Annotated in this window: 59 protein-coding genes, 1 other RNA gene and 4 pseudogenes (2 of these 64 running past the window's edge); 20 read left to right on the top strand and 44 right to left on the bottom strand. The window is 40.0% G+C overall.

What is annotated here, in order from left to right:
• The 4 genes in view from PR683_RS07795 to fhuB are tightly spaced (at most 48 nt apart) and all read left to right on the top strand, a layout consistent with a single transcriptional unit that may run on beyond the window.
• Nucleotides 1-1203: the 3' portion of a TonB-dependent siderophore receptor gene (locus tag PR683_RS07795; RefSeq protein WP_123381778.1), read on the top strand. Its footprint begins 873 nt before the window's first position; 1203 of the gene's 2076 nt are visible here — the last part of the coding sequence; its start codon lies beyond the left edge, outside the window; the stop codon is at nucleotides 1201-1203.
• Nucleotides 1204-1251: 48 nt separating this feature from the next.
• Complete coding sequence (locus PR683_RS07790; protein WP_109913142.1) at nucleotides 1252-2034, top strand: ABC transporter ATP-binding protein; 783 nt, start codon at nucleotides 1252-1254, stop codon at nucleotides 2032-2034.
• Nucleotides 2025-2951: an ABC transporter substrate-binding protein gene (locus tag PR683_RS07785; RefSeq protein WP_117162494.1), complete on the top strand. Its 927-nt coding sequence runs from the start codon at nucleotides 2025-2027 to the stop codon at nucleotides 2949-2951. The genes PR683_RS07790 and PR683_RS07785 overlap by 10 nt, the downstream gene beginning before the upstream one ends.
• On the top strand, nucleotides 2941-4911 hold the full coding sequence (gene fhuB, locus PR683_RS07780; RefSeq protein WP_110732087.1) for a Fe(3+)-hydroxamate ABC transporter permease FhuB: 1971 nt from the start codon (nucleotides 2941-2943) through the stop codon (nucleotides 4909-4911). The genes PR683_RS07785 and fhuB overlap by 11 nt, the downstream gene beginning before the upstream one ends.
• 177 nt (nucleotides 4912-5088) lie before the next feature.
• Here the strand turns inward: fhuB and PR683_RS07775 are convergent, their stop codons facing one another.
• A complete protein-coding gene (locus PR683_RS07775; RefSeq protein WP_004912912.1) occupies nucleotides 5089-6069 on the bottom strand; it encodes a LacI family DNA-binding transcriptional regulator in 981 nt (326 codons plus the stop codon).
• Nucleotides 6070-6338: 269 nt separating this feature from the next.
• Between PR683_RS07775 and PR683_RS07770 the strand changes: the two genes are divergently transcribed.
• From PR683_RS07770 to PR683_RS07750, 5 genes are read left to right on the top strand one after another with little or no spacing between them, the layout of a single operon-like run.
• Nucleotides 6339-7256, top strand: a complete 918-nt coding sequence (locus PR683_RS07770; RefSeq protein WP_123381775.1) for a GNAT family N-acetyltransferase — start codon at nucleotides 6339-6341, stop codon at nucleotides 7254-7256.
• A gap of 27 nt (nucleotides 7257-7283) precedes the next feature.
• Complete coding sequence (locus PR683_RS07765; protein WP_004912906.1) at nucleotides 7284-8534, top strand: MFS transporter; 1251 nt, start codon at nucleotides 7284-7286, stop codon at nucleotides 8532-8534.
• Between the two features lies 1 nt (nucleotide 8535).
• Nucleotides 8536-9612: a Gfo/Idh/MocA family protein gene (locus PR683_RS07760; RefSeq protein ID WP_004912903.1), complete on the top strand. Its 1077-nt coding sequence runs from the start codon at nucleotides 8536-8538 to the stop codon at nucleotides 9610-9612.
• Nucleotides 9609-10673, top strand: a complete 1065-nt coding sequence (locus PR683_RS07755) for a sugar phosphate isomerase/epimerase family protein (RefSeq protein WP_109913146.1) — start codon at nucleotides 9609-9611, stop codon at nucleotides 10671-10673. Before PR683_RS07760 ends, PR683_RS07755 begins: the two co-directional genes overlap by 4 nt.
• An 11-nt stretch (nucleotides 10674-10684) precedes the next feature.
• Complete coding sequence (locus PR683_RS07750) at nucleotides 10685-11824, top strand: Gfo/Idh/MocA family protein (RefSeq protein WP_117162492.1); 1140 nt, start codon at nucleotides 10685-10687, stop codon at nucleotides 11822-11824.
• 307 nt (nucleotides 11825-12131) lie between these two features.
• Here PR683_RS07750 and PR683_RS07745 read toward each other — a convergent pair whose 3' ends face one another.
• The 4 genes from PR683_RS07745 to PR683_RS07730 form a co-directional block, all read right to left on the bottom strand.
• A complete protein-coding gene (locus tag PR683_RS07745; protein WP_371021498.1) occupies nucleotides 12132-12464 on the bottom strand; it encodes a DMT family transporter in 333 nt (110 codons plus the stop codon).
• Between the two features lie 90 nt (nucleotides 12465-12554).
• Entirely contained in the window at nucleotides 12555-13856 is a 1302-nt protein-coding gene (locus tag PR683_RS07740; protein ID WP_004912893.1) for an HdeD family acid-resistance protein, read from the bottom strand.
• Between the two features lie 27 nt (nucleotides 13857-13883).
• Nucleotides 13884-15158, bottom strand: a complete 1275-nt coding sequence (locus PR683_RS07735) for an MASE1 domain-containing protein (RefSeq protein ID WP_109913149.1) — start codon at nucleotides 15156-15158, stop codon at nucleotides 13884-13886.
• A gap of 416 nt (nucleotides 15159-15574) precedes the next feature.
• The gene (locus PR683_RS07730) at nucleotides 15575-16261 is read right to left on the bottom strand and encodes an outer membrane protein (protein WP_004912887.1); all 687 of its coding nucleotides are present in this window, start codon (nucleotides 16259-16261) and stop codon (nucleotides 15575-15577) included.
• Between the two features lie 203 nt (nucleotides 16262-16464).
• Between PR683_RS07730 and PR683_RS07725 the strand changes: the two genes are divergently transcribed.
• Both PR683_RS07725 and PR683_RS07720 read left to right on the top strand, forming a co-directional pair.
• Complete coding sequence (locus tag PR683_RS07725) at nucleotides 16465-16695, top strand: hypothetical protein (protein ID WP_109913150.1); 231 nt, start codon at nucleotides 16465-16467, stop codon at nucleotides 16693-16695.
• A 113-nt stretch (nucleotides 16696-16808) separates the two neighbouring features.
• Nucleotides 16809-16973: a hypothetical protein gene (locus PR683_RS07720; protein ID WP_164528577.1), complete on the top strand. Its 165-nt coding sequence runs from the start codon at nucleotides 16809-16811 to the stop codon at nucleotides 16971-16973.
• Nucleotides 16974-17472: 499 nt separating this feature from the next.
• Here the strand turns inward: PR683_RS07720 and PR683_RS07715 are convergent, their stop codons facing one another.
• From PR683_RS07715 to PR683_RS07695, 5 genes are read right to left on the bottom strand one after another with little or no spacing between them, the layout of a single operon-like run.
• Nucleotides 17473-18600, bottom strand: a complete 1128-nt coding sequence (locus PR683_RS07715) for a hypothetical protein (RefSeq protein WP_272581743.1) — start codon at nucleotides 18598-18600, stop codon at nucleotides 17473-17475.
• Nucleotides 18597-18860, bottom strand: coding sequence for a PAAR domain-containing protein (locus PR683_RS07710; protein WP_164528579.1), 264 nt, complete (start codon nucleotides 18858-18860; stop codon nucleotides 18597-18599). The genes PR683_RS07715 and PR683_RS07710 overlap by 4 nt, the downstream gene beginning before the upstream one ends.
• Before the next feature lie 12 nt (nucleotides 18861-18872).
• Nucleotides 18873-19835, bottom strand: coding sequence for an SEL1-like repeat protein (locus PR683_RS07705; RefSeq protein ID WP_164528580.1), 963 nt, complete (start codon nucleotides 19833-19835; stop codon nucleotides 18873-18875).
• A gap of 3 nt (nucleotides 19836-19838) precedes the next feature.
• Nucleotides 19839-21785 carry a phospholipase D-like domain-containing protein gene (locus PR683_RS07700; RefSeq protein ID WP_123381771.1) on the bottom strand — a complete coding sequence of 649 codons (1947 nt, stop codon included), beginning with the start codon at nucleotides 21783-21785 and terminating at the stop codon, nucleotides 19839-19841.
• Nucleotide 21786: 1 nt separating this feature from the next.
• The gene (locus PR683_RS07695; RefSeq protein WP_196719352.1) at nucleotides 21787-24495 is read right to left on the bottom strand and encodes a DUF2345 domain-containing protein; all 2709 of its coding nucleotides are present in this window, start codon (nucleotides 24493-24495) and stop codon (nucleotides 21787-21789) included.
• 316 nt (nucleotides 24496-24811) lie between these two features.
• On the opposite strand from PR683_RS07695, the gene PR683_RS07690 reads away from it, so the two are divergent.
• Nucleotides 24812-25195, top strand: coding sequence for a hypothetical protein (locus PR683_RS07690; RefSeq protein ID WP_272581742.1), 384 nt, complete (start codon nucleotides 24812-24814; stop codon nucleotides 25193-25195).
• Between the two features lie 214 nt (nucleotides 25196-25409).
• Here PR683_RS07690 and PR683_RS07685 read toward each other — a convergent pair whose 3' ends face one another.
• The 20 genes and pseudogenes from PR683_RS07685 to PR683_RS07590 all read right to left on the bottom strand — a co-directional run bounded on the left by PR683_RS07685 (nucleotide 25410) and on the right by PR683_RS07590 (nucleotide 37105).
• On the bottom strand, nucleotides 25410-25718 hold the full coding sequence (locus PR683_RS07685) for a hypothetical protein (RefSeq protein ID WP_109913297.1): 309 nt from the start codon (nucleotides 25716-25718) through the stop codon (nucleotides 25410-25412).
• 59 nt (nucleotides 25719-25777) lie between these two features.
• Nucleotides 25778-25918, bottom strand: a complete 141-nt coding sequence (locus PR683_RS07680) for a hypothetical protein (RefSeq protein ID WP_162598881.1) — start codon at nucleotides 25916-25918, stop codon at nucleotides 25778-25780.
• Nucleotides 25919-26152: 234 nt separating this feature from the next.
• Complete coding sequence (locus tag PR683_RS07675; RefSeq protein ID WP_272571308.1) at nucleotides 26153-26830, bottom strand: Imm52 family immunity protein; 678 nt, start codon at nucleotides 26828-26830, stop codon at nucleotides 26153-26155.
• Between the two features lie 17 nt (nucleotides 26831-26847).
• Nucleotides 26848-27525, bottom strand: a complete 678-nt coding sequence (locus tag PR683_RS07670; RefSeq protein ID WP_272571309.1) for an Imm52 family immunity protein — start codon at nucleotides 27523-27525, stop codon at nucleotides 26848-26850.
• A 13-nt stretch (nucleotides 27526-27538) separates the two neighbouring features.
• A complete protein-coding gene (locus PR683_RS07665) occupies nucleotides 27539-28300 on the bottom strand; it encodes a Tox-REase-5 domain-containing protein (protein WP_272571310.1) in 762 nt (253 codons plus the stop codon).
• Between the two features lies 1 nt (nucleotide 28301).
• Nucleotides 28302-28640, bottom strand: coding sequence for a hypothetical protein (locus PR683_RS07660; RefSeq protein ID WP_272571311.1), 339 nt, complete (start codon nucleotides 28638-28640; stop codon nucleotides 28302-28304).
• On the bottom strand, nucleotides 28630-29130 hold the full coding sequence (locus PR683_RS07655) for a DUF4123 domain-containing protein (protein ID WP_272581741.1): 501 nt from the start codon (nucleotides 29128-29130) through the stop codon (nucleotides 28630-28632). The genes PR683_RS07660 and PR683_RS07655 overlap by 11 nt, the downstream gene beginning before the upstream one ends.
• A gap of 5 nt (nucleotides 29131-29135) precedes the next feature.
• Nucleotides 29136-29534, bottom strand: a complete 399-nt coding sequence (locus PR683_RS20325) for a PAAR domain-containing protein (protein WP_336297729.1) — start codon at nucleotides 29532-29534, stop codon at nucleotides 29136-29138.
• A 210-nt stretch (nucleotides 29535-29744) separates the two neighbouring features.
• Complete coding sequence (locus PR683_RS07645; protein WP_272581740.1) at nucleotides 29745-30197, bottom strand: IrmA family protein; 453 nt, start codon at nucleotides 30195-30197, stop codon at nucleotides 29745-29747.
• 65 nt (nucleotides 30198-30262) lie between these two features.
• Entirely contained in the window at nucleotides 30263-30751 is a 489-nt protein-coding gene (locus PR683_RS07640; RefSeq protein WP_272581739.1) for a hypothetical protein, read from the bottom strand.
• Between the two features lie 150 nt (nucleotides 30752-30901).
• On the bottom strand, nucleotides 30902-31375 hold the full coding sequence (locus tag PR683_RS07635; protein ID WP_272581738.1) for a hypothetical protein: 474 nt from the start codon (nucleotides 31373-31375) through the stop codon (nucleotides 30902-30904).
• A 4-nt stretch (nucleotides 31376-31379) separates the two neighbouring features.
• Nucleotides 31380-31556 (bottom strand): hypothetical protein, encoded by a 177-nt coding sequence (locus PR683_RS07630; protein WP_272581737.1) that lies wholly within the window; start codon nucleotides 31554-31556, stop codon nucleotides 31380-31382.
• Entirely contained in the window at nucleotides 31553-32260 is a 708-nt protein-coding gene (locus tag PR683_RS07625; protein ID WP_272581736.1) for a helix-turn-helix transcriptional regulator, read from the bottom strand. The genes PR683_RS07630 and PR683_RS07625 overlap by 4 nt, the downstream gene beginning before the upstream one ends.
• Nucleotides 32261-32472: 212 nt before the next feature.
• Nucleotides 32473-33310 (bottom strand): annotated as a pseudogene (locus PR683_RS07620) (DUF932 domain-containing protein).
• 13 nt (nucleotides 33311-33323) lie between these two features.
• The gene (locus tag PR683_RS07615; protein ID WP_272581735.1) at nucleotides 33324-33749 is read right to left on the bottom strand and encodes an antirestriction protein; all 426 of its coding nucleotides are present in this window, start codon (nucleotides 33747-33749) and stop codon (nucleotides 33324-33326) included.
• A gap of 91 nt (nucleotides 33750-33840) precedes the next feature.
• Nucleotides 33841-34713: pseudogene (locus PR683_RS07610) on the bottom strand (GTPase family protein).
• Nucleotides 34714-34955: 242 nt separating this feature from the next.
• Nucleotides 34956-35336, bottom strand: coding sequence for a hypothetical protein (locus PR683_RS07605; RefSeq protein WP_211888285.1), 381 nt, complete (start codon nucleotides 35334-35336; stop codon nucleotides 34956-34958).
• 272 nt (nucleotides 35337-35608) lie between these two features.
• Nucleotides 35609-36229, bottom strand: coding sequence for a hypothetical protein (locus tag PR683_RS07600; RefSeq protein ID WP_272581734.1), 621 nt, complete (start codon nucleotides 36227-36229; stop codon nucleotides 35609-35611).
• A complete protein-coding gene (locus tag PR683_RS07595) occupies nucleotides 36219-36452 on the bottom strand; it encodes a hypothetical protein (protein ID WP_240105430.1) in 234 nt (77 codons plus the stop codon). The genes PR683_RS07600 and PR683_RS07595 overlap by 11 nt, the downstream gene beginning before the upstream one ends.
• Before the next feature lie 167 nt (nucleotides 36453-36619).
• Nucleotides 36620-37105: a hypothetical protein gene (locus PR683_RS07590; protein ID WP_164561162.1), complete on the bottom strand. Its 486-nt coding sequence runs from the start codon at nucleotides 37103-37105 to the stop codon at nucleotides 36620-36622.
• Nucleotides 37106-37185: 80 nt separating this feature from the next.
• Here PR683_RS07590 and PR683_RS07585 point away from each other — a divergent pair.
• Nucleotides 37186-37314 (top strand): annotated as a pseudogene (locus PR683_RS07585) (SymE family type I addiction module toxin); the annotation flags it as partial.
• Between the two features lie 46 nt (nucleotides 37315-37360).
• Here PR683_RS07585 and PR683_RS07580 read toward each other — a convergent pair.
• Both PR683_RS07580 and PR683_RS07575 read right to left on the bottom strand, forming a co-directional pair.
• Nucleotides 37361-37627, bottom strand: a complete 267-nt coding sequence (locus tag PR683_RS07580) for a contact-dependent growth inhibition system immunity protein (RefSeq protein ID WP_238564569.1) — start codon at nucleotides 37625-37627, stop codon at nucleotides 37361-37363.
• A gap of 18 nt (nucleotides 37628-37645) precedes the next feature.
• On the bottom strand, nucleotides 37646-39610 hold the full coding sequence (locus tag PR683_RS07575) for an RNase A-like domain-containing protein (protein ID WP_272581733.1): 1965 nt from the start codon (nucleotides 39608-39610) through the stop codon (nucleotides 37646-37648).
• A 50-nt stretch (nucleotides 39611-39660) separates the two neighbouring features.
• Here PR683_RS07575 and PR683_RS20405 point away from each other — a divergent pair.
• Nucleotides 39661-40011, top strand: a pseudogene (locus tag PR683_RS20405) (phage baseplate protein); the annotation flags it as partial.
• Nucleotides 40012-40557: 546 nt separating this feature from the next.
• Nucleotides 40558-41160 (top strand): phage baseplate protein, encoded by a 603-nt coding sequence (locus tag PR683_RS20400; RefSeq protein ID WP_272571344.1) that lies wholly within the window; start codon nucleotides 40558-40560, stop codon nucleotides 41158-41160.
• Between the two features lie 68 nt (nucleotides 41161-41228).
• On the opposite strand, the gene PR683_RS07565 is transcribed toward PR683_RS20400, so the two are convergent.
• The 6 genes from PR683_RS07565 to smpB all read right to left on the bottom strand — a co-directional run bounded on the left by PR683_RS07565 (nucleotide 41229) and on the right by smpB (nucleotide 47030).
• Entirely contained in the window at nucleotides 41229-42251 is a 1023-nt protein-coding gene (locus PR683_RS07565; RefSeq protein ID WP_196723772.1) for a glycosyltransferase, read from the bottom strand.
• A 603-nt stretch (nucleotides 42252-42854) separates the two neighbouring features.
• Nucleotides 42855-44456: a DUF6056 family protein gene (locus PR683_RS07560; RefSeq protein WP_196723771.1), complete on the bottom strand. Its 1602-nt coding sequence runs from the start codon at nucleotides 44454-44456 to the stop codon at nucleotides 42855-42857.
• Nucleotides 44449-45387, bottom strand: coding sequence for a glycosyltransferase family 2 protein (locus PR683_RS07555; RefSeq protein ID WP_004912865.1), 939 nt, complete (start codon nucleotides 45385-45387; stop codon nucleotides 44449-44451). The genes PR683_RS07560 and PR683_RS07555 overlap by 8 nt, the downstream gene beginning before the upstream one ends.
• Nucleotides 45384-45749, bottom strand: a complete 366-nt coding sequence (locus tag PR683_RS07550; protein ID WP_004912862.1) for a GtrA family protein — start codon at nucleotides 45747-45749, stop codon at nucleotides 45384-45386. The genes PR683_RS07555 and PR683_RS07550 overlap by 4 nt, the downstream gene beginning before the upstream one ends.
• Nucleotides 45750-46135: 386 nt before the next feature.
• Nucleotides 46136-46499: a transfer-messenger RNA gene (gene ssrA, locus PR683_RS07545) on the bottom strand.
• A 48-nt stretch (nucleotides 46500-46547) separates the two neighbouring features.
• Entirely contained in the window at nucleotides 46548-47030 is a 483-nt protein-coding gene (smpB, locus tag PR683_RS07540; protein WP_004265004.1) for an SsrA-binding protein SmpB, read from the bottom strand.
• A 153-nt stretch (nucleotides 47031-47183) separates the two neighbouring features.
• Here smpB and PR683_RS07535 point away from each other — a divergent pair, with 153 nt between their 5' ends.
• Both PR683_RS07535 and PR683_RS07530 read left to right on the top strand, forming a co-directional pair.
• Nucleotides 47184-47618 carry a type II toxin-antitoxin system RatA family toxin gene (locus PR683_RS07535; RefSeq protein ID WP_004912851.1) on the top strand — a complete coding sequence of 145 codons (435 nt, stop codon included), beginning with the start codon at nucleotides 47184-47186 and terminating at the stop codon, nucleotides 47616-47618.
• Complete coding sequence (locus tag PR683_RS07530; RefSeq protein ID WP_181937050.1) at nucleotides 47602-47907, top strand: RnfH family protein; 306 nt, start codon at nucleotides 47602-47604, stop codon at nucleotides 47905-47907. The genes PR683_RS07535 and PR683_RS07530 overlap by 17 nt, the downstream gene beginning before the upstream one ends.
• A gap of 173 nt (nucleotides 47908-48080) precedes the next feature.
• Here PR683_RS07530 and bamE read toward each other — a convergent pair whose 3' ends face one another.
• From bamE to nadK, 3 genes are all read right to left on the bottom strand, one after another.
• Nucleotides 48081-48473 (bottom strand): outer membrane protein assembly factor BamE, encoded by a 393-nt coding sequence (bamE, locus tag PR683_RS07525; RefSeq protein ID WP_004265001.1) that lies wholly within the window; start codon nucleotides 48471-48473, stop codon nucleotides 48081-48083.
• Nucleotides 48474-48585: 112 nt separating this feature from the next.
• The gene (gene recN, locus PR683_RS07520; RefSeq protein ID WP_004912847.1) at nucleotides 48586-50247 is read right to left on the bottom strand and encodes a DNA repair protein RecN; all 1662 of its coding nucleotides are present in this window, start codon (nucleotides 50245-50247) and stop codon (nucleotides 48586-48588) included.
• Between the two features lie 86 nt (nucleotides 50248-50333).
• On the bottom strand, nucleotides 50334-51233 hold the full coding sequence (nadK, locus tag PR683_RS07515; RefSeq protein WP_004912845.1) for an NAD(+) kinase: 900 nt from the start codon (nucleotides 51231-51233) through the stop codon (nucleotides 50334-50336).
• A gap of 101 nt (nucleotides 51234-51334) precedes the next feature.
• Between nadK and grpE the strand changes: the two genes are divergently transcribed.
• Nucleotides 51335-51928: a nucleotide exchange factor GrpE gene (grpE, locus tag PR683_RS07510; RefSeq protein WP_004912841.1), complete on the top strand. Its 594-nt coding sequence runs from the start codon at nucleotides 51335-51337 to the stop codon at nucleotides 51926-51928.
• A 105-nt stretch (nucleotides 51929-52033) separates the two neighbouring features.
• Here grpE and ung read toward each other — a convergent pair whose 3' ends face one another.
• Nucleotides 52034-52729 (bottom strand): uracil-DNA glycosylase, encoded by a 696-nt coding sequence (gene ung, locus PR683_RS07505; protein WP_004912838.1) that lies wholly within the window; start codon nucleotides 52727-52729, stop codon nucleotides 52034-52036.
• A 379-nt stretch (nucleotides 52730-53108) separates the two neighbouring features.
• Between ung and grcA the strand changes: the two genes are divergently transcribed.
• Both grcA and PR683_RS07495 read left to right on the top strand, forming a co-directional pair.
• Nucleotides 53109-53492 carry an autonomous glycyl radical cofactor GrcA gene (gene grcA / locus PR683_RS07500; RefSeq protein WP_004912835.1) on the top strand — a complete coding sequence of 128 codons (384 nt, stop codon included), beginning with the start codon at nucleotides 53109-53111 and terminating at the stop codon, nucleotides 53490-53492.
• Between the two features lie 158 nt (nucleotides 53493-53650).
• Nucleotides 53651-55096, top strand: a complete 1446-nt coding sequence (locus PR683_RS07495) for an ankyrin repeat domain-containing protein (RefSeq protein ID WP_109911443.1) — start codon at nucleotides 53651-53653, stop codon at nucleotides 55094-55096.
• A gap of 32 nt (nucleotides 55097-55128) precedes the next feature.
• Here PR683_RS07495 and srmB read toward each other — a convergent pair whose 3' ends face one another.
• Nucleotides 55129-56466 carry an ATP-dependent RNA helicase SrmB gene (srmB, locus tag PR683_RS07490; RefSeq protein ID WP_196723768.1) on the bottom strand — a complete coding sequence of 446 codons (1338 nt, stop codon included), beginning with the start codon at nucleotides 56464-56466 and terminating at the stop codon, nucleotides 55129-55131.
• A gap of 182 nt (nucleotides 56467-56648) precedes the next feature.
• Nucleotides 56649-57671: the 3' portion of a sodium/glutamate symporter gene (gene gltS / locus PR683_RS07485; protein ID WP_042851630.1), read on the bottom strand. Its footprint extends 183 nt past the window's final position; the window shows 1023 of its 1206 coding nt (coding positions 184-1206); its start codon lies beyond the right edge, outside the window; it ends in the stop codon at nucleotides 56649-56651.

The raw sequence follows: 57671 nt of genomic DNA, 5'->3' as shown, positions 1-57671 counted from the left end.
CAATTTAATGATGAGTGGCGTTTTGCGCAGCGTGTAAATTATGGTTACAACGACCTAACACTCAGAAGTGTTTATGCTTTCTTTAATGCAGACCCTACCGTGCAGGAATTGGGGCAAGGTATTGTTTTTCGCGATGGTAAAAACCAAAGTTTTAGTTTTGATAACAATATCGTCGGTGAATGGGATAGTGAGCGGTTTGAAAATACTTTACTTGCGGGTATTGAATTCCAATATCATCAAACCAAAGGCGATGAACAGGATAATTATGCTTTTGGTAAAATTAACCCGTGGAAGCCAGTTTATGGGCACTATACCCCACTTGACCCATCAAATAACATTCATCGCACTATTGATAAAACACAAGCTAGTATTTATTCACAATACCAAACAAAGCTTGATAGCAAATGGATTGGGGTCGTTGGTGCACGTTATGATTGGGTAAAAACTGAAAATAAAGCACATAAAAAAGCAGAAGATGAGTCTAGAAATGATGGGCAGATGAGTTTAAATGCGGGTTTAATGTATATTGCTGACAATGGCATTTCACCTTATTTAAATTACTCTCAATCTTTTGAAGTTCAATCGACAATCGACCCAACAACCCAAAAACTGTATAAACCACTTAAAGGTGAGCAATTTGAAGCAGGTATCAAATATACACCTTATTTTATGGATGGTTATTGGAATATTGCTTGGTTCGATATCGAACAAAAAAATGCGTTAGTCACAACTCCTGAACACCCTGTTGCAACACAAACAGGTAAAGTCACTTCACAAGGTATAGAAACAGAACTATTTGCAAGTGTTACTGATAATTGGGATATTAAAGCGACATACACTTATACCAATGCGAAAACAGATCAAACAGGTGGTAAGGGACGTAAACAGGCTGGTATGATCCCAAAACATATGGCGACTGTCTGGACTGACTACGAAATTCCAATCGTGAGTAACCAGTCGTTAAAACTCGGAACTGGTATTCGCTATTATGGTCAATCAAAGGATAACCCAGCAAGCAGCAACCTTTCTGTTCCTAGTGCGACGCTCTGGGATATGGCCGCGATATATCAATTATCGAACAATTGGCAGTTCCAGTTCAATATGAATAACATCCTCAATAAAGAGTATGTTTCATCCTGTGATACCTGGTGCTATTACGGCCAATCGCGCTCATTTGTGTTACAAACAAAGTACACTTGGTAATTTTAAAAAAGGCATGCTAATAATGTTGGCATGCCTTGAGTCCTTTCTATGTTTCGATTAGCAAATATTAATATCGTTCGCGATCATCGTTCTATTTTATCTATAGATTCGTTAAATATACCCACAACAGAACTCACAGTGGTTCTTGGTCATAATGGTTCAGGAAAATCTACACTGGTTAATCTCCTTTCTGGGCAGATGGCACCGGATAGCGGGCAAATTGATTTAAATGGCACGAGTCTTTCTCAATATAAAACGAAAGAATTAGCGCAAAAAATCGCATATTTACCACAAAAACTGCCAGCCTCAGCGGGGCTGTCTGTGAAAGAACTTGTGCGGTTAGGGCGTTTTCCGTGGCGAGGTGCACTTGGTCGCTGGCAAGCTGACGATGAAATTATTATCCAACAAGCGATGGAGAAAGCTGGGGTTGAGGGGTTTTCCGCGAACTTAGCAGACAACTTGTCTGGTGGAGAGCGCCAGCGCGCATGGGTTGCCATGTTACTTGCTCAACAATCACCAGTTTTAATACTGGATGAACCGACTTCTGCATTAGATATTCACCATCAATACCAGTTAATGAATTTATTGAGTGAGCTTAATAAAGTTCATGGGATTGGTGTGATTGTGATCCTTCATGACCTCAACCTTTCTTTACGGTATGCAACACACATCGTGGCATTAAAAAAAGGGAAAATAGAATTTGAGGGAAAAAGTGTTCTTCTTCATGATGAAGCAAGGCTATCGTCACTTTACGATACCCCGATTAAGTTAATACCACACCCTAATTTTCCAGAGTCAGAACATCATAGGGTTGCTATCGTATGCGCTTAAAAGTCAATTTGCTTGGCCTTATTTTATTAACAAGTACATTATTATGCTCATTTTATACACGGGCTTATTCTGTTACGGACAGTCGTGGCATTATCGAGTTCAATTCGCCGCCTCAGCGTGTTGTGGTTTTAGATTGGGATTTACTGGAGCAGCTATTAACCCTTGAAGTCACACCTGTTGGCGCCACGGAATTAGAGAGTTACCAGCAATGGGTTGTTGACCCTGTTGTTCCTTCTTCAGTCAAAGAGGTAGGAACCCGGGCTGAACCTAATTTAGAGCAAATTGCCGCATTGAAACCTGATGTTATTATTGCAAGTAGCGCGCAAGAAGATTTACTGCCTTTATTGGAAAAAATAGCGCCAGTCGTTTATTTATCAAATTTTGCACGCCAAGATGACTCAGGGCTTGTAGCCATTGCGCATTTTAAAACGTTGGCTCGCTTATTTGACAAGACCTCTTTTGCTGATGAATATCTAATGAAAATGGATAAACGTTTTGCTGAATTAAGATCACAGCTTGAACGAGCTTTTTCCACGAAACCAGATATTGCTGTTATCCGGTTTTCAAGTTTAAGCACTATTTTTCTTTATACTGAGAACTCAACGCTAAATTATGTTCTTGAACAGCTTGCATTAAAGCCCGCAATTTTAGTTCCCGCACGTGCTTGGGGAATAGAACAGAGACGAATAAATTCATTACAATTTATTAATGACGGGTACGTGTTATATATCAAACCATTTGTAGAAGAAAAAAAACTAAATGATTCTATTTTATGGCAGTCGATGCCCTTTGTTAAGCAAGGGCGGGTAAATAGTGTTCGTCCCGTTTGGAATTATGGTGGTGTATTCTCCTTGCAATTAATGGCGGAAGCATTAACAGAAAGCTTATTACAGGTTGCTCCTCATAATGACAACTAAACAGTACTCAATACTATTTTTTGTATTAATGGTATTTGCGCTGATTAATCTTCAGCTCGAACCTGGGGTTATACTCAGTCAACAATTATTTTTAATTATTCATCCTGCTTCAGCCGATACGTTTGCTGATTATTTTTATTTATATGGCCAATTACCACGCCTTGCTATGGCATTATTAGTGGGCGCGACTTTTGGTTTATTGGGCAGTTTGATGCAGCAATTAACACAAAATAATCTTACTTCACCACTGACCTTAGGTTCATCATCCGGTGCTTGGTTAGCATTAGTGGTAGTTAATATTTGGTTTAGTAATGAGATTGGGTTATATCAAACGCTAGCTGCGATGGTGGGAGCATTACTTGCATTTGGGTTGGTAATATTAATTGCAGGTATTCGCAATATGACAGGCATTCCGTTGGTTGTTTCGGGAATGGTCATCAATATTTTGTTTGGTGCTATAGCGACTGCATTAATTACATTAAATTCTCAATTTGCACAAAACATTTTTATGTGGGGAGCAGGAAATCTAGCGCAAGATGGCTGGCAAAAAGTGGTTGGTTTATTACCTTTATTGTTCCCTATCATTATTATTATCTGTTTTGCACCTCGTATTTTGACATTATTGAAATTAGGTCATGAGGGGGCTAAAGCTCGTGGCTTATCCGTTTTACCTACTTTCTTACTTTTTATTGTTTTAGCATCTTGGTTAGTGGCGGCGACTATTTCAACTGTAGGGGTTATTAGTTTTATTGGTTTATTAGCCCCAAATATAGTACGGCGAATGGCGAATATGAGTGCAAGGCAAGAGCTATTAAACAGTGCAGTTGTAGGCGCGATTTTATTGCTTCTTGCAGACAGCGGGGCTATCGCACTAACAAACTACCTTAATATTGTGGTTCCTACGGGGGTAATGACTGCTGCTATTGGCGCTCCTTTATTGATCTGGTTTAGCCGCCGAGCAATGACAGCCCAAGATCAATTATCGATAGGGTTATTACCAACAAAAATAATACTTTCCAAAACCACGGTATGTATTCTTATTTTATTGTTAGCAAGTGGAGTTGTATTTTCACTTTGCTTACAAACGAATGGTGAACAATATTATTGGCAACTGCCATCAAGTTTTCAATGGGATATTAAATGGCCTCGTTTATTAGCGGCTATATTCTCTGGCTTAGCATTGAGTATTGCAGGCGTTTTATTACAAAGAATTATTTATAACCCGTTGGCCAGCCCAGATATTTTAGGGGTTTCTTCAGGTGCTACAGCGGCACTTGTTCTATTTAGTTTACTATTAGGCACTGCTATTCAAACCTCATTTTGGGGTATTGCTTTAATCGGGAGCCTGATTGTATTAGGGCTATTGTTGTACCTAGGTAAACGACATCAATACGCACCAGCAAGCTTAATTTTGACAGGGATCTGCCTAACGGCAACGTTAGAAGCTTTTGTTCAGTTCTTTTTAGCTCAAGGTACATTGAGTAGCTATCGGATATTATTATGGCTTTCAGGGTCAACTTATCGTGTGGAAGGGCAACAGGCCATTATTTTTTCAATCAGTATTGTTGTGTTAGCTATATTAGCGATCACGTTAAATCGTTGGCTAGTTTTATTATCAATTAGTCGGTCATTTGCACAGGGAAGAGGACTAAATTCACAATTAGCGACTATATTGCTATTAATCTTAGTTGCATTATTGTGTGCTTTTGTCACTTCTACTGTTGGCCCTATTGCATTTCTTGGTTTAGTTGCACCCCATATGGCTTTTTTAGTTGGCGCTAAAAAGGCGAAACAACAACTTATTATTAGTGGGTTGATCGGCAGTATATTAATGGTTTGGGCAGATTGGCTAGGACAAATTATTATTTATCCAACACAGATAGCTGCTGGAATATTTGTCGCTATTTTAGGTGGTGGGTATTTTTTATTGCTGATGGCGATGAATAAAATCAAGTCATAATTTATGGTATAAATATGGCTAGCCAAATCGCTATTCAAGGAGACCTAACTAATATTGATAAGTCAGGTCATATCGCTATGGCCATAAAAAAATATAAATACGAAAAGAAAATAGTAGTATTTATCTTATCCGTATTATTTCAATATCACAGCTCCAGAATGGAAATAAAAAGGTGAGTTAAGTTGAGCCACGCTCAATTAATTGCCATTCGAGGATTTCATGGCTGTCATCGAGTTTCGGGTGCTTAATTTTATTGAGAAGCAGTTGAACGCTACGGATGCCAAATTGATGCATCGGCTGTACAATAGTACTTAATGGCGGCGTAGTTACTTGACCGAAGGGCACACCATCAAACCCTAACACGGCAATATCATTCGGAATATGCCAACCTTGCTGATGCAAAACACTCATTGCACCGCCTGCAATGACATCAGAAATCGCGAATACGGCATCGGGTTTGGGCGCATTTTGCAGTAACTTTTCCATGGCCTTCGCCCCCGCGGTGTAATCTAATTCTTCTACATATTCGATTTTACAATACTCAAAGCCAAGTTCAGCGAGGGCCTTTCGATACCCTTGTTCCCGTTGCTGCGAATAGAGGTAACGCATATCACTGTTAATTAATGCAATGCGTTGGCGATTTTTCGCTGCTAAATGATAAACGCCAGCGCTAGCGGCTTGTAAATTATCAATAGTAACCGAAGACGCACGAAATTCAGGATCCCCCTCACCACACTGCACCCACGGAAAATCCCCAATCATATCAGTAAGTCCCGGCAAACAACTCACTGCATCCATAGTGATGACGCCATCAACAACCTTACCTCTGAGTAAACTCAGATAAGCGGATTCACGCGTTGGATTGGATTCAGAATTACATAACAAAATATGATAGCCGTGGCGTTCCGCTTCTTCTTCAATACCTCGTACAACCAGTGAACAAAAGGGGTTAGTTATATTAGACACTAACACTAATAGCATGCGACTACGCGAGGTGCGTAGTTGGCGCGCTAATAAATTAGGCTGATAATTACACTGAGCGATGGCGGCGAGAACTTTATCGCGAGTTGCCGGTTTGACAATATGTTGATCATTCAATACCCGTGAAACCGTTGCGGCAGAGACTCCTGCGATTTTCGCCACTTTTTCTATCGACATTGTTCACTTTTCCTTTTGTCTATTGCCATGCACAGTATGCAACATCGTGATGAAAAGTACGATTGATACAAGCAACTTGTGATGCAGATTGCAAATTTATCTTTTAGGTCATTATTGAACCATTCAGCTAGTTGCTGAAAGAAACAATTTGGCTATATTTTATAAATGAAATCGATTTCAGTAAAAATGAAATCGATTTCATTTTGGAGTTTAGCTGCCATTTAGTGAAAAGCCTCATTTTATAAACAATAAAACATGAGAGGTAATGAATGGATATACAACTACAACTTGCGAAATACACTGATCGGAGTGAAGTCGCGCATTTGATTTATCACTCAACGAATGTCTGGTATCAGCAACATGGTTTAGGCGAAATATTTCAGTCTGCGCCTGAAGAGTGCCATTTATTTGTTGATGTATACCAACAACTTGATCCCGACTACCACTGGGTAGCCCGTGATTCACAACTTAATATTCTTGGCTCGTGTTTTTTTCACCCACGAGAAACCCATTTGGGTCTTGGGATTATGAATGTCCATCCCAATGCATTTGGACAGGGTATTGCAAAGAAATTATTGTCCAAAGCAGATGAATTAGCAGGAAATTTACCCATTCGCTTAATTTCAAGTGCCCTGAATTTAGACTCTTATTCTCTTTATCGCCGCGGCGGTTTTACACCTTATGCAATTTACCAAGATATGGCGATTTCAGTACCAGAGCAAGGCGTAAATCTCCCTCGTTTGACCGAAGGAATTGTGCGAGATGCTCGAACCGAAGACTTACCGGCTATTTTACAATTGGAAGCGGATTTATTGGGTATTAGTCGTCAGCGGGATATTGAATATTTTTTGAATGACACCAGCGGGTTATGGCGAATTGCAGTCTGGGAGCATAACCAGCGCATCGAAGGTTATCTTGCCTCTATCGCACACCCCGCATCGAGGATGCTAGGACCCGGCTGCAGCTATCGTGATGAGGTAGCGCTGGATTTACTCGGTTGGATGTTAGACAAACATCATCGTGGTGCGACGCCAGTAGTTTTAGTTCCCACAGAGCGAAGCGCACTATGCCAAGCGCTATTGCGATGGGGCGGTCGAATTTGTGAACTGCATCTTGCGCAAGCCAAAGGTTATGCGCAGAAACCAAGCGGCGTGGTTATGCCGTCCTTTTTACCTGAAAGTGGCTAATAAAAAATAGAAATTATTGGGGGTCTTATGGGTACAAATAGTCTTGCTCAAGGCGGTAAAAATACTGCCCATGTATGGGTAGTACCGCGATTGGCGTTAATGATGTTCCTTCAATTTTTTGTGTGGGGGGCATGGTATGTCACGCTAGGGGTTGTCATGGGGAAATATGGCTTATCAGCAATTATTGGTGATGCTTATTCGACAGGACCCATCGCCTCTATTTTATCTCCTTTTGTACTAGGGATGGTGGTTGACCGTTTCTTTGCATCACAAAAAGTGCTTGGCGTGCTGCATCTCATCGGTGCTGCTTTATTATGGATGATCCCAAGTTACTTTACGGGGGGTCATAGCGGTCTATTATGGATAATCTTTGGTTATATGCTTTGCTATATGCCAACTATTGCTCTTAGTAACAACGTTGCCTTTTATAGTTTACCGAACAGTGAGAAAGCGTTCCCAGTTGTGCGTGCATTCGGTACATTTGGTTGGATTGTCGCGGGGTTGATTGTCGGTTCAACAGGGTTATCAGATAGTACAGAAATTTTTACCTTGGCGGCAGCGGCTTCGTTGGTATTAGCGATTTACAGCTTTACATTACCACACACGCCAGCACCAGAACGGGGTAAGCCTGTAGCAATGCGCGACTTGTTATGTGCGGATGCGTTTGCCATGCTTAAGCAACGTCATTTCTTAGTTTTCATCATTTGTGCAATGCTGATCTCCATCCCATTGGCGGCTTACTATGCCTATGCGGCGCCATTTGTTGCAGCGACAGGGTTTACTAACGTTGGTGGCGTGATGTCTTTAGGGCAGATGTCAGAACTGTTCTTTATGTTATTGATACCCTTCTTCTTTGCGCGTCTTGGCATTAAAGTGATGTTACTCATTGGGATGCTGTCTTGGTGCTTACGTTATGTCATGTTTGCCTTAGGGATCGCTGAAGAACTGCGCTGGATGATTTATATCGGCATTTTCTTACATGGTATGTGCTATGACTTCTTCTTTGTTATTGGTTTTATCTATACAGACAAAGTTGCTGGCGAGAAAGTAAAAGGGCAGGCGCAGAGCTTGTTGGTTTTGTTTACCTATGGCGTGGGGATGTTAATTGGTTCACAAATCAGTGGCATGCTGTTCAATAGCATTGTTACAACGGAAGGCGCAGCGGCTCTGCCACAATGGCAAAGTTTCTGGTGGTACCCAGCGATAGGTGCGTTACTGATTGCCGCATTGTTCTTCTTCGCGTTCAACTATAAAGAAAAGCCAGTGGAGGGGAAATAAGATGGCTAATTTACGCGTCTTAGTCGTTGGTTGCGGCAATATGGGAGCCTCTCATGCAGAGGCTTACCACCGAATGGAAGGGGTTGATATCTGCGGGCTGGTGGCTCGTGGTCATTCAAAAGACATTCTCAATGAACATTTAGGTGGTGAATATGCCACGTTTGATAATTACGAACAGGCATTAAAAGCAACGCAACCAGATGCGGTTTGCTTAACGACATACCCTGATACTCATGAAGCTTATGCATTGCTAGCACTCAAGGCAGGCTGTCATGTGTTTATTGAAAAGCCATTAGCCACTACGGTTGAAGGGGCTAAGCGTGTCATTGCTGCGGCTAAACAAGCCCATCGACAAGTGGTGGTCGGTTATATTTTGCGTCATCACCCATCGTGGCAACAATTCATTCATCTAGCTCATGAGCTGGGTAAGCCATTAGTGATGAGAATGAATTTGAATCAACAAAGCCATGGTCAGATGTGGAATGTACACCGTAACTTGATGCAATCACTATCACCGATAGTTGACTGCGGCGTTCATTATTTAGATGTGATGTGCCAAATGACACAAGCTCAACCAGTGAGTGTCAGCGCTATTGGCGCAAGATTGACCGATGAATTACCAGACAACATGTATAACTATGGTCAATTACAGGTTCGTTTTGATGATGGCTCAGTGGGTTGGTATGAGGCGGCTTGGGGGCCAATGATCAGCGAAACGGCGTATTTTATCAAAGATGTCATAGGCCCTCGAGGTGCGGTTTCGATAATGGCTCGCCATGGAGAGGGAAATAGTGATAATGTCGATGGGCACACGCGCACTGACTCTTTACGTATTCACTATGCAGAGCTTGATAAAAACAATGCCTTTAAGCATCCCGACCGTTGGGTTGACTGCCAAGACGAGCCAGGCCATTTGGCGCTATGCCTAAGTGAACAACGTTATTTTGTTCAAGCGATTACGGAACAATTTTCATTAGAACAGCATTTACAAGACGCACTCAATAGCTTGCGAATTGTTCTTGCTGCGGATGAAGCTGTGCGTACACAGCGCACCGTGATTTTAGGGAGTGAGTCATGAAAACAATCCAAGGCCCCGGTATCTTTTTGGCACAATTTATTGGCGAAAAAGCCCCTTTTAACTCATTAGAAGGCCTCGCTGAATGGGCATCAAGCCTAGGTTTTACCCATATCCAAGTGCCAACGATCGACCCACATATCTTTGATTTAGATTTGGCCGCCACAAGCCAAACTTATTGCGATGAGCTGGTTGCCATGTTACAGCAATATGGTATTCAGATCAGTGAGTTATCGACCCATATACAAGGCCAATTAATTGCGGTACATCCAGCGTATGACACGGTTTTTGATGGTTTTGCCCCAGCGAGTGTTAGAGGTAATCCTCAAAAGCGCCAGCAGTGGGCGGTAGAGCAACTCATCAAAGCGGCAAAAGCCTCGCAGCACCTAAAGCTAACTACGCACGTGACTTTCTCAGGCGCGCTGGCGTGGCCTTATTTTTACCCTTGGCCCCCTCACAATGCACAACTGTTTGATGAAGCATTTGCTGAACTTGCGCTGCGTTGGTTGCCTATTCTGAATGTGTTTGACGAGTGTGGCGTTGATGTGTGTTACGAGTTGCATCCAGGGGAAGACTTACACGATGGCGTGACATTTGAGCGTTTTCTCGGCCTTGTCGATAACCACCCGCGTTGCCATATTCTCTACGACCCAAGCCATTTATTGCTCCAGCAAATGGATTATCTCGCGTTTATTGATTGCTATCACCAACGCATTCGCGCATTTCATGTCAAAGATGCGGAATATTCACCAAATGGCCGTAGCGGTGTCTATGGTGGCTATCAATCATGGGTTGAGCGCGCAGGGCGTTTTCGTTCGTTAGGGGATGGCCAGATTGATTTTGTCTCTATTTTCAGCAAATTAACCCAGTACGGTTTTTCCGGTATCGCCACAATGGAATGGGAGTGTTGCCTTAAATCTCCAGATGTCGGGGCGAAAGAGGGAGCTGATTTTATCGCCAATCATATTATTCCAGCGGTTGATCATGCCTTTGATGATTTTGCAGCGGTAGATACTAATCTTCAACAAATCAGAGCGTTACTTGGGATCGTGAGTGATAAATAAAGGATAAGGCGATGAGACTAAAGCTGGGAATGGTTGGAGGTGGGGAAGGTGCATTTATTGGTGCAGTGCATCGATTAGCGGCTCGTATGGATGATGAGTTTGAGTTAGTCGCAGGCGCATTTTCTTCGAACGAGCAAAATTGTCAACGTACAGGGCAACGGCTGCACCTTGCGCCTGAACGATGCTACGCTAGCTATCAGCAAATGGCGCAAAGCGAGGCGGCACGTGGTAATGGCATTGATGTGGTTGCGATTGTCACGCCTAATCACTTGCATGCCCCTATTGCCGTTGAATTTTTGCGCTCAGGTATCGACGTGATCTGTGATAAGCCATTGTGTACATCATACTCAGAAGCTTTGCAGCTTGCCGATGTTGTGAGAGAAACGGGTAGGCAACTGATTCTCACGCATAATTACAGTGCTTATCCGCTAATTCGCGAAGCGCGCAGCCGGATATTAGCAGGGGAACTAGGCGAAATTCGTTATATTGAAGTGGAGTATTTGCAGCAATGGCTAGCAACACGATTAGAGGAAACTGAAAACAAGCAAGCGAGTTGGCGTACCGATCCACAAAAAGCGGGAGCGGGCTGTATCGGCGATATCGGTACTCATGCGTGGCAGTTAGCTTCATTTGTCACAGGGATGTTGCCAGAGGCCATTTGTGCGGAACTCACATCAATGATCCCTGAAAGAGTGCTAGATGATGATGTGCGTGTGCAAATGCGTTATCACAACGGAGCAAAAGGGCGTCTATGGGCGAGCCAAGTGGCCTGTGGTGAAGAAAACGGGCTGCGACTACGCATATATGGCAGCCAAGGGAGTCTTTCATTTTCCCAAGAAAATCCTAACCAGTTATGGTTAAAACCGTTTGATTCGCCAATGTATTGTGTGACACGGGGATCAATGTCTCAATGGGAGGAAAACCGTGCGATGTCAAGGGTTCCAGCCGGGCATCCCGAAGGATATTTAGAGGGTTTTGCTCAGGTTTATCGTGAGGCGGCAACTCGTTTACGCGAGGGAAGCGGTGCATCACCGTTATTACCAGGTATTGAAACTGGCCTACAGGGGATGGCATTTATTGATGCCGCAAAACGTAGCCATGATAGCTGCGGTCAATGGATTGATTTTACGCAATATCGTTGCTCATCATAATCTCTGCGATGGATGGTCTGAGATTAATGAGTTGGTATAATCCATAACCTTTATGAAATATATTTCGGCACAGAGGCTGTAATAATGATTTTTTCTTTGTAATACGGATAAGCAAAAGCGACGAGGGGGAGTGAACCGGAAAGCTATACTGCTTGATAGAATCAGTTAAAAGGAGAGGATACCTCTCCTAGTGATGTTACACCACCAGCGTGGTGTAACAAAAAATGTTTCAATGTCGGTATGTATCTTGTTACGTGTGCAACTTAATGTCGTTATTTAATCCATTCTTGTTGAATAATTTCGACACTCAATGAGTAATTGATTTAGAGAACAGCTGGATAATAACAATTCCCAGCGCAATGCATGCTAGACCAATTAATGCTGGAAAATCAAGTTTCTGTTTATAAACAAAAAATGATAATGCTGAAACAAGAAATATTCCCGCTCCAGCCCATATCGCATAGGCGATACCAATATTCATACTTTTTACAACTTGGGATAATCCATAAAAAGAAATGGCATAACCAATAACGACAATAATACTGGGTACCAACTTAGTAAACCCATCAGACGCCTTCATCATGGTTGTCGCGGTTGTTTCAGCTATGATAGACACCATTAAGATTGCGTACACTTTCAGCATAAAAACCTCTTTAACTTATTTAGCAAACATTCCAAAATGACAATTTTAAACTATGTTTGAGATAAAAATGTCTAATGGCTATGAAACTCAACGCCTAAGTAAGCGTTTATACCAAGGGACTGGAACTGGGTGTACAATAGCCCGCAAAGCACGTGCATAATCCATAATTAATCCAGGGGTCCATGCCATCATCAGTGCACGCCGACGAATTTGAGCCGCAATCCATAACTCTGGCATGCAAAGTACATTTAAAATCCCGATAAAATCACTTCTCTTTTGCATAGACAAAACACCATCTAATGCAGCCTCCAAACCATATGCAACACTGCTGGAGCAGTTTTGGTATGTTAGGTTATAAATAGGGTATTGGCGATATTTTTCCCAAAAACTCAATAAAGAAGCATAGTTATAAACATTGAAAACAATCTGTCTGTCAGATTCACACCATTCGGATGCTTCAGTTTGATAATTAGGCAAGAAACGCCCCGGAACATTATTATCAGCGGTTGCTTTTAGTAGCCTGAAAAACTCTGATGGAGAACGATCAATATCTTCTTCAGGGTATAAGCTGATATAGAGGTGCGGGTAGAGTTCTAGAGATGCATGCCCCGTCGAGATTACTCCTTCAGAATCAACAGCCGCAATATAACGATTAATAATTGGCCGTGGTACAGGGCGTTGGTTTGCGGAGCCTTCGGGGGTCCAGATATGAACAGTCAAAATAGTATCTTGTTCAGTTTCTCTACTTATAGTGGAAGATTGTGGGGTCTCTGTTATGGGTCGCATTGCCCCTTTTTTCTTAAACGACACAGGTAAAGGACGCATCAGTTCAAATATGGATGTTCCTCGTTGGATATGACGGGCTCGAAATGCTAACTTCAGGCATCCAAATCCACTTCCTATCATCAAAAAACCGATAAAAAAAGAAATTGTTGCTTGGTGATGGGTAAACAGAAAAAAGGCAAACAGCATTTCAATTACGCCCCATAATAGGATTAATTGCCATCCAGGAAAACGTACGATCCAAGCTGATGCAACAACAAATAATCCGGTAATAAAAAAAACAAAACCGAACATTGCTGACAATAATACATTGCTATATGTTTGATTAATCAAGATAACCAATGCACAGAACAAAAATAGACCACCTTTAAAGAAAAGTATCGTTTTTTGTGTTCCAATTCCGCTTGAAGCGACACTTAATGTGATCAGACTTTCAAGTAACAATAGAATACCAAACAAATGTATTGGAAAAAAAAGAATACCATCAACACCATCAATGAAAATAAATATACCAATAAAACACCAAAGGAGCCCAATCCCCCAGAGGTAATGTGCTTTTCCTCTGATAAATTCGGCACCGAAAAGTAATAATGCAATTTGTAGCATCACTTATCCTTTGTTATTACATCAATTTTAGGATACTTCACCCAAAATAAACCAATTCCCAACAATCATTACTGGCTTGTTATGACTAAAAATAACACTTCCACGATCTTCTATATTCCACCAACGACCTTCTTTATCTTTCAGACAAAAGGTTATTATTGGAAGAGTGGTATGAGCTTGCTCTTGCTCCCAATGTCGAGCGAGTTTTTCTCGGTCGTCAGGATGAATAGATTCCATAATTTGCCTTAGATCGGAAAGGGTTGTTAAATCAGCCTTCGGATATGAACAATCTGTATTTCCCCATTCTATAGCACCATTATCTAGATTAAGTTGATATACTAGGTGCTGCGGTTTATAAGCTCCTTGTGTGTCATCAATTCTATGAGTACTTCGAGCGACAACTCGTAAAAAAACCATTAATAATGATATGACGGTCAAATATCCCTGTATTAACCACAGTGACTCATGGCGAAATAGGCCATGAAGATAAAAAGGCCCATGCTGATTACGAGTGTAATAGATTGTAATAGTGGCAAGTATTAATAGTGCTATTGATCCCCCTCTGTTTCCCCACAGCATAGACAGGGTAACAGCAAGCAAAATAGGGATACAGAGTAGCGATAATTTAGCAGTATTACGATGATGATGAAAATAGGAATGGTATATCTGTATCGCAGTATCATTGAATATTAATATAGTGCTAATAATAAGAAGAATAAAAACAATACTTCCCCAAACTATATTAATTTTGAAAGAAGGCACCACCCTTTTGAAATGGGTATTAATTAGCCCCATAATCACTGTTGTGGCAAAGATGTTGCCAGTAATATCAGCAATAAAACCATCCCAAAAAATATCATTAAGTGATGTATTATCAAGCCAATACAAACTGATAGAAAATAGAACTGCATCTGCAAAACTGACAATTATTGTTGCCGATAGCCATAACAATATTAGTTGCAGATCATCTCCTCGTTGAGCATACCTACGGACAATCCAAGCAATAGCAATACAAGAAAGTACTGCCAGAGCGGCGTATATAAGTGAAAGGGTGATTTGCTCACTATCAAAGCCATTCAGAATTAAGTTTAATACAATGAAGCCAATCAGTAATGGTAGCCATTGGCGTTTGTGCATACATAAAAAAGCGGTTGTTGCGACCCCCGCAGGAAACCAAACAACAGAAATATCTGAGTTCTCTGGTGTCAGTATTTCGGAGATTTCACCTGTTACGTAATAAAGTAATAGCCATCCTATTATTACGATTAACGTGGTCTTATTTGATAGTAAAGATGTTTTCATAGTTTATTTCAGGTTATGCATCATAAAGTTATGTTTGGCCTTATCTTAATGCGAAAAGGTCTACATCATTTCTCTTTTCAAAAAATATCAAAATGATATCTTGAGGTATAGCTATTATTATATTTTTTCCTATATTTTTAGACACTTTTTATTTTATTCTGAGTTCGGCGCTGTAGGTACTTCAATGAACATTACGCGTCTAGAAAAAGCCAATAGCGCACCTAATCTGAATTTCTTAAAAAGAAAAACACGGCTTGTTGTTTTCATAGACAGCTATTCGTGAAAGATACCTACGTTATATAAAGCAGTAGCCGAGCAATAATGGCAAAAATTGAGCGTGTCCACCACAATTAAAAATAGCTAACAAGAGTTAGCTATTTTTGAGACAATACCAATGAGATAACACTATAAAAATACTAAAATAAGTATCTGACACCAAATACAACTTCTTGAGATTTAAGGTGTGCTTTCATTTGCTCGTCTTGTAAGCCTCGAGCATTAGCAAATCGGTTCATGCCACTTTCGATTTTACCTAGATCCACATAACGGTAGCCTAAGTCAAAATTGAGTTTATTAATAGGTTCATAGCTGACGCCGCCACCGAGAGAATATACCAAGTTTGTATCAGTGTTACTTGCGTATTGACGTGAAACATTTCCTTGCCATCCAGACGATTTTACTTTTGCGATACCAACACCAACGGTTCCATAAATAGAAACTCCCTGATAAATTTCATAATCACGGTAAGCATTTAGCATTAATCGTTGGGACTCTGTTTTATGGTGATTCAAGCTGGTCGGAAAAGTGGTTGATCCACTTGTATATTCTGCCTTTTTATTGAAAGTATATTCTGCTTCTGTACGCCAACCATTACCAAATTGATAGCCAGCAGCTAAAGAGCCATTATAAAAATCATCTTTATCATCACCCGAGACAAATTGACCAATACCAGGTCTACTACTGGTATCCATATTATCTGCTTTTTGCCATACCTTCGAGAGCCTTGCAGCACCATAATAGCCCTCATCATTCGTAGAGGCTAAGGCATTTCCAGCTGCACTTCCAAATACAGCAATTACTAATAATAAGTGTAATTTAGTCATGTTATAGTTTCCTTTGTGTATTATATCGAGATGGGATTATTGCAGGTAGTGGTTATTAGTAAAGGGGAGTTATTTGATTGATATGTTCAATTTATTTCAACAAAATGATATAGATGTTACTTGGATTACCGCATTCTTCATGAAATGAGTATTTCATCTTCTAATAACAGAGGTTGTATCCCTCGCTACTTTAAAACAAGTTTATGTCAGGTAAATATTTACCTAATGGACTTCCCCAGAATTCTGCTTTATGGCCAGAAGAATATCGCGAACTGGAGCAGCTTGATTTATTCGCTAACAGTCTAATTAGGCAACTGAAAAATCGAAAAATCTACAGAGAGCGAGTACAGGTTGAAATTGAAAAAGTACCTGAAGCACATCGGGAATTTTTTAGAGATAAATTAAATCATTGGTGTGAGGTGATGAAAGTATGAAACGTACACACTTGGAAAAAATAAAATCGTTCCCATCATATAACTACATATTTTATAGCGGAGATAAGGCCGTTTATTCATAAGGTTATTAGATGTAGTTAGTTGGGGTGAAAATGAAAAAATCGGTTTATAAAGCAAGTGGTTTATGGAACCAAACATCTTTCATAACTCTTTTTGTCGCAACAAGCGAAAAAGATGTACTTTCAACAATAGCATTTTGGGCAAATCTAGGTGGCGCTAGAGTAGATGAGTTATCTATTGAGCGTTATTGCTCATGAAGCCGGTAGAGTCGATTGAAGGGTTTTAAAGTGAGAGATCTGATGCATGTTACTCCTTGAAATAAAAGAAAATGATAGCTATTCAAGGGGATAATATATATCTGAGATTTTTTTTACTGTGGTGATAATGATTTATGTTAGCAGGTTCTAGTAGAATGCTAGAACCAATATGGTGACGAGGTGGAACAGCATAGTTAATTATGTCGAAAATAGAATTATACCTTTAAAGCTTATTGTAGATCTTGACAGCAAATTCATGGACTGCTTGTGATAAATCTGAGGGGGTGCCTAATAGAGTCGGTGCATCATCGACATAAAAATGAATCGCTTCTTTTATTTCTAGTAAAGTCGGAGGCGGTGATATTTTTTTTTAGGTTCCTGATAGCTTGTCTAAGCTCTTTGACATCCATGGGATGGGAACTAAACCATGTTGGGCGGCTAGCCCAGCACTCAATAGCATGACGAATTGTATCATTCATAGCAATCACCTCTTATTGGTTTATGACAGTATTATTTGTTGTAACAATAAGTTATCGTGTTCTTGGCTGACTATTAGTTGGTTTTCGGGATTATCGCTGACCAAGGACAAGATGGTACTATGCCGAGCAACCCCACCCTTACCGAAAAAGTTATCGACATCATAAAACTGGTTTAAGAGACAATGAATATCTTGCTGTACATAGCTTTCAATACATTGGCTTTTGTTTTTATCTGCGATCCCGCTATGCCACACTGAATTTAATTGGTGACCCGGTAATTGAAATTCACATTGTGTTTTCAATGCATCAGGGAAAGATCCTTTATCCGTAGATATTGGACGCAGGAGCTTCGCTTTGATTGGCACTCTTAAACGCTCGTAGAACCCTTGAGGGGCAAGTAATAGACTCGCGGCTTCTTCACTTGCCATTGAGTCTAACTGAAAAGCTAAAATAGCGTATAACTTAGGTTCAAAGGGATTTTCATACAGTGCTAACAGCCATTCGCTGAGTGATTTGTATGGCAATGTTTCAACAGATTCAAGCTCTAATGATAAGCGCGTGGCTTCCTGCTGAATGAGAGCCTGCCAATTAGCCTCATTATCTTCAGCTTGCCAATATAGGGTAATTGGCTGAGTAAGAGCATGTTGATGGTAATATTCAGCAATGGGGGCAAGTAACTTTTGCACCGCCATTTCCTGTTTCTCCCATAAAGAAAGTGATTTGAAGGCGCTTAATTGCAATATATTGTCTTTATTCGGCGGCAGTGAAGACAAAACAACATTTGATTGTTTTTCTTCATCAAATTGTGTCAATCGTGTATGCGCTAAAATGCCTAAATACCTTCCTGCCCAATAGCGCCATTCTTGGCGTGCATCATCGAGCATATCAGTAAACTGCCGATGGTCATATGACACTATCGAATAAGCCAATAGACGAATAAACAAAATAGCAATCACGGGAAGAACAACAAATAAAGCAATTATTTGATTATTACTGATTTCGCTAGACAATACGCCAATTGAAGATAAATACACGCCAATACCAAATCCAGCAATACCAATGAGAACAACCAAAAACAACCAAAGCATCAAGCGAGGTAATTTAGGCTTAGGTGGGTGACCTAAAGACGGAGTTTTCCAGCTTATCATGATTGTTCACCCGACGATGATAAGCTCGTAATCAATGTACAACCACATTCGGTCTGAAAACCATTGAGTGCCGCCTGACGACCGGATATTAAAATACGCGTTGAACCGGGTAAAATGGCATTAACGCCATGACCTTTTTTAGGGCAACTGACTTTATCTCCCACTAAAGCTATCGGTTTGCCGTACATCACCGAACCAGAAGCGGAGATCACTTCGCCGCCATGAGTAGTTTTGTCACCTAATCGAACAAGTGCGCGCATGTTAAGATCCTTTTATTGGTTATCCTGTTGTTTTTTATATTCAAACGTGCCATCCCATTCAGGGAGTTCAGCAGGTGGTAGCGGAACGATTTTATCAATATCGGGAAAGCGTGCCTCGGGATTATTTCTAATCTCATTAGCAATAGCTTCATAACGGAGAGAACGTTCAGAATCAGGTTTTACAGGTAAATAATAATAGGAATTTTCTTTTACATTTGGCTTGAATGCACCTTCAAATGTTGATGCTGCGGCTCTATACCCATTTTTTGTAGATAATTGATAGTATTTTAATGTTCCACCAGTATTTTCTTCAACATTCCATAAGTAATTTGCCAGACGATATGCGGCTTTCCCATTACCTTGATTTGCAGAGCAATCCAACATTTTTTTCCCAATATCAGGGCGATAAGCAGGGTTATCTTTGTCGGATAAACGTTGAGAAACAAAAATATCGCCAATCACATATTGGGCTTCGGGACTGCCTAAATCTGCGGCTTGACGAAAATATGCTAAAGCTTTAGTACGATCAGCGACGACTCCATAGCCTGTATCGAGGTAGTGTCCCATTTGGTAATAACCATAGCTGATGTCTAATTTGGCCATTTTTTGAATAATATCCCAAACCTCTTGAGCTGCTCCTTTACCTTTAATCGGGGGGACTTTGCCGTAACTGATTAAATTGCTTAAGTTAAGCATGGCTTTGGGGTGATTACGCTCGGCCGCTTTGCGGTAAAGTTCGCCAATTTTGGCATAATCACGTTGATATTTATTAATTTTCTCAAGCTCACGGGCTTGTTTAAACCAAACATCCGCTTCAGGGTCAACGGGAGGCAATGTGTCTTTTTCATATACACAGGTGAAGGCTAAATCGGGTTCTGTTTTTTGAGTCATCGCTTTCTCTTTTTTTTCAACAGGTTTGCAGCTAACAAGCAGCACTAAAGCACACAGTAATAAATAAGATTTAATTAGTGACATAATTTAATCCGAATTTTCTAATCCAATCGTTTTATCCTCAAACGGAAGTAAAGAAGCTATAGGCATTTTTTTATCTTTTTTCAATCCTTTGTTTCTATTTGAAATATCAATCCATTCATCAAATTCTTTTGTTAAATCATTTGATATGCCCCCAGTGCCCTTATGCATCCCCCACAAATGTTCCCTCAGTGGCTTAACAATCGGGAAAATATCTGTATCTTGCAGTACGACGGCAATTTCAGTATCAAATGCCATACTGCGTAAATTGATATTGGCAGAGCCTTGGATTAAAAAGGTGTCATCCACTAAGGTTAGCTTGCTGTGGACATACACCGATTGCCAGCGGTCAGAATCGGGCGAAACCAAGGTACAAATGACGCTCTTAAACCCGTCAATCTCTTCTTCTTGAATATCATCGGGTTCTACAACCTGAATGGGTTTGAGTAAGCTCTCTTGTGTGGAAACCATGATATTTTTAAAGGTGCCATCAAATGCGGCATACTCACGCATAAGGTCACGGCGGCCTAACGTCTCTAGCATTTTATAGGTTTGATAACCGCCCACGTGGTTGGAGTCACCAATCTCTGCTTTCGTGGTGGAGTTCGTCACCACAAACAAATAGAATGGTGGCAGTTTTTCTCCTTGCAGTTTAGGGTCGGTTGCAGCAGCTTCTGCAAAGCATTTATTTCGCTCCTCGACCATATTGCGTACATCCCGCCCAATTGACGATAACCGGAAATATTGATTTTCAAAATAGAGATAATTACGCGCATGTTTAACACCATGATCGTAAGATTTTAAAATATCGTATTCGTCATATTCCGGTTGAGTGCGGCAAATTTTACCCGACGTTGGAATTAATGGGTTTCGGGCTAAAAAGGTATAGCGCTCATTGAGTGCATCAATGAACTCAATGGTGGGCGTATATTGGCTGCGCATAAGAGACTTTCTTTGCTCTAACAGCTGAGCACCTTCATTATCCGTTGTAAAAAAGCCTTCAGTTTCATTCCATGCCGTGACAAAATTATCATTTAAATCACACAATACTTCGCCATACACACAGTTCGACGTATCTTGCCATGCGGTCGGGCCATCACGCCCTAACCATGACATATCTTTATGTTGAACAATCGAGTGTTTATCATCATCCCAATACTGCGAATGCATGTTATGACCCATCACAAAGCCAATCGCTAATTCAGGATCTTCATAATCAATCAAAACCGCTTTTTGATGGTGAGTGGGCACTACAGCAAGTGCGGCTAAACGTAAACTGAATTCAACATCATCGCTACCAAATTGGTGCTTGGTTAATTCAGCCACCTTACTTAAGCGAGATGAAGGGCTGTTGATCGCCATCGAACGTGTACGAACTGATAAGTTTTTAATTTGATTGTTTTTAGCTCGAATAAGCCATTCTTTATCAAAGGTATATTGTTTATCAGACTCATAATCTAATTTAGCCCCAATGGTCTGCATCATATCTGAAGGTAGTTCAACCTTTTGCCTTGGCGTAAAATACGTTTGCTTAGGCCAGCCGGGTAAACTGGTTTCACCCAGCTTAGCTATCTCATCAAACCACACCAGAATGCGTACCTTTACACCTTCTTTGGCTTTTTGCTCAAGAAGCTCCGCAATATTAGGAAATTGTCCATCCCTAATTCCACTTGAGCGTTCAAAATACATGGAGGGCTGAAATCCCCATGTAATAATCTCAATACTCTTTTTCGCTTTACGAATGGCCTCCGCAACCGCTGCAAAGGTCTGTTTTCCATTAATAAGTGGCGCATACACAAATAAACTCATAGGGTATTTGGTGCGCTCAGGGATCCAACTTGGCGTCATTTGCAGTACCATGCAGGTCGAGACGGGTAAGCGTATTTTCTGCTCGGTTGCCGGAATGGGTAATTGCACGGAAGCGGGGAATCCCCCAGATTGATTTCCTGACATATTATTTTCTCTTATTCCATTCAGTGATAAATTGGGAAAGCCCTTCCCCCCATGCTTGACCTATTCGCGAGCTTTCTCGCTCTTGGCTCGGCGCACTGGTTCGAAAACCGACATTAACGGGCTCGACGTGTTCTTCCTCTTGCGACTCCGCAGAAGGAACATCGATATCGTAACGGTCCCCATTCAATAAACGCAGTTGGTAGCTGTCCGTAGGAATATCATGGTCAATTTGCACATTACCTTGTGCATCACTCATGCCTTTTAAAATCAGTGCCCCATTGGCATACAGCTCATACGGCTCAAACGCGCGCGCCTTCATTGGGCTTTGCGGCGACGAACTCAGTTGAAAACGCAAGGTTTGTTTTGGCATTGACTGTGGAAATTGTGGATGAGTGACATCCATCGAGGCAGGGCCTTCAACCACCCAGTTAGTCGCTTTGACCGTTTGGTTGCTGGGGCTGCCGTACTCAATCTGCCCGCCTTTTAAACGAATATAGGCACCACCGCAGGTCAATAGCAGTTCATCTTTAGCGGCGACGACAGTTTTACCGCCCGTACTGGTGACGGTCATGTCTTTGAGTGAGGTGAGATGCATTTCATCACTTTGAGCTTGAATTTCCACTTTACCTTTTGCTGCAAAGGCTTTGATTCCTAGGGTATGAGCAAATAAGCTGATGGCTTGACCTGCGGCTAAGGTGATTTTTTTACCGACTGAGATATCTGCCTGTTTATTGGCCGTCAGGGTAATGTTTTCACCGCTGTGAGCCTGTACGGTTTTGGGGGAGGTTAATGCGATACCCGCGGGCGCACTGAGTAATAACGCTGCCTGCTGCAATTCGTTGATGGACTCAGTTAATAAGCGTTGTTGAGCCTTCATGTCTGCCAGCTCTGCTTTCGCGACTTCGGCGGCTTCCCGTAGGGAGCTCACAAGGTTCAACGCATCATCCAATTGCTGCTTGGCTTCGCGCATATCCAGTTGTTCAGACGAGGCTTTTGTGCGTAAATCGGTGCTGATAAACAGCCCTTTTCCTGCTCGAATAGCGCCCCAACTGTCGGTGCGCAGTTCAAAGCCGTCACCGCGTTTTTCACGTCCTTGATTAACCAGATGCCCTAAATTGAGTTGCGATTTCCCCCCGTATTCGGTGCTGAATTTGATGTGTTCTTCCCCGCGTTTGTCTTCCATGCGTAGCTTATTATTTGCCGGAGTACGAATGACATTGCGGGTATTATTTTTGTCGGTGATGTGGTCGGGGCGATGCGAGTCATGCAAGGCATGGGCAATGTACGGTCGGTCTGGGTCACCCTCATGGAAGGCAATGGCAACTTCTGTCCCTTGGATTAACGGAAAGTGCATCCCGTAGGTATCGCCCGCGTACGGTTTCGCTAGCCGCACAGGCATACTTTCATACCCCGTCGATTTTTCATCACGATCCGCATCGAATTTAACCCAATAAAAACCATGCTCATTCTGGTGGGCGTAGATATCGTGAGGTTTAGCACTGGTGACGCGTGCCATCAATGTCCCTGCAATCACAGGGCGAGGCTTCAAGGTCGGACGCCAGCACAGAGCTTCGGTGTACGACGTTGCTTCAAATTGCACGACTAAGGCACTGCTGCGGCTACCTGAAAATCGCAATCGAGTAATCAGTATTTCAGATTGAAAGTCAGACGGTAATGTTGAAGGCAGTTGGTTATCGGTAATTTTGAGCACCAATAATGGCGTTAGCATCGGTGAATTACTTTTACCGTGCAGCTGAGTTTGACGAGCCAGAAAACGCTCATGGTCAAGGCGTGACCAAAAGTGAGCGGTTTCCGTTTCTGGTTGGTACTTCTCACCGCGCTCAAGATGACGAGGTTTATAATGATAGACATCACCGTAGTGGATGTCCTCTCCCTCACCTCGAGTCATATCCGTTTCAATGGATTGCAAGGTTTGCATCGCTTGGCGGTGATTATAATCTTTGGTGGTGACACTGCGCTCAACCACTTGATGACGTAGTGATAACCCCCAGACACTTTCTACACTCTCGTCATTCATCCCTGATGGGCTATTGAGAGGTAGCTTGAGGTCATACACATAGGCTCGTTGGCTATCCCCAAAATGAATAACTTCGGTTTTGGTATCCGGTTGCAAACTGAATGAATAGAAAATCCCCACTTCACTTAGCAGGCGTTCAATAAACTGCCAATCACTCTCATTGATTTGGTTAATTTGCTCTCGCTTGGGGTATTGGTGCTGCAAATGAAATTCAAACTCCCAGCCTTTCATGTCATGCTCACGTAAAATGAGGTCAATGACATCCGGCACCGATTTATTGAGGAAAAAGCGGTGAGAGCGCATTTGATGGCGTAACAAGGAGACAAACGGTTCTATGACAATTTGGTATTGTGCTTCATCCGCTGAGCCAGACAGCCGCTTGAAGTGGGTAATTATCCCATGAACCCGCTTTTGTGGTTCATTTAACGTGTTCAGCATAGCCAATGGCAGGGTAGGCGATGAAAAGGTAAAATCAGCACTGCGGCGTAGAAATTGTGGCGCTTGCAGGTTTTTCTCTGTGGAAGTAAAAGTAATCTGATAACGGTACGTTTCGCTAATGGCTTCACGTCCCGTGAAGTGCTCAACATCTAAGTGGGTCTGGCAACCTTGTACAGCAAGCTGGTAGCGATTATGGGATAAAAAAGGTCGTAGTGCATTATCCATTAAGCTCATCTTATTTCCTTTGTGTCCACCGTGGTAACCGAAGGTACAATAAGCCGCGAGTGAGGTTACCCACTTCAATGTTAAGTAATTTGCGTTAAGATAACGAATTATCACAAACAAAAGCAAATTGAATGTGAAATAATCTTGAAGTGTTTAGCATAAAAGAGATTTATCTGAATTCATCTACACTTACGTTGAGTTTCATTCCTTGCATTTCATTCAGATGTTGCTGACAGGATAGTTGAGTATGACAAATTAACTAAAGTTGTATGTATGATTAAATTTAGGGGTACTGGATAGTGTGGAGATTTAGCAAACAATCATTATGAAAAAAATCATTTATCTGTTTTCTTTCGCTGTTATTTTATTACTTGTTACTAAGGCTGTTACCTATATTGACTTTGCGGAAAAAGATCTGGTTAAGTCAATTATTCCTGCTTGGATTCAAGCGATTGGCAGTATTTTGGCAATCATTATCGCAGGCATGATTTCAGCTAGGCAAATTAAACATGAAAAGCAGCTTGAAAAGATAAAGTCGGCTCAGTCAGACTTATCGAAAATGCGTATTGTAAGAGCATTGCTCGTCCGTTCGGTAACGCTTATGAATGAAGTTCTTAACGCCATTGAGCGAGGTGATGATAGGGATTTTCATCAGGTGTCCCAATGGACGATGCGCAACACAAAACGTGCAATGGAAAATAATTGCTAAGGCGAGGCATTGAGCATACTTGTTTTTGGTCTTTTGGCTGTGTCCTTTTTGTTGGCTTTCTTCTTGATAGTCGCTAATCAGTTTAGATAAGGGGTAACGTGGCTTATCATCAATGATTGATTCAGCCTCAAAGGTTACGGGGGTGGTTAGCCAGTCAGGTGTTGGGTTTGATAAATACGTATTGAGTCGTTGATAGTGCTGCAAAGACGCTTGGTCAACCATAAGAGCCAGTTGCTGATAGTCTTGTTTTGGTTAAGTTAGAGGTGACATCCGATTGTTGCTCTTGGATTTCATCTAATAACGTGGTAGCTATTCTCTGGTTTTTGGCATTATCTCTATACTCTTTTTTAATAATACGTTTGTGATGAAACTCAATAAGCCCCGTTGCGACGTGCTGTAAATCATTGAGCTCATCAATTCCCTTATCAAGGTTGCCATGAAAATCATCCATTTCACGCTGCCACCATCTGTTGACTAATAATTTGAGTTGCTGCTGAAAAAAGGCAATGTGTTCCTTGGTCATTTTCGGGCTTCCTGAATATTGGACTTGCCAGTGATTATATTGACTATTGAGGATTAAGGCTAATGATCGAGCTGTATGCAGTTGCTTAGTTTGAGGCTTAAACGCATGTCATAGCGAGTGTTTGTGGTCGGGATGGTTTTACGAAACCACCACGTATTAGCACGTTGGTAAAGGTAATGGGAGAGTTTTAATGTCGTCATGCGGTACATTCCTGCGCTGGCGGAGTCTGAATTAAGCTTTTATGATATTGATTTTAAATCAATAAAATCCAATTCAACTTTTGATTTGGGCCTATTGTTGGGCCTAAAGTTTATTTTGCTGTTTTTTTGATGGCAGGCTTGAAATCTAGCTTGCCATTTTAACATATAGTAAGAGATTAAAGAGAATTTTGTTGGTTCAGTGTTTATAGAACTACCCTATTTCTCTTTGCAGCATTAGCTATAAATTTCCTTGACTAAAGGCAATAATCCTAATGCTGTTAGTTGAATCTCTATCTCATTGGCTTTTTTGATATCCTCTTTATCTGAACCATCAAACACATGGTCGGTACTGATGATCAAAGTACCGTTATTTTTTTCATTTTCAATATCAATAAGTTCAGCCGCCATAGGTAATTGTTGTTGCGTGATTTTTTTATTGAGATAAAGCATCCAACCAACGGGGAGTCTGTCAGGGAAAACATTTTTTTTATTATACCTATATCCATTAGTATCAATCCGCATACAAACGATTTTATAGGCACTAAAATAATAATTTATGGCCTCTATTACAGCATTTTTTTTGATGTAGTTAATATCATCAATAGTAAACTCAAGATTATAGATTAATCCAGAACTGGTATACTTTATATTCAATGCCTTGTTTTCATTAGCCCATATTGATTCCATACAATCAAAGTAAGGAATATCCTTTAATAAATTGGTTGGTGTGTTTTGATTAAAGGCTTTCTTTTTTAATGCATCTTCAAGAGTATCGCCTGTTAAATACCATGCGTCTTCATTTTCATGAGTGATCGACTCACAGGTTAAAATCATATGACTAAAAATATCAATTAATAAGGGGATTGACATTTCTTCATGTAGCTCGATATCTAATTTAATTGATAAATTCATCTCTTCCCTTTTTACGCTTAACTGTAAATTTCAGTAAAAAGAGGAAGTAACCCTAATCCAGTTAACTGAATTTCAATTTCATTAGCTTTTTTAATGTCATCTTTATTTGAGCCATCAAATACATGGTCGGTACTGATAATCAACGTACCGCTATTTTTTTCATTTTCAATATCAATAAGTTCAGCTGCCATAGGCAATTTTTCTGGCGTGATTTTTTTATTGAGATAAAGCATCCAACCGACAGGCAATCTGTCAGGGAATACATTTTTATCATTATACCAATAACCATTAATGTCTATTTGCACACACACTATTCTATAATTACCAATATAGTAATTTAATGCTTCAACTATTGCTATTTTATTGGATAAACTAATATCACGAATTGTAAAATCTAGGCTGTATATCAGCCCTGAACCAGTATATTTAATGCTCAACGATTTATTTTCATTTGCCCATATTGTCTCCATACAATCAAAATACGGAATTGCTTTCAATAAATTAGTGGGTGTGCTTTGATTAAAGGCTTTCTTTTTTAATGCGTCTTCAAGAGTATCGCCCGTTAAATACCATGAGTCCTCCTTCTTCTGAGTGATCGACTCACATGTTAAAATCATATGACCAAAAATATCAATTAAAGATGGAATTGATATTTCTTCATGTAGCTCTATATCTAAACTAATTGATAAATTCATAACTACCTCAAAATTATGGTGAATAATGTGTTCGTATCTGTGATAATTTCTTTAAAAATTTATTACAAAAGCCATACATTTTTTTATGCGAAAAATGCCAGTCAATAAATGATCTTTTTTGAAACTGACTAGTACATAACCAATTTTGGTCTGTAGCTTGTTTAAGTATTTTTTTATCCTCCCCCATAAATATATTTGGCTCGCCTTGGCTATTAAAGAAAAAATCATAATTATCTTTCGTTTCAATAAAGTTACATTCACTGGGTACCCAACCATCAAAAATAACATTATTTTTTGTTCTTGTTGGTACAGGAATTGTGCATTCCCATTCATCAATATATTTAATCTGACCTGCTGGGGTATCAACGGTTCTTATTTGTGTGTTACATATTCTAGCCTGATACTCATAAGCACTTGGTGAGCGTGTATTCGTTATATTACTTTCATGAGGAATAATGTACGGAATAGCAGGGCAATCCTTACACCCTTTACTCGCTTCAATTGCAGCAACACCAATCGATGAGCCAGCAACAGCTCCTGTAGCCGAACCTTGTCCACGATTTCGACGACCATTTACATCTTCGTCATCAATTCCACCAATGGCTATACTTTCATACTCACGAATTTTATCACCGTAACTTGTGTTATCTCCCCATTCATCATCTCCACTACCTGAAGAAGAGGGAAAACCGATTTTTGAGGCTTCCTGTGTCACTGCTGCTAGGCCGCCCAGAGTCATTAACCCTGCGCCTGCAACTATTAATGGAATTGGCATGCTAAGTTCTCCATTCAATCAATTTCATGGCTATCCGTAAAAAATCTTGATACTGCTGCTCTGGCACACGATTTTCCTCCTCAAGCATATTTCTGATTTCTGGCTTTAAATAAAAGCCGGGGCAGCAAGCCTCGTAAAATAAAAACGACCGAATTAACGGTTCTTGAGTAAAACCGAGGGAGAGAACATACTGAAATGCGTCTTCTAAACGTTTATTCAATGTTTCGAGGTTCTGGAGTTTATTCAAATGGTGTTTATAAAAATCAGCACTCACTTGAGTCACATAATCACTCTGTTCAATATTTTGAATTTTCTTTAATTGTTCTTCGCTAAACTGCATTTAACCCGCCTCCTTGTAATGCATAAAATCGACCTTCAAAACGGTAATACCATGCAATGAGCGGCGTGGTTATTTCATGGAATTGTTCAGTTGTTAGAACTTGAGGCATATTGTGGGTTACACGAGGATCATAAAAGCGAAATAAAGTGGTTTTACCATCAGGTAAACTCACATTAAGCCGTTCAGAAAAGTGAGTCGACAATTTCTCAATTGATGAGTTACTGGCTAGCCATGACAGCGCTGGCGATTCGGCTTCCAATTGCATTAAATCTGCAAGTAAATCATATCGTTTTGTCACATCAATCAGCCAAGGGCCAGCCCATGCTATTTCCGAGTCTGGACGTTGTTTAAAGAGTGGACTTGCGGTCCCATAATGACTCTGAAGTTCTTTATCAAAGTAACGTTCATATTGAAGACCACAGATTAAACAATAATGCTTTGCATCAGGATAGCGTTCAAAATAGTTAAAAATAGGATGAGAATTATGCATTGATATCATCCTTCTCTTACTATTAACATTTGGCCGGATTCAGCGGCTTTCATTAGGCAACTGATACAGATTTTATTGGTTATCGCTGGAGGGGTAATCGAAGCTATTTCTGGGGGGGCTGACCCTCTCTCATCACTATAGCAATCATGAATGGAATTAATAAATCGCGCATGACAGGGACATGAGCTCATACTTTCAAGCGTACCCGCCACTTTTCGCCCTTCGTCCCAAACACTGTTACAGCCACCGACGATATAAAAACGACCAGAATGCTTGCCGCAGCTAACCATATCACCTTCACGAGCACCAGCAACACCATACCATTGCATGGTATTGTCTCCCGTTAATATTTGTCCTCCGCAGGTTGTCCTATCGCCAACCCGCAAAAAATATCCTATAGCCATAATTTGTCCCTACGATAAAATTCATCTCAGTATTATTTTATACTTAAGCTAAATTTACAATATAAAAATAAAACCTAACAAAATTAATTGGTTTTTATTTCGTTATTATCATAAATAATTAGGGGTAGAATAATGGTAGATATATGGTAAATAAAAATGACAGATCATTTAATCTGCCACACATTTCTTTGGTGGATGGATAGCTAAAAACTATTTTTTCCCTGCCACCGACATTTTCGCCAACTCTGGATTATTAGCCTGAAAAATCGATAACGGTAACTCAACCTTACGACCATTCTGATCCTCCACCGCTTTAACCACTTCAAATTCAGCAACATCCTCACACGGTATTTCCAATCCTGCAAAAGTGGCACGCGTTGCGCTAGAATCGCCAAAAGGTTCCACTTCCAGTACCGTATCCCCTAAAACTTTTCCTTTTCCATCTTTCATTCGCAGCGTGAGTTCAAGTGCACCAAACTCCGCGTGGTCTAAAACCATATGGTTACCGCCATTATCGAGGGTAAATGAATAACCACAGTAGCCTTGGTTAATAAAGTTTGAGCTGGTATGTGTGATGCTCGCATAACGCTGTTGTTCTTCAGCCAAGCTAAATGTACTGACTGCCAATAAACTCATCGCAAAAATGCTATTTATCTTATTCATTACGTTACCTTTAGTTATCTTGTATCGTCCTCGCTACCGCCATTGACGGCAGCGAGAATATAGATTTATTGTTGGTAGGTTTGCAATCCACCTTTAGTACGGTCTTTTTCTTTCCAGCGCGGTCGGTTCTTGCCTGAGAACTCTTTTTGCATACTCCAATACCCAATGGGGTAACGAGCTACAATCGTCCCGCCAACACCAATATCGACTGAAGAGTACTGACCATTATTAATGGTTCCTTTTTGGACATAGGCGTTAGGGCTACAAGTGCCCGTATCGCGTTGTTGCCAGTTTCCGTCAGTTCTTGCCACGATATAAAAATCACCAAATGCACAACCTGATGCGGATTTATGATTCAGTACAGCAACATAATGCTTGGTTGAGCCCACAATCCTACAGGTACTGTTTTGGCTCCCACATGCTTGCCATAAGGTTTTACCGCCATCGCCTTTATATTCCCAAATGGTATTTTCAGGGGGCTGGCTGGTTGCAGAGGCGGGTGATGTCATCAACCACAGTGAGGCTAATGCAGCCACAACTACATATTTTTTCATTATAAATTCCTATCAATATAAATAGAAACGTCAGATTGACGCTTGATGAACACCGTCTAATGGGTGCTTGGTTTTCCCTGATATGGCGTATTCGATGGTTATCTGGTGAATGGTGAATAAGGCATTCACAACAAAAATTGCTGATCATGGTTAATGTGATGACTGACGGTTTAGTTGCACTGAAACCCAGTGACGAATTCGTCGATGAAGATAAAAGGCAATACCAGTGGCGATAAGCAAATCAACCAGCAATATCGTGGTGGCGATACCTTCAGTAAAACCGTATAGCCAACCGGATGACATGATAATCAGTAGGCTAGAGAAGGCTAATCCGATAATGATGGACGAGATAATGGCAATTAATTTGGGGTTGAAATGGATTCTATAATCAATCCCCTTAAAGGCACTTAAAATCCACAAGCCTAATTGCGCCAAGAGTTGTGGGATAACCAAAGCCAAGAGATATAAAGCGAAGTACATCAATGTGATCCCATATGGGTTCATGATGAGGGCGATAAGCTGGAAATGTGTTAGCAATACCCCTGTGATCCAAAAATATAACAAGATACTGATAACGATAGCTATTCTCTCTAAACCCAGTTGTAAGTGAGAAACGGTGTTCATATTTTTAAGCTTCCTTATGTGATGATGAATTCACGGTATGGTGGTTATTTTGAATAGGCATGGCCCATTCGTGGCCGCAATCGCGGCACATCCAGCCCGTACCCCATGCAATGATGTCTTGCTCAGAAGAACAGTGGGGGCAATGTGTGGGATGTGATGCTGGTGGGGTTAATAACGTCATGGTCGGCTCCTTTCTTTGTGTGATGGAAGAGAGGTAAGTACTTGTGATATCAATCGAAAATGCGGTAAGGCTGCGATAAAACTGTTTTGTTGTGGCAATTGCATCACTGTATGTTTCGGTGTGAAGGAGGTATTGAGCGGCTGAATTTGTTGGATATCCTCCAACAGCAAAACATGCACTTTCTGATGATATTCAGCCAGTAAATACCACTGGCCTTCACGGTAAATGAGTTGATAAGGTTGTAGTGGATTAAAACGACGCTCAGGTGTAAGTAAGCTAATAGATTGCTTACTGGTAATGGCATATACCAATTGATAGAAATGGTCGGCATGTAAAGCCGAAATCTTATGGGCGTGGTGCCAAATCAAACAGGGTGCATGGGGTTGTTGGGTTAACAGTAATCCCAGTAAGCGGCTGTCTAGCCCCGGAAACAATCGAGTCATTCCAATCTGTTTCACAAAGGTAAGAATATCTTTGTCTCGGTATGCTTTTAGCGTATTGATGGGCAAGCGATAGCAACCTTGCCGACCTTCTACACCTAGATAAGCCAAGCGTTCACGTAAATCCCGTTGTAACGTGCGTTCAGAAACATTGAACTCTTGGGCTAAACATGAGAGCACAAGGCTTTCTCCTGCCATTAAGCGGGCAATCAATGCAGAGAGTCGCACAGCCATGCGGTCATATTTTCGGTTGGTCTGAAACATAACGTATTACTCTCAATAACAGACAGTTAGAAATTACAGGAGTGAGGGAGTTTAACTTAGGGGATTGACAGGTTATGTCTGTTGGGAAAAATTCTCATTAGGCATTTTAATGAAAAATCACTATAAGTAATTCATTGATAAATAACGTTATGCTTTTTATTTGAACGATAAGAAAGTAAGGCGTAACGACACAACCTGTCAGGGCGGGAAAATTAGTTGGGCTGGCGGGGAGCGAGTTGGTTAAATAAGGTATCCGCCATCACCCACAGGGCTTTATTGAGTTTGATATCCCCATCAATCCCATTCACCGAACGAGTACGAGCGCGTTTACCTTTTGCCAGTGCGGCCAGATAATCCTCCTTTAATCAGGTTTTCTTGTAGACGTTGGTACACTGTCCAGAGGTCTTCTTTTTTATCTTCAAAGCGTCGAGGCTGTAGAATTTGCTCTCGTGTGACGGGCTGGAACTCTTCACCAAAGCGGTAGGTCAACGCCGCTTCCGCAAAGGCTTGCTGGGCTGGTGGCGGTAACAATAACGACTGCATACTTTCGCGTTTTTCTGCCACTTGCTCAAACGTATCGAGTACCTCATACGCCCCTTCAATCACTTTCCCCACCACATCCCCTTTATGGGGTACACGCACTTCACCAAAGGTATCTCCACACACTAAACCATTTTGACATACAGCTCTGAATAGACCCGGCAGCATTTGATAACTACTCGAACCATCATGACTATTAAGTAGGATAATTTCAGGCACTTGAATACCTGTGATTTGATCGTGTCGTCTGAGCCGTAACATATGCTTGGTGTGCTCTCGACGGCTAACATCACGCACTCGAGTCTGGCAAGCAAAGAACGGATAAAAGCCTTCTTTTTGAAGGCTATCCAATAAGGTGATGGTGGGAATGTAAGTGTACCGTTCACTACGTGAATCGTGTTTTTCTTCTGAGAAAACACTCGGTACGGTACGAAATAATTCTTCTGTGGTTAACGGGCGGTCGCGACGAATACTGTTAGCAGAACCAAAACGCGAAGCTAATAAACTCATGATAGACTCCGGATTAATCAATTAAGTGGAAAATGGCAGCGGATTCGGGATGTTGTAACGCGTAGTCACGCAACTGATAGAAGCGGTCGCACATCACTTCGCTTTCAGTTTGGAATGACCAGATGCTGTATAGGATAAGGCATACGGCAATGCCTGCCGCCTCTTGGCTCACGGTGGCTTCATTGCCGTTGTGCATGTTGAATAAGGTTAAGGTGTCTGCGTTGAGGTCGGGGTAAATAAAAGCACCGCCATTGCTGAGCGTGCCATACTCCCAGTAACCGCCATGATACTCATTGCAGAATTGACCCATCGTGGTGAAGATCACCACTTCAAAGGTAGCCCAGCCTTTTACTGCACCAAAATGGTTGAGCCAAAAATCAAGGCGTTGTTCATCAGGTACTAATTCCATTGTGATAGCGGATTCGGTTGAATGATTCATAAGTTGATACTCCAATAAAAAGAAATAAAAAAGCACCAATCCCGTTAAGGACTGGCGCTGAGGGTGATGAATAATGAGTTAACGTAGGAGGTTAAAAGAATAGGCTCCATAGGGATTTAGCAACGGAGACGATGCTATTTTTGACTGTACCAATCGTGCTTTTTATCAAGACAGGCAGGGGAAGGATGTCTATCAGCGTATCGACGATATCACTGACACATTGCCCAAAATCGTTACGTGCGGAGTTCTCTACGGATTGCGTCCGGTAAGTGTTGTTCAGTTGCCTAGCGACACAGCTACTAGCCTCGGCTGGTAACGCCTGTATTAATTGCTCTGCCAATTCAGTGAGTTGATAGTTTCCGACCGCAGAAACTGTCATCACCGGATGATGTGGCTTAAAGGTGGTTACTACGGCTTTTTGCTTCAATTCTAAGTTAGCCGATTGCTCAGGGGATGGCTGGTGGCACAGTTCATCCCACTGGCGACAGGGTTCTATCTTGTCGGCTTGGTTTAGCACGAATAGAAAATGTTCAGGTTGATAACCGCATTGCTCCGTGAGAAAGCGATAACACTGTTCATCCGAAGACCATGCTCTGTCATCGGCCTTGAGTACCCAAATGATTAAATCCAATTCTGGCAATAAGTTACGATATAGCTGGTGGTACTCTTTATCTCGCTCAAGGCTTTCCCCCACACCGGGTAAATCAACAAAGGTGAGAGTGTGGTTGTTTATGGTCATATTGAAGCGCTGGGCTTACCGTGTGCAGCCAGAGACATTACTGACGGGCGATAGGGCAGATTGGAATAGGGCGTTGATTAAGCTGGATTTTCCAACTCCCGTTTTGCCCATCAAACCGATGGTAGGGGAGTAGTTGATTAGGTGGTTAAGTTGGTTGAAAAAAGAGGTTTGGAATGAATGAGGTAGAGCGGATAAGATGGGTTTAAAGTGAGATCTCTGATGCATATTACTCCTTGAAATAAAAGAAAATTATAGTTATTCAAGAAGATAATATATATCTGAAATTTATTGAAATAATTCTGATTTATAAAAAGGGATTATAAATATCAACTCCAGCCTGCAAATGAAATTTAATGGCAAGTGGTTGAGTGAGTTAAGGTTTACAGTGGGTCTCCAGCTTACCCTCTCTCGCCAAGTCGGACAGTTGATTATCCAGTTGGCGAAGGAGAAGTAAAATTACTTTGATATCATGTATAGCGCTCTTTAAGCTTCGTCATAGAGCGCTCTATTGTATCTTTATTCTCTGGATACTCAGTTATATAACTATCCGTTATGACCTGCATTAGTTCAACAAATTTTTGAGGGGATAATGTAGAGCTTTCATAGTCTCCAAACATAAAGCTAACCTCATCAAATTCTTCAGGTATATCCCAATCTTGGTCTAATGCATAACCATTACCTTCTGAAGGAGAAAAACCATGCCCTTCACTAGCCATACTTAAAAATGTGGGGTATGTCATTTTATTTTTTTCTAACGTTTCAAAAATAATATCATATAAGTCCCTGCCATTGTTATCATACAGCTCTTTCTTTACATTTATTAACCAATTTAATTTGTCAATAATCATTTTTTATCTCTCGGTGGCATTGTTATAAATGCGTTGTTAATTTCTCCAGTTTTTGCATCTCGAGTTACTTGAAACCAGTAACCATCAACTTGAGCTGAATATTGCCTATAATCTGGATTGTTTTTGAAAAAACTCTCCGCTTTTTGAGAAGCCTTATAGGACATATCGTTAATTTTTGAGTCAGACAATACGGTAGGATCATATGTTGTTTTTGTTTGCTCTGCCTTAAATCCAATTTGCTGGCTTCTACCATTAACAGCTGGAATTTGATATTAATACTCCACTAAACTAGGATACTTTTTATCCGTTATAGTTAGATTTATTTTAGCCCCAGTCATTTCAACAGACTCTAGGAATGCGTCTTGTTTATGGGCTCCTGAAATAGTTCCTTGTCTGCGATTTAAGACACCTAATTGAGTGTTATGCTCTGCAATTTTATTGGTAAGATTTTCTGGAATTAGTTTATTTATTTCATTAGTCTTATCATAAGGTAATGAATTTCCATCATATTTATCTACATTAGTGACTATTCCATTATCTTTGGGGCTATAGGCACCATCTTTATCAACGGTCCAATTATTACCTATCTCACTGGAAACTTTACCTTCAGTCGAAACCGTTGTAGTAATCATCTCTCCGGTTTTAGCGGATTTAAACACTAACGTTGTTGTTCCTGCTAAATTAACACCAGTATAAACAACTTCTGAATATTCAGGTGGAACGCCTAATGTTTCCAGTAATTCAGCACCAACAGTTTTAGTATATTTCCCTGTTACAACGGTATTTGAGCCAGCATACAAATTATCAAAACCAGACGAAGCAACGATGGTTCCAGCAGCACAAGTCACGACCCCCACACAACTTGCTCCACCAGCGATGATTTCAACAGCCACCGCTAGCTTGAATTAATCCCATTCCTCGCTCTGTGAGCTGATAGGTTCCGTCCATATAGGTTGCCCCATTAATAATGGCTCTAGCATTATCATATTGAAATAATGGAATAGAATACGTAATTGTTGCTCCAGTGTTTGGGTCAACATAACTTACTGTAAATTGCTCATTCGCAAGCTTATCACGTAATTCAGCATACTCTGGCTGATTACCAATTTGTTCCAACTTTTCGTAATACGCTTTTTCAGGGGTACCTTCTGCAAATCCAGCAGAGCATTTTAGTAACGCACAGGATGCGGCATCTAGCTCTTCTTTTTTTGCAATACCTTGAGTTGTGAATTTATCTATAATGTCTTTTTCTAAATGGTTAGCAAAGGCATTATTCTCAACCGTTAAACCCCATAAGCTCGAGAAAAATTATCAAATGATTCAGATAGATGATAAAAATCTGCATTAGGATCATTTTTTACTTCTTGGTATCTAGCTATTAGTTTGTCGATGAGCCTATCCGGTATTGGATGTGATGCGGGATCATTTTTTGCGCAATAGAAATAAAATAAGGCTTTTTCTAAGCAAGGAATACTTAATTCATGCGCATTCTTATTTAAAAATTCAAATGCATAACTCCATTCAAATTCGGATAACAATAACCGATTTAGACATAGAGACTTCAAAAAATCATCATTTATGTTTTTATCAGTTAATATTTTTTTATAATAAAAAAAAGCCTTTTTACTATCTAATGAGGTCAGCTCAGACAAATAGTCAAATAAGTCATCTGACGCTTCATTAAATGACATGGAGTCAACGTAACCATATGTTATATAATTATTTATACCCGTTAATAATCGTTCAATACTTTTATTTTTTTCGCTCATAACTACACTTCTTATTTAAAAGCCCCAGCTTCGACAGTCGATAAACGTTTCGAGCCATCAGGTAGGATAACCGCGGTAAACCCAACCCCAGCCCACAACTCACTTTAAGCGGTAAGTGGCTGAAAGAGATGGGATTTGAGGTAGGCAGTCACTACACTCTCACTCGCCAAGCCGGACAGTTGATTATCCGGCTGGCTGAGGGGGAGTGAGGCGGCTAAGGAGATCCCAGTTCTGTTCTACACTGGGAACCTTTATTTACAATGCATCATTTAATTTTTTAAACCATTGTAATACCGTTAGCCCATCTTCAGATGGGCTATAGTACCCATTATGCTCATATAAAAAATTTTCTGTAAGTTCATTTCCTTGCTCTACTATATCAGATAGTTCTTTTTTAAGGAGCATAACAGTTTCTGCAGTTTCTCTAGCCATAAAGTTATTTAAGACTTCTATATCTGTTGATGCTTCACAGTACCAATCCTGATGAAAATAGCAGCCTAATAAGTAATCAATTTTTTCCATGTTCATTATTTTCCAATATCATTTAGGGTAAGCAGTTTGAATTCGATAACCATTCGGCATCAATGGATCTTTATCAATCACTATAACTATCTTGTTAGATCCTGTTGATTGTATTTGTCCTTTACGAATAACTCGCCCTATATCTGCTGATGTTTCATGTGTCAAAATAATTCGAGTACCATTTCCAGCCATAAAAGCTGAAATTTTGTCTTTATTAGCACCAATACCGTTTCCTATAGCCCAATCAGCTGTTTTCAGATCAGTGAACGTTGATGATGCTAATACGTTTGGCTCACTCTCGAACCGAGCTAGTAGCTGAGCATCTGTTTTCCCTACATGCCGACTAATAGCGTGCCCTCCAAAATTTTCATGATAAATAAGAGTTTTTGTTGTTTCATCTTTTACTGTTGTATTTTTAGATGCATTTCCTTTAGCATCATATATAGTTTTACCATCAAACTGATTATTTGGGTGCTTAACATCTGTCACTTTCCCTGTATCTTTAAAGCTATACTCACCTTTCCCCGCATCCCAACTTGGCATTTCCTTACCGCTTTTTGCAAATGCCAAGTAAGCTTTTGCCGCTGTAAATTGTAATGCCTTAGCTGTTGTTGTTGGAGGTGAGCCACTTAATATTTCGGCAGCTTTCTCTGGGGTCATTTGCTCATTAGACCAAAATACGTCTAATGGAATACCGACCATATTCCCCCATGCTTCCAGGAAGCCTCTTGCAGGATCTTGTCCTTCTGGGTGATCACCTTTCGCAAAGTCATTTAGAGCAACATTAATATCTTGAATACTATAGCCATTCTTTTCCATAGACTCGGCTAGTGTAAACGCAGAACCACCATAATCAGCCATGCCATTTGGCAGATCTTTTTCGCTAAAAAAGTTATTCTCAACCGCATTCTTCGCTGCTTGCGAGCCAGTAATCGCCCCAGCCACATCACCGGTAGTCAGTCCGCCAGCTAATCCTGAAGCCAGCTGACTCAGTGCGCTGACTTGCTGTTTCTCACTTTCACTCAGTTCCCAGACTTCTTTGCCCGGGAAGAGGGTATTCATGATAACGTGAGCGGATAGCTCGCCGCCACCGGCACCTAATCCACCTGCGGCGGCAGATTGGTTATTTAGCTCAGCGACCACGGCGCCTAATACGGCATGCGCCATGGCATTCGCGGCTTTATTATCTTCACCCACTTGTTGTTTTATCAACGTTGCTAAGTAAGGGGAAGAGGCATTAGCCAGCGCACCCGCTAAATTATCACCTGCCAGCCCTTGTAGCAAGCCAGTGACGGCTTGGGCGGCTTTCTGGAAGTCGCTGCCCGTGCCGTACTGTGCCATGGCGTTGTTGTAGGCTTGTTGCTTAATGGCGTCATCGGTTATAGGTTCAACCGAGTTATCCTTTTTCGCTTTAGCTTCTAGCTGTTGCTTGGCGACCGCTAACGCATCGGGGTCTTTTTGAGCTTTGTAGCCCGCAATTTCCCCTTCGGTGCGGATGATATCCATGGTCTGATTACCGATTTCACCAATCAACTGGGATTGTTTTAAGCGGTTTTGTTCTTTCTCTTTATCGAATATCGGGTTGATGCTGCCATCATTGGCGTGCTCGGTATCGCGATTGAGCTCGTTAACATCCTGTTTTTGTTTGTCGTCATTGCGCGCAATGACAGTACCGTCACTGACCGCCGATTGCGTGGTGCCTTCCGCATGGCCGCTGTTATTGGCGTTAGAGAGCAACCCACCCGCGGCATTGGTCACCAGCTGGCTGCCAATCGGGCCACCGGTGCCAATTGAACCGCCCGTGTGCTCGGTGGTAAAGTCGGTTTTGTTGTCGATATCTTTCCAGCCTAATGTACCCGTATCAAGGCGATTTTTGTCTTTATCCGCGGTTGACGCAATCACCGCGCCGTCAAGCTGAGTGTGCTCTTTGACGTTGACATCAAAGCCGCCTTTGCCTGCAAAAATACCGGTTTGTTCTTTCACACTGTCGTAGTTACTGTGTATCTTGTCTTTGCTGGCACTGATATTGATGTTTGGCGTACCACCTATCGTGTATTACCGATGATGTGCAAGCCGATGGCGCGGTTTCTTACACGCAAGGCTATAGCTACGATTATGAGCGTGACCAACAAACTGATCCTGCGGCCAAAGATATCGAACGTGAAAATATGAACGGCATGTTTCACGATATTACGGAAGCGATTGGCGAGTTGCAGAGCTTTGGTTTTCCTAAGTGGGCAGCAGAAGGCAAGCCATATCCTATTCGCGCCATTGTTTATCATAAAAACAAAACGTGGCAGTCGAAGATTGAAAATAACAATGTTGAACCTGTCGCAGGTACAGCATGGCAGGAACTGAAAGCGGATTTAAGTGCCGGTGATATTAATGTTTATAACAAAACTGAATCCGACAAACGCTTTCAGCCATTAGGCAATTACCAAGCGGCAGGTTATAGCTATTCTAAAGCGGAGTCTGATACCAACTATCAACCCAAAGGCAACTATGCTCCAGCCGGTAATTACGCACTTAAGGGGGAAAGCTACACAAAAGCTGAAGGGGATACACGATACCAAGCTAAGGGCAACTATCAACCATCAGGAGATTATGCCTTAAAAGGGGATAGTTACTCTAAGGCGGAATCCGATGGTAAATATCAACCTAAAGGCAGTTATCAAGCAGCAGGTTATAGCTATTCTAAAGCAGAATCTGACACTAATTACCAACCTAAAGGCAATTATGCCCCTGCGGGTAATTACGCGCTTAAAGGTGAAAGTTACACCAAAGCGGAAGGGGATACACGGTACCAAGCTAAGGGGAGTTATCAACCGTCGGGGGATTATGCAACAAACACAGTACTTAATAACGGGTTGAATGCTAAGCTCAATACGAGCAGTGTTGCCCAATCAACAGGCGGATCAACAACGAGCGTGATGAGCCAGAAAGCCGTCACCGATGCATTACAAAATGCGGTCAATCTTAATACCATTTACCCTATTGGTATTGTGGTGTGGTTTGCACAAAATAAGAACCCCAATACCTTATTCCCTGGTACGAAATGGCAGTACATCGGCGAAAATAAAACCATTCGTTTAGCTGCTGCAAGTGGTGCGAATGTGTTGACAACTGGTGGTTCGGATTCGGTGGCAATTGGTAAAAACCACCTTCCTGCAGTGTCATTGAAATACTCCGGCACGACAGGAAATGGTGGTGCACATACGCATACTAGAGGAACAATGAACATCACTGGGGAATTTGGGTATCAACGTACTAGTGAATCAGGCATAACATATGCGTATGCGGCAGGGGCATATTCTTTATCTGCTGGACCAAATAATGCTGGTTATTCTGGATCTGCAATAAGAAATTCACATAAGTATATTTTTGATGCATCCAAAACTTGGAGTGGTGAAACGTCTCAACATGCGGGACACACTCATACCTATTCAGGTAACACGGAAAACCTCGGTTCAGGAACGGCCTTAACAGTTACCAACGCCTATATCATGCTGATGGGGTGGTATCGTATTAGTTAAAATGGATTAACTCTAAGATATTTTGTTGTTTGGCTTTCTGTTTTTATATTGTGAAAGCCAAACATTATTTATATCTTTATTTTTCGCTTAATTTTTAAAATCGTATAAAGGATATAATGATAAAATGATGATAAGTACTTTTCTTTGTATCTAAGGTGTTTAGATGCATATTTGTGATGTGTAATGTTTTGAGGTGCCATTAACTTTATATCTTTCCATGGAGATTTCTCCTTGGCGCTCAGAAAGCAACTAACTTCATGATAATACTTAGACCAGTTATGCCAAGGTTTAGTCAAACCAATGAAGTGCACGAAAACAGCGTTAGAAATACGACTGTTTTCTCTATTTTTATATCTATCATTTAAGTTTATTCTGTGGTTATAAATGTTATCTAATTTTAACCACCCCCCATTAACAGCGATGTTAATCGCATCCTGGTCATAATATTTGATAACTGATTGTAATTTTTCATCAGTAAATACGGACATTGTTTTTTCAGTTAGCTGCCTATAATTCCATTCATCAGGGTTTATTAGCATAACGCCTGAGTTAAAATAGCCTTTTTTGAGCCCTTCAACTTTAAATAGGTTAGCCATTTCTACCGAATGAGATTCACTGATATCCATAACAGCAGCGACTGGTATAGAGGATAAATCTAGTGATTCAAGAGATTGAATACTTCCGTTACAAACCACATCAGAATCCAAATACAAAACTTTGTCACATTTCTTATAAAAATAGTCGGCAATGATAAGTCTGAAATAAATAGCATGTGACCATACATGATTCGTTGGTAGTGTTTTTAGTGTATCCATATTTAATGTATATAAAGTCACACATGTATTGTAAAGCTTACTGATTTCGTTAAATAGCTCACTATCTTCGTGACTTAAAAAATCGGTAAAAATATGGAAATGGAAACTCATATCCTTGTTATTCAATAGAACCGAAGCAATGGAGACACCAGTACCAAACAAAAAATTTTTATCAGCGCCATATGCAATATTAAACTTCTCATCCTGTATATTTTTATTATCATCCTCGTAGAGGAATGATGCTTGTTCCTTTATGACGCTTTCAAAAAAATTCATACATAGACCCAGTTTTGTGAGATTAAATGTAAATTTATACATATAGAGTGATTATAGCGCCGAAATTCGGTTCGTTTATATATATAAATGCTAATAGTGATTGCGAAATCGACACTGGTCACTTTTTATAGCTATATGCTCAGCTTTTCTGTCCATAGCGAAAAAATGATTGGTGTTCAAGCTATCAGATCAGATGCCATGCATTTATTCTATCAGACGGTAACTTTATCGAAAAGAAGTAAAGTACTATTACTGTGGTTTCTTATCTCATCAAATATTTTTTGACTAGCCCGGGGGAATTGTCATCATTTTTTGCATTATTGATCACTTGTGAATACAGGAAGGAGAGAGACAGTTAATGAATAGTTTTTGTGCCGCACATAACTATGTTCAAAAACAATTGATAAAGGTAAGTAGTATTCCACGATATAATTAACGTTGTGTGTGCGGGAAAAAAAAGTAGAATTTAGGTTCTACTGTTTTAAAAATTATGAAAAAAATACCAACGAGCGAGGCGTACAAATACATTTTTTAGGGCACTAAAAATCTTAACTTATAACTACTTTCACATCATACAATTATAATGTGAAAGTAGTTAAATTTTTACATGCTCAGCCTAATACTTAGAGCTTCGCCTTGTGGTGATTGATAAGTAATAGAATCTATTTCTGAAGGCAAAGCTGGTACAGTAAATCCAATCACGTTCATACCATACAACGAGTTTATATTTAATTCTTTAATTTTATAAATTTTGTTATTCTTGGTTTTTATTTCGATTTTAACTTCATCATTAATATTATCAAGTTGTATCGCTATGGATGTGCCTTTGAAAAATGTATCACGACCAATAAAAATATTGCTTAGACCTGTTTTTTCACTATCAGGCAGTGCTATTTTTTCGCCATTAACAATAACAGCATAGTTGTATTTGATAGGATATACATCAACTGGATGTGACAGCTTGTAATATTTACCGGTAGCTCCAGCATCATGATATAAATCAATGGAATCACCCGCCCTTAATGTTTTAGGGTAATAAAATGCGGGGATTACATTTGTTTGTTCATTTGTAATTAATTTTTTGTGTATTTCATAGTTTCTTATTTTTTCTTGAGTCTTAACAGAATTATATGAAAAAACAATTTGGATATATGAAAATATGAAGCTAATGAGAGCCAGTGTACTAATCACGAATAAAATTGATAGAGACTTTATGTTTTTCGACGTTAAGGTATAGCTGATTGAAAAAGAACAAGAGATAATATAAAACAGATGAGGACCACTGAGAGCCCTTGTTGGAAAAGAAGGAGATGCAACCATTGATATTGTACTTAATAGCCCTAGTGCAATAAATAATAAAGAAAGATAAAAATTCTTATATTTTTTTGTATTAATAAAGGTGGTTAATAAAACCAATGATACAAGTAAAGGTATCCATGTTTTACTCAAGGCATAAGGTAATTTTTCAGATAAGAATAACCAGATTTTTTCAAGTAAACCTAACTCATAAAATTCAGTAGCTAACGCTGCTCGATGAAAATTACCAGGGCTAAAGATTAACACTGAAAAACCAATTAAAACGAGTAATGTAGATAAAAACAATACTTTTTTCTTTTCTCTAATAAAAAAATAACATGACGTTATTAAGGATATTAACAGCACAATCCAAGTCGTATTTTCATTACTACAGCCAGCGAAAAACGAAACAAATAAAAGCAGGGTAATACCTTTTTTTTTATTTATATATCGCATCAATGCATATAAGAATAGAACCACAAAGAAATTAGTAACAAGGTAGTTTCCTGCACCAACAACCCAAAAAACAATTTGGCCGACGTTAGGGCTTGTAACCCAATAAATAAAAAATAAAGACAGAAATTGAAGATAAAATCGATTGTTGGGTGCATTTAAGCGATCGCCCATCTTAACAATTAAAAATAAAGTAGCAGTTAAAATGGCTGCAATAACTGTTGATTTTAATAATTGGGAGTCAGCACTAAGAATTAATGTACTGAAATAATCGGAAACGAAACGTCCACTCCAAGAAAAGTAATGATCTAAATGGATAGATAGCGAATTACCTTTAATGTAATAGACGAAATCATCAGATTGCATCGGTGTTAAATATTCAATTATAAATATTAAAACAAACGGTATAAATAAAACGAAATATTGTATGTTAAAATTATGAAAATACTTACTCATGTGGTTTTCCTGCATGCTTTTTGTTTTTTAATACATATCTAGGTCTTTGTTTACTTTCGGTATAAATACGACCAATATATTCACCGAGTACACCAATACCAATAAGCTGAACTCCACCTAAAAATAGAATAGAAACAAGTAATGAAGGATAACCAGGAACAGGGTTACCCCAAATTAATTTATCTACCATCATCCAACCACCATAGATAAAAGATGCAAAAGCAACAAATAAACCAATATAAGTCCAAACGCGTAATGGAAAAGTAGAAAAACTCGTTATACCTTCTAAGGCTAAGTTCCATAATTTCCAGCCATTGAATTTACTTTCTCCAGCAGATCTTTCTGCTCTGTTGTATTCAACAACATCAATTTTTCCACCCACCCATGAAAGGATACCTTTCATGAATAAATTACGCTCAGGTAATAATTTTATATATTCGACACTCTGACGAGATATCAACCTAAAATCGCCAACATTTTCTTCAATTTCAGGCGCGCTAATTTTATTATGGAGCTTGTAAAACCATTCAGCTGTTTTGCGTTTTAACCATGTATCACTAGTACGATTAGCTCTTTTTGCGAGAACAATATCTGCGCCTTGTTGCCATTTATCTATGAGCTGTGGAATAACATCAATAGGATCTTGAAGGTCTACATCAATAGGTATTACAGCTTCTCCAGTTGCGTATTCAAGGCCCGCAAACAAAGCCGGTTCCTTACCAAAATTTCGCGTGAAGTTTAAAGGGAGCACTAAAGGGTCAGCAATAGCTAATGCATTGATAATATTTTCAGTGCTGTCTTTACTTCCATCATTTATGAAGACTATTTCGATATCATATTGATTAAGAATCGGGTGTTCTCTTACTGACTTATAAAATATAGGGATAGCTTCTTCTTCGTTATAAACGGGCACTACTAATGATATTTTCATTGTGGAGTATCTCTGAAAACAAAGATTTTGGAGTAAAGAAAACCTAATACGAGGCTAATCGAAGAAAAAATTATTAAAGTTGCGATAGGGGGGAATCGTAGTTGGTCTGAAACATAACCAGTCAAGTAACTTAATAGCCCCATAAATAAGGTAAATGATAAGTATCGTGCTGTAGTCGCTTTAGCTTTGAAGGTGAATTTTGCATTAGCAAAAAAGGAAAAACTGACAGCAGCTATGAAGCCTATTAAGTTAGCTATAGCTTGAGAGGTTGAAAGGAACACTGTCAGTAGTCCAAAAATAGACCAATGTATAAGAGTGTTTAAAATTCCAACCGAAAAGTATTTAGTGAATAACTTAATCATTTCAATCATTCGTATTGAGAAGAAAATAAGTAATTTAGTATACCTGAATATACCTATTGATGCAGCAAACTGATAAGGAGAGTTTATGTGAAATGTCGTGTTAGTCTTACTTTATTCACCACCAAATTGTGAGGCGGAAAGCAAGCCTATATTATAAAATAGGGGAAATGGGATTTTACTACAGTACCACTATGAACTATTTATATTTTGGTAGGTGTGCTCAGAAAGCAATAAAAAAGCCCACCGAAGTGGGCTTTTAGTGAACTTAATAATCCGCGTACGATTTGCGTATCATTTGTAGTCCTATTTGTGTCAGTGCGTAGTCCAACTGATTTTGCTAACTTCCTGTTTTTAAACCTGTTGTCCTATCACTGACCCACCAAATTTGGTGGAGCTGGCGGGAGTTGAACCCGCGTCCGAAATTTCTACATCCTCGGTACTACATGCTTAGTCTAGTCTTTAAATTCATTTGCCAGCTGCGGACAGACACGCCACTAACAAACTATCCTGATTAAATTTAACGCTTCAACCCCAGGCAAGGCATCCACGCGATCTCTTTTGGGTTTGACCTCTCTTGATCCCCGTCCTAAGAGCGGAGGCTAGGGAGAGAGGGCTCTAAGCAGGTTATTAAGCTGCTAAAGCGTAGTTTTCGTCGTTTGCGACTATTTTTTTGCGGCTTTTTACGAGGCCAACCGCCCCTCGGCATGCACCTTGGGTTTCGCAAATCCCGTCGAATCCAGAATCAGCCCCAAGTTGTTGAGCTCAGTATAACAGAAAAATACTCTATAAAGCTAGAGGTTAGCGGTTAGAATGTTTCATTATACGTGCTTTATCGAGTTGCCATTCACGTTCTTTAATATCAGAACGCTTGTCGTGAGATTTTTTACCTCTGGCAACACCGATTTTAACTTTACACCATGCATTTTTCCAGTAGAGAGAAAGTGCAATAACGGTATAACCTTCACGATTAACTTTACCGTAGAGTGTATCTAATTCGCGTTGATTTAAAAGTAATTTACGGCTACGCGTTGGGTCGCATACAACATGCGATGATGCAACAGTCAGTGGTGTGAAGTTTGCACCGAATAAATAAGCTTCACCGTCCCGTAAAAGAACGTAGCTATCTCCAATGTTGGCTTTGCCTGCACGGAGTGATTTAACTTCCCAACCTTGTAGGGATAGACCCGCCTCGAACTCCTCTTCGATAGAATATTCGTGGCGAGCACGCTTGTTCATAGCAATTGTTGCTGAACCGGGTTTATATGGTTTTTTCTTTGTCATAGTGCAATCATTATACTGTAAGCTGAGTTGAAAGAAATCTTTCTAAGCTGATATTTTTTTGATTGTGCAAATCTTGCCCTATGTGGGTTTTGTTTTTTGTTTAACCAATCAAAGATGGTATTATACGCTCAGTTTTTGGGGATAGGAATTGATATGCCACAGATTAGTCGCTCTGCGTTGGTCCCTTTTAGCGCAGAACAAATGTATAAACTCGTTAATGACGTTATTTCATATCCAAGCTTTTTGCCGGGGTGTGTAGGTAGCCGAATTATTAGTCATAGCTCTGAAGAAATGACCGCTTCTGTTGAAGTGTCAAAAGCAGGTATTAGCAAAACTTTTGTCACAAAAAATGTGCTAGAGGATAATAAATGCATACACATGCAACTTGTTGAAGGGCCATTTAGTAAATTAGCTGGTGGTTGGAAATTTATTCCTTTAAGTGCAGACGCTTGTAAAATCGAGTTTCATCTTGATTTTGAGTTTACAAATAAATTGATAGAGCTTGCGTTTGGCAAAGTTTTCAAGGAACTAGCAAATAATATGGTTCAAGCTTTCACTTTAAGAGCAAAGGATGTATACAGTGTCTGAGCTGAATATTGAAGTGACATATGCGCTTCCTGAAAAGCAATTTTTGCTATCAGTCAAAGTGAAAGAGGGGACGACAATAGAAGAAGCGATACTTGCTTCTGGTATCCTTGCCCTTAGGGATGATATTGATCTTAAAAAAAATAAGATTGGTATTTATAGTCGCCCCGCTAAATTGACAGATTTAGTGCAAGATGGAGATCGAGTTGAGATTTATCGACCTTTGATTGCAGACCCAAAAGAGTTACGGCGTAAAAGAGCTGAAAAATCTAAAGAAGTTAAAAATAAGTAAATTAATTTTATGTAGCGAACCGAGCAAAAGCTCGGTTTTTGTCTTTAAATTTATTTGTGCAAAATGCTTTTAATAAATTTTTAATAAAGATACTCATAATAACAACCTGCCTGAATAAGTCCTTCAGAAAACAGGTTGTTATTGTCACACTAGGTGGTTCTTAGTGTTTATGGTTAGTCAGCTGTTTTAGTTTCTGATGCTTTTGTTTCAGCAGCTTCCATTGATTCCTGCGCGGCAAGATTTTTCTCATTTTTGATGTCAGTAAGAATACCATTACGATCAAAGATAAGAGTCAAAGTTTCTTGCTGAACTGGGTCATGCCCAAGTTCTTGGCGGAAAACATAATACCAAGTCTGAGTACCAAACGGGTCAGATAACATTGGGGTGCCCAAAGTATAAGCAACCTGTTGCTGTGTCATTCCTTTTTGGATCTTAGCGACATCTTTCGCTGTGAGGTAATTACCTTGGTTAATGTCTGGGTGATAGACAAGACGTTCCATCATTGAACAGCCCGTAGACATTAATGCGAGTGATAGCGCGGCAGCAGTTAACAATTTATAACGCATGGATATCTCATTCCTTTTGGAGTCAGAACATCAATGATAATCGACATTGATACAATTTAAAACCTTCCTTATCGACTCTAAGACCACATGAGCGTAAAAAAGTTGTCAAAAATTATGCTGCAAGCAACTCTTTTGCATTGGCTAGCGTATTTTTTGTTACCGCAGATCCAGCAAGAAGACGCGCAAGCTCTTGTAATCTAGATTTTTTATCCAATAATTGCATACGAGTTTCTGTTTCTACACCATTTGTCTCTTTACTGACATAAAAGTGGTGATGACCGCACCCTGCCACTTGGGGTAAATGTGTAACGCACATAACTTGCGTTGATTCACCTAATTCACGTAGTAACTTCCCTACAATTGCTGCTGTTGGTCCACTAATACCGACATCGACTTCATCAAATATTAATGCGGGCGTATCCATTTTTTTAGCTGTAATCACTTGGATTGCTAGTGCTATACGTGATAACTCACCGCCCGATGCCACTTTCGCAAGTGCTTGGTGTGGCTGCCCTGGGTTAGTCGTCACATTGAACTCTACTTTACAGGCACCATCAATTTGTAGTTGATCTGGAGTAAATTTTACATCAATAGTAAACAGACCATGAGGCATTGAAAGTTGGTGCATGCTATTGGTAATTAATGTACTTAATTCTTGAGCATAATGTAAACGTACATGGTGTAAACGTTCCGCACATTCGAGAGCAATATGATGATTTACTTGTACTTGCGCATTTAACGTTTCAGAGTCTTCATTTTGGCTGGCTATTAGTTCTTGTTCGCTCAGTAATTGCTGAAATAATTCGGGTAAAGCTTCGGGAGTGACATGGTGTTTACGCGCTAAGTTAATTTGTTTAGAAATGCGTTTTTCTAGTTCAAACAAGCGATTAGGGTCAAGCTCATATTGGTCACAATAATGCTTTATTTCATCACTGACTTCGCTGACTTGTATCGATGCTTCTTCAAGCATATCAAGTAGCTCTGAAAATTTAGGGTTGAGAGCGACTAGATCAGATAATTCATTTTTTGCCATATTTAATAAGCTAATAACATTCGAATCATCATTTTCAGATAGTATTTGCGTTGTTGTTTGGCCAATAGCTAAAAATTGCCCATGATTAGCGAGTTGTTTATATTCTTGGTCTATCTCTTCAAATTCCCCTTGAACAGGGAGGAATTCGTTCAGTTCTTTTAGATGATATTCTAGCAACTGTTGTCGAGATTCACGTTCTTGCATTTGTTTTTGAAATACAGCTAATTGTTGGCAGGAATCGTGCCATGTTTGCCATGCTTTTTTCATTTGAGCAATTAGCTCTTGCTGGTTTGAATAGGCATCAAGCAGGGATTTTTGATGGGCGCTATCTAGTAAGAGTTGGTGTGCGTGCTGACCATGGATTTGGATCAGTAATGTTCCTAACTCTCTAAGTTGCGATAAAGGAACTGAAACGCCATTAATGAAACCACGTGAACGGCCATCAGGAGAGATAGTGCGGCGTAATAGGCATTCATTTTGGTTATCGAGTTGGTGCTCAGTAAGCCAATTGGCAGCCAGTTGAGCATCCATTAAGGAAAAGCGAGCACAGAGGTCGGCACGTTGTGCACCGGGGCGCACCATATTGGCTTCACCCCGATTGCCTAAACACAGGCCAAGTGCATCAATAGCAATGGACTTACCCGCACCTGTTTCACCGGTTATGGTTGTCATGCCATTACGGAAATCAATTTCTAATTCACGTACGATTGCAAAATTATTGATTGTTAGTTGGGTAAGCATCGGCGCTCTCCTGTAAAAATACACACCTGTGTTTTAATACAGTGTATGACTGTTTTTTTATACAGTAAAGAGGCAGATTGAAAAAATTAAAAAGTTTTTTTAGCCCATCCTAACTTTGAACTTAACGTATTGAAATAATTATAATCTTTTGGATGAACCAAATTAAGATTTTTATTACTACGTTTGACAATGACTTCCTCACCGTCCTGAATAGGGAGCATGATTTGGCTATCACAGCTGACTTCATAATCAATATTTGTTCGTAAAAACTTCAGCCGAATACTGCTGTCACTGCTAATCACCAGAGGTCTAGAGGATAAGGTATGTGGAAACATTGGAACCAATACAATAGCATCCAAATTCGGGGTTAAAATAGGGCCTCCAGCGGAAAGTGAATAAGCTGTAGAACCTGTTGGTGTGGCAATGATTAAACCATCAGAACGTTGAGAAAAGGCAAATTTTTCATCAATATAGACCTCGAACTCGATCATATGAGCAACTTTACCAGGGTGTAGAACAATTTCATTAATTGCGGTGCTTTTACGTGCTTTTTGGTTAGCTTTAATGACTTGTGCTTCTAGTAAAAAACGCCTTTCTTCGCGGTATTCACCTTCAAGAACACGTGAAAGTTGTTGTAATGCATTATCCGGGTCTAAATCGGTAAGAAAACCGAGATTACCACGATTTACACCAATAACTTTATTATTATACCGAGATAATATACGAGCAGCGCCGAGCATATTGCCATCTCCCCCAACAACAACAACTAAATCAGCTTGTTGGCCTATTTCAGTTAATGTTCCAGTGTTGGCATTGACTAATTTTAAATCTTTAGCAACTTGTTTATCGATAATGGCCTGATAGTTTTTTGAAATTAACCAATGGTATATTAATTCATGAGTTGCCAATGCTTCAGGGTGCCTAGGGTGCCCGACAATGCCTATCGTTTTAAAATGTGGTAGTGGTGTATTATTGTCCTTTCGCATACTTTTTTGGCCTCTGATTGTATGACTTCCCTTGAATCCCTGTATTAGATCCCCATAATACTCTCATATATGGGATTAATGCTAAATACGCGGAGATATTCATGAGTAGTAAAGACCAAAACATGCATGATGAGCAAGCTTTTGAACAAAATGAATCACAAAAAGTGCAAGCTGAGCAAGAAGCCAGCGTTCAACAAGCTGATGAATTACAAGCAGACGAACAAGCGTTAGCCACGCGTATTGCTGAGCTTGAACAACAGTTAGAAGCCTCACAAAAAACTGAACGTGAAGCGATGTTGCGTGCACACGCAGAAATTGAAAATATTCGCCGTAGAACTGAGCAAGATATCGAAAAAGCACATAAGTTCGCACTGGAAAAATTCTCAAATGAATTACTACCAGTGATTGATAACTTAGAACGTGCGATAGATGCAGCAGATCACGAAAGTGAAGAGTCTAAAGCGATGTTAGAAGGGCTAAATTTAACGCTAAAAACTTTTTTAGATGCAGTGGCTAAGTTTGGGATCGAGCCTGTCAGTGATATCAATGTGCCATTTAACCCTGACGTTCATCAAGCGATAACGATGATTGAGTCACCAGATCACCAAGCTAATCATGTGATTGAAGTTATGCAAAAAGGGTATACATTAAACAACCGTTTACTAAGACCTGCAATGGTGATTGTCTCTAAATAAAGAGCATCGTTATTTAAATGGAGGCAAATGCCCCCAAGAGAATATTACTAAAGGGAAATCTATCAATTGATTTCCCTTTTTTATGACTTAGTGCCAAAAAATCATCTATGGTTGCAGATTTGGCTCATCTATTACAGGGTTCCAATCAATAGGTGTTTTACCTTGTTGTTCTAAAATAGTATTAGTTTGTGAGAAATGGCCACAACCTAAAAATCCTCGATGAGCAGAAAGTGGGGAAGGGTGAGGAGCCTTGAGTACATGGTGGCGCTTTGTATCAATTATTTTACCTTTTTTCTGTGCATGGGAACCCCACAGTAGAAAAATAACGCCTTGTGTATTTTCATTGATTGCTTCAATAACTTTGTCCGTGAAGGTTTCCCAACCTAAATGGGCATGGGAGTGAGCATTGCCTTGTTCTACGGTGAGAACGGTGTTAAGGAGTAAAACACCCTGTTGAGCCCAACTGAGCAAATACCCATGATTAGGTCTTTGAAAGCCAGCGATATCCTTTTCTAATTCTTTATACATATTCACTAATGACGGTGGTGGCTTAATACCAGGGAGTACGGAAAAAGAGAGGCCGTGGGCTTGTCCTGGGCCATGATAAGGGTCTTGTCCTAGGATAACGACTTTAATATCGGCAAGTTCGGTATACCTAAATGCATTAAAAACGTCGTCTTGAGCAGGGTAGATAATTTTACCATTTTTGCGCTGTTCTGCTACATAAGCGAGTGTCTCTTTGAAATAGGGTTTTGATTTTTCAGGGCCAATAACATCGTGCCACGTAATGGAGTTTGACATGAAATATTCCATAACAATGAATTTAGGAAGGAACAATTATATGAACCAGTTGATAGCTATAAGCTTACTGGTTCATGAGAGAGAGATAAAGCCCTGATATTGACTATTAATTTTAAAAAAAATTGAAAATTTATACAAATAGTTAAAAAAATAAATTGTTAATTTTGATTTAAATCATAAAGTTGGGGTGATTGAATTAGTTGCTAAGTGGAATAATTGATAAATATCAAAGAAAATAGGGGATCTAGCTGGTATAAAATAACTATATACATTGGTTAGACCAAATATCCAATTACAAGTTTTCATAAGATTGATGGTTAATGTAGCTTCGATTTATTACACAAATCGAATGCAATCTAGCTCGAACGTGGAGGTCGACATGATTACAGGTATTCAAATTACTAAAACTGATAATGCAGCATTGTTGAATTCGTTTTGGTTACTGGATGATGAAAAAAATGAAGCTCGTTGTGTTTGTGCGAAAGCCGATTACAACGAAGGGCAAATTGTTGCTAAAGATGAATTAGGTGCTTTTGAGTATCGCGAAGTTCCTTTAGAAATGAAACCTACCGTACGCGTTGAAGGCGGTCAGCACTTAAATGTTAACGTATTAAGCCGTGAAACATTAGAAGATGCAGTTAAAAATCCAGAAAAATATCCGCAATTAACAATTCGTGTTTCTGGTTATGCCGTGCGTTTTAATTCATTAACGCCTGAACAACAACGTGATGTTATTACCCGTACTTTCACTGAAAGTCTGTAATAAATATTAGACATAATTACATCTAGTAATATATATTAAATTCTAAAGCCATTGTTATCAATGGCTTTTTATTTGTTACTAATAAAGTTGATTATTTCCCACCTTGGTTATTTGTATTTCAATATTCTTCCAACAAATACACTTGTTAGGGAGAAATCATGTCATTATCTACACAACAAATACTATCAAAAAAAGATGAGTATATTTTTGTTAGAGAAAATTTAAATATTTATCTACGGCACCAACATCAAGATATTAAATCATGTATAACAGAGTTATGGCCTAAAGATGTATTAAGAAAAGATTTTTTAGGCACTCAGGCACAATCAAAAGATTATATATTAGCTCTACTAGCACAAGGCGCTTATCATAAAAATTGGCGGAATATACAGGGTATTGAAAAATTAAGTAATAAAGATATTTATGATCTCGGAATTAATGCGGAATTATTAAATGACGAGCAAACGGGATTTCAAGCTAATATTTGTCGATTCAATGGCTTATATGTCCTTTGTTTTGCAGGTACTAACGATATTATCGATTTTTATAGTAATATCCGTCAAGGACTTGGTTTTTATGAGTCTCAATATTTTCAAGCTGTTGGTTTGATGAATATTTTATTCAATGCAGTAAATGGAAATACGATTTGTACGGGGCATTCATTAGGTGGGGGATTGGCTTCAATTGCGGCGTTAGCGAGTCAATCACCTTGTATTGTATTCAGTCCTGCAGGATTGGCAAAAAACACGATTAATAATATTGGGATTGATTATCACGTTGCTGAAAAAATTGCACAAGAAGGGTTGATACGTTATTACACGGTACAATATGACTGGCTCGATAGATTGCAAAACTCTTTACCGATCCCTTCTGCTTTGGGAAATTGTATTAAAATGGCTTATAGCGAACATAACTCTTGGAAAGATTGGTTACCGACCCGTTTAATAACAAGAAGTTTTATAGCTCATTCAATGCTTAAAATTATTAAGGTTATGTGCAAATATAAACCATGGAATAACTGGAATGCAATCACAGGTGAATATAATAAGGTACAAGAAATACCACTAGAAATTTTTCCTATTAAAGAAGAAAAACAGGGGATAAGTTGGCAAGAATGTTGTGAAAGTGCAATCAAAAAAGGAAATATAACTGAATTTTCAGCACTCTTATCATTAGATCATAAACCTTGTGATATTAATGTATTGGCACAACAGTCAGTCAGAACTGCCAATGGGCAATTTATTAAAGCTTTAATTGAATCTCGATATGGTCAAACAATTAAAATGCTTCAATCAAAAGGGCAAAAAAGTATTTTACATTTAGCTGCGCAAAATGGCCGTCTTATACAATCGCAGCTTTTATTGAAAAATGGATTAACAGTAAACATTAAGGATAGTTTAGGAAATACGCCTTTACATGATGCTTTAAATAGCCATGCACTCGATGTTGCTACACTATTATTGGAAAATGGAGCTGATTGGCGTATTAAGAATAATAAAGGCCTAGATTGTAAGGATATACTTGGTAACCATATTATTAAGCCTGATCTGCTGACTCATGAAGGAAAACAAATGCGAGAGAAAGTTTTACAAATGATGGGCTAAATAAAAAACGGGCCTAAACCCGTTTTTAGTCATTAGCTTTTATCGTTAGCGGTTGATATAGAAGGGCTAACAGGAGTACGACGTTTTCCAATATTTTTCTTGTCGCGATGGCGTACTTTTTCTTTTTTCTTAGCTTGTTCTTCTTTTTTCTTTTCTTTACGCTTAGCAAGTACTTTCTTTGATGGTTTTGGTTTATTTAACATCGCTTCTGAAGGAGCTTTAGTTGTTGGACGTAAAGAATCAACAACGCGAATCTTGATAGGCTCTTCAATATAACGAGTTATTTTACCAAATAATGGAAAGTCATGCGCTTCGACTAAAGAAATTGCCGTGCCTTTACGGCCAGCTCGGCCAGTACGGCCAATACGGTGTAAGTAGACATCTGCAGTTCTAGGCAAGTCAAAGTTAAAAACATGGCTAACGTTTTCGATATCTAAGCCACGAGAAGCTACATCTGTTGCAACCAGTACTTTAACTTGGCCATCAACGAGGCGGCGTACAGCTTCATTACGCTTAGCTTGTGGCATTTCCCCTTCAAGATAACAAGGTTCGATACCCGTTTCGCGTAACCATTGGACTAATTCACGTAAACGCTCACGCTTACGTACGAAGACGATGGCTTTGGTGACTTCATCTTGTTTTAACAAATGGCACAGTAAGGCTGTTTTATGCTCTAGTGTGTCAGCACGGTAATGAAATTGCTGAATTTTTTTACGTTCACGACGTGAAGGGTCGGCATCAATTTCAATTGGATCTTCTAATAAACGCTCAGCAAAGTCACGAATAGCTTCGCCTTCAAGAGTGGCAGAAAACAGCATAGTTTGCTTGCGCCAGCGTGTTTCGCCTGCAATTGTTTCTATGTCATTGGCAAAGCCCATGTCGAGCATGCGGTCAGCTTCATCAAGGATCAAAATCTCAACTGCGCGGCAGTCAAAGTTTTCTTCCTTAATATACTGGAGTAGTCGGCCTGTTGTTGCGACGACAATATCTTGATTTTCGCTGAAAACTTCAGCGTGGTTCATATAAGCAACACCACCAGTGATGGTAGCGATATCTAGATGATTATGGGCGCATAATTCTTTTGCTTGGTCAGCAACCTGCATGGCTAGTTCGCGAGTTGGCGTGACAACTAGAACGCGAGGCGGCCCTGATTTCTTTCTCGGGAAATCAAGTAAATGTTGGATCGCAGGCAGTAAAAACGCGGCGGTTTTACCTGTTCCTGTCGGGGCTGAACCTAATACATCGCGGCCATCCATTGCAGCAGGAATTGCTGCCGCTTGAATCGCGGTCGGACGTTGATAGCCTTTGTCTGAAAGCGCATTAATTAGGCTTTCATCAAGTTCAAGTTCAGTAAAAGTGGATGCAGTCATGATATACCTCTATTTGGGGCGCTGATTATAAACAGGTTAGCAAAATTGTTCACCTGAAAAAATCAGCTTTGCTCAAGTGTAACTGTTTTCACTACGGACAGGGAGCGATATATCTATGGATATGAGTGAAATATATAGAAGGTAAATAGTTGAAGGAGGAGAGAGCTCCTCCTTCAGTATACTTAGCTAAGCATATTAATTAACCATGTATGATAAGGGATACCCACTAAGTCAATGAGTACTGCACCACTGAGTGGCACAATCATGAAAGCTTTCATCGAAACTTGTTTGTAACGTTCACAAACCGAGGACATATTTGCCATTGCGTTTGGCGTCGCACCTAAACCATGCCCCATTAAGCCAGCACACATTACCGCAGCATCGTAGTTTTTGCCTAATAAGCGGAAAATGACAAAGACAACTAACAAAATTAAAATAATAACTTGTGCTAATAGGATGGTGAATAATGGCAAAGCAACGGCTTTTAACTCCCATATTTTCAATGACATCATAGCCATAGTCAAAAATAGGCCAAGTGAAACTTCAGAGATAAGGTCAACCGACTTTTGGTTAATACGGAACAATTCGACTTGGTCATTAATATTACGGATAACTATTGCAATAATCATCGCCCCGACATAGCTGGGTAATGAAAAGCCAGTTGCTTTGGTAAACTGCGCTGAAGCGAATTGACCGATAACCATAATCCCTAGAACGAGAGCTAGCATTTTTAAAAAAGCGTGAGCATCGATAGATTCAATTTTCCCTGCGATAGTTTCAGGAACCTGAACTCGCTCAACGTTTTCATCAGCTTTAATCTGCACGTTAAATTTCTTAATTAAGAATGTTGCAATAGGGCCACCGAGTAAGCTCCCTGTAATTAGGCCAAAAGTTGCCGCAGCAATGGCTGCAACCGTTGCGGATTGCACGCCAAGGCCCTCAGCCATGCCCCCGAAGGCTGCCGCACCGCCATGGCCTCCAGTAAGAGAAACACCACCAGCCATGATACCGATAACGGGATCAACACCGAGTAAATGCGCAAGGCCTGCACCAAAAGTGTCTTGGAAAATAACGACAAACCAGCAAATAAACAGGTAGATAAAGAGTAACCGGCCACCACTTTTTAAGATGCGGAAGCTGCCATCAATACCAATGGTAGTAAAGAAAGCGACCATTAAAAAGGTTTGTAAACTGGTATCAAAATT

Origin of the sequence: Providencia sp. PROV269 (assembly GCF_028477785.1) — a bacterium.
Taxonomy (GTDB): Bacteria; Pseudomonadota; Gammaproteobacteria; order Enterobacterales; family Enterobacteriaceae; genus Providencia; species Providencia rettgeri.
The sequence above is the reverse complement of the archived record's forward strand: the minus strand, read 5'-3'. Positions and strand labels throughout refer to the sequence as shown.

Bases quoted from the DNA above. Each gene is read 5' to 3' on its own strand.
- PR683_RS07655 (WP_272581741.1), bottom strand. From the start codon at position 29,130: ATGCATAATTCTCATCCTATTTTTAACTATTTTGAACGCTATCCTGAT.
- PR683_RS07645 (WP_272581740.1), bottom strand. From the start codon at position 30,197: ATGAATAAGATAAATAGCATTTTTGCGATGAGTTTATTGGCAGTCAGT.
- PR683_RS07535 (WP_004912851.1), top strand. From the start codon at position 47,184: ATGCCACAGATTAGTCGCTCTGCGTTGGTCCCTTTTAGCGCAGAACAA.
- PR683_RS07550 (WP_004912862.1), bottom strand. From the start codon at position 45,749: ATGATTAAGTTATTCACTAAATACTTTTCGGTTGGAATTTTAAACACT.
- PR683_RS20325 (WP_336297729.1), bottom strand. From the start codon at position 29,534: ATGGCTATAGGATATTTTTTGCGGGTTGGCGATAGGACAACCTGCGGA.
- PR683_RS07790 (WP_109913142.1), top strand. From the start codon at position 1,252: ATGTTTCGATTAGCAAATATTAATATCGTTCGCGATCATCGTTCTATT.
- PR683_RS07725 (WP_109913150.1), top strand. From the start codon at position 16,465: ATGTCAGGTAAATATTTACCTAATGGACTTCCCCAGAATTCTGCTTTA.
- PR683_RS07695 (WP_196719352.1), bottom strand. From the start codon at position 24,495: ATGAGCTTAATGGATAATGCACTACGACCTTTTTTATCCCATAATCGC.
- PR683_RS07785 (WP_117162494.1), top strand. From the start codon at position 2,025: ATGCGCTTAAAAGTCAATTTGCTTGGCCTTATTTTATTAACAAGTACA.
- PR683_RS07625 (WP_272581736.1), bottom strand. From the start codon at position 32,260: ATGTTTCAGACCAACCGAAAATATGACCGCATGGCTGTGCGACTCTCT.
- PR683_RS07760 (WP_004912903.1), top strand. From the start codon at position 8,536: ATGGCTAATTTACGCGTCTTAGTCGTTGGTTGCGGCAATATGGGAGCC.
- PR683_RS07665 (WP_272571310.1), bottom strand. From the start codon at position 28,300: ATGCCAATTCCATTAATAGTTGCAGGCGCAGGGTTAATGACTCTGGGC.
- PR683_RS20400 (WP_272571344.1), top strand. From the start codon at position 40,558: ATGAGCCAGAAAGCCGTCACCGATGCATTACAAAATGCGGTCAATCTT.
- PR683_RS07495 (WP_109911443.1), top strand. From the start codon at position 53,651: ATGTCATTATCTACACAACAAATACTATCAAAAAAAGATGAGTATATT.
- PR683_RS07640 (WP_272581739.1), bottom strand. From the start codon at position 30,751: ATGAAAAAATATGTAGTTGTGGCTGCATTAGCCTCACTGTGGTTGATG.
- bamE (WP_004265001.1), bottom strand. From the start codon at position 48,473: ATGCGTTATAAATTGTTAACTGCTGCCGCGCTATCACTCGCATTAATG.
- grcA (WP_004912835.1), top strand. From the start codon at position 53,109: ATGATTACAGGTATTCAAATTACTAAAACTGATAATGCAGCATTGTTG.
- PR683_RS07635 (WP_272581738.1), bottom strand. From the start codon at position 31,375: ATGAACACCGTTTCTCACTTACAACTGGGTTTAGAGAGAATAGCTATC.
- PR683_RS07735 (WP_109913149.1), bottom strand. From the start codon at position 15,158: ATGAAAACATCTTTACTATCAAATAAGACCACGTTAATCGTAATAATA.
- srmB (WP_196723768.1), bottom strand. From the start codon at position 56,466: ATGACTGCATCCACTTTTACTGAACTTGAACTTGATGAAAGCCTAATT.
- PR683_RS07720 (WP_164528577.1), top strand. From the start codon at position 16,809: ATGAAAAAATCGGTTTATAAAGCAAGTGGTTTATGGAACCAAACATCT.
- PR683_RS07690 (WP_272581742.1), top strand. From the start codon at position 24,812: ATGAAAAAAATCATTTATCTGTTTTCTTTCGCTGTTATTTTATTACTT.
- PR683_RS07670 (WP_272571309.1), bottom strand. From the start codon at position 27,525: ATGAATTTATCAATTAGTTTAGATATAGAGCTACATGAAGAAATATCA.
- recN (WP_004912847.1), bottom strand. From the start codon at position 50,247: ATGCTTACCCAACTAACAATCAATAATTTTGCAATCGTACGTGAATTA.
- PR683_RS07565 (WP_196723772.1), bottom strand. From the start codon at position 42,251: ATGAATTTTTTTGAAAGCGTCATAAAGGAACAAGCATCATTCCTCTAC.
- PR683_RS07580 (WP_238564569.1), bottom strand. From the start codon at position 37,627: ATGGAAAAAATTGATTACTTATTAGGCTGCTATTTTCATCAGGATTGG.
- PR683_RS07705 (WP_164528580.1), bottom strand. From the start codon at position 19,835: ATGTCACTAATTAAATCTTATTTATTACTGTGTGCTTTAGTGCTGCTT.
- PR683_RS07710 (WP_164528579.1), bottom strand. From the start codon at position 18,860: ATGCGCGCACTTGTTCGATTAGGTGACAAAACTACTCATGGCGGCGAA.
- PR683_RS07730 (WP_004912887.1), bottom strand. From the start codon at position 16,261: ATGACTAAATTACACTTATTATTAGTAATTGCTGTATTTGGAAGTGCA.
- PR683_RS07685 (WP_109913297.1), bottom strand. From the start codon at position 25,718: ATGACCAAGGAACACATTGCCTTTTTTCAGCAGCAACTCAAATTATTA.
- smpB (WP_004265004.1), bottom strand. From the start codon at position 47,030: ATGACAAAGAAAAAACCATATAAACCCGGTTCAGCAACAATTGCTATG.
- PR683_RS07775 (WP_004912912.1), bottom strand. From the start codon at position 6,069: ATGTCGATAGAAAAAGTGGCGAAAATCGCAGGAGTCTCTGCCGCAACG.
- PR683_RS07605 (WP_211888285.1), bottom strand. From the start codon at position 35,336: ATGATTATTGACAAATTAAATTGGTTAATAAATGTAAAGAAAGAGCTG.
- PR683_RS07770 (WP_123381775.1), top strand. From the start codon at position 6,339: ATGGATATACAACTACAACTTGCGAAATACACTGATCGGAGTGAAGTC.
- PR683_RS07765 (WP_004912906.1), top strand. From the start codon at position 7,284: ATGGGTACAAATAGTCTTGCTCAAGGCGGTAAAAATACTGCCCATGTA.
- PR683_RS07715 (WP_272581743.1), bottom strand. From the start codon at position 18,600: ATGATAAGCTGGAAAACTCCGTCTTTAGGTCACCCACCTAAGCCTAAA.
- fhuB (WP_110732087.1), top strand. From the start codon at position 2,941: ATGACAACTAAACAGTACTCAATACTATTTTTTGTATTAATGGTATTT.
- PR683_RS07590 (WP_164561162.1), bottom strand. From the start codon at position 37,105: ATGAGCGAAAAAAATAAAAGTATTGAACGATTATTAACGGGTATAAAT.
- PR683_RS07555 (WP_004912865.1), bottom strand. From the start codon at position 45,387: ATGAAAATATCATTAGTAGTGCCCGTTTATAACGAAGAAGAAGCTATC.
- ung (WP_004912838.1), bottom strand. From the start codon at position 52,729: ATGTCAAACTCCATTACGTGGCACGATGTTATTGGCCCTGAAAAATCA.
- PR683_RS07630 (WP_272581737.1), bottom strand. From the start codon at position 31,556: ATGACGTTATTAACCCCACCAGCATCACATCCCACACATTGCCCCCAC.
- PR683_RS07680 (WP_162598881.1), bottom strand. From the start codon at position 25,918: ATGACGACATTAAAACTCTCCCATTACCTTTACCAACGTGCTAATACG.
- PR683_RS07560 (WP_196723771.1), bottom strand. From the start codon at position 44,456: ATGAGTAAGTATTTTCATAATTTTAACATACAATATTTCGTTTTATTT.
- PR683_RS07740 (WP_004912893.1), bottom strand. From the start codon at position 13,856: ATGCTACAAATTGCATTATTACTTTTCGGTGCCGAATTTATCAGAGGA.
- PR683_RS07750 (WP_117162492.1), top strand. From the start codon at position 10,685: ATGAGACTAAAGCTGGGAATGGTTGGAGGTGGGGAAGGTGCATTTATT.
- PR683_RS07530 (WP_181937050.1), top strand. From the start codon at position 47,602: ATGTATACAGTGTCTGAGCTGAATATTGAAGTGACATATGCGCTTCCT.
- PR683_RS07615 (WP_272581735.1), bottom strand. From the start codon at position 33,749: ATGAATCATTCAACCGAATCCGCTATCACAATGGAATTAGTACCTGAT.
- PR683_RS07755 (WP_109913146.1), top strand. From the start codon at position 9,609: ATGAAAACAATCCAAGGCCCCGGTATCTTTTTGGCACAATTTATTGGC.
- nadK (WP_004912845.1), bottom strand. From the start codon at position 51,233: ATGCGAAAGGACAATAATACACCACTACCACATTTTAAAACGATAGGC.
- grpE (WP_004912841.1), top strand. From the start codon at position 51,335: ATGAGTAGTAAAGACCAAAACATGCATGATGAGCAAGCTTTTGAACAA.
- PR683_RS07700 (WP_123381771.1), bottom strand. From the start codon at position 21,785: ATGTCAGGAAATCAATCTGGGGGATTCCCCGCTTCCGTGCAATTACCC.
- PR683_RS07660 (WP_272571311.1), bottom strand. From the start codon at position 28,640: ATGCAGTTTAGCGAAGAACAATTAAAGAAAATTCAAAATATTGAACAG.
- PR683_RS07675 (WP_272571308.1), bottom strand. From the start codon at position 26,830: ATGAATTTATCAATTAAATTAGATATCGAGCTACATGAAGAAATGTCA.